Source organism: Kitasatospora sp. NPDC001132 (assembly GCF_053598415.1).
Genome location: NZ_JBSFKF010000008.1, coordinates 246,884 through 301,562, shown reverse-complemented (window position 1 = coordinate 301,562; position 54,679 = coordinate 246,884). Strand labels below are relative to the sequence as shown.

General features: G+C 74.9%; 31 protein-coding genes (1 of these 31 only partly in view). 23 read left to right on the top strand and 8 right to left on the bottom strand.

The window, feature by feature from the left end; translation table 11 throughout:
• The 19 genes from ACWDBE_RS14610 to ACWDBE_RS14520 form a co-directional block, all read left to right on the top strand.
• A partial coding sequence (locus ACWDBE_RS14610; RefSeq protein ID WP_449808157.1) for an SDR family NAD(P)-dependent oxidoreductase occupies positions 1–4,212 on the top strand: 4,212 nt, incomplete at its 5' end.
• Positions 4,213–4,285: 73 nt separating this feature from the next.
• Positions 4,286–13,927: an SDR family NAD(P)-dependent oxidoreductase gene (locus tag ACWDBE_RS14605; RefSeq protein ID WP_449808156.1), complete on the top strand. Its 9,642-nt coding sequence runs from the start codon at positions 4,286–4,288 to the stop codon at positions 13,925–13,927.
• Positions 13,927–25,245: an SDR family NAD(P)-dependent oxidoreductase gene (locus ACWDBE_RS14600; RefSeq protein ID WP_449808155.1), complete on the top strand. Its 11,319-nt coding sequence runs from the start codon at positions 13,927–13,929 to the stop codon at positions 25,243–25,245. Before ACWDBE_RS14605 ends, ACWDBE_RS14600 begins: the two co-directional genes overlap by 1 nt.
• Positions 25,242–25,697: a nuclear transport factor 2 family protein gene (locus ACWDBE_RS14595; RefSeq protein ID WP_392882948.1), complete on the top strand. Its 456-nt coding sequence runs from the start codon at positions 25,242–25,244 to the stop codon at positions 25,695–25,697. Before ACWDBE_RS14600 ends, ACWDBE_RS14595 begins: the two co-directional genes overlap by 4 nt.
• A 918-nt stretch (positions 25,698–26,615) precedes the next feature.
• The gene (locus tag ACWDBE_RS14590) at positions 26,616–27,971 is read left to right on the top strand and encodes a helix-turn-helix transcriptional regulator (RefSeq protein ID WP_449808154.1); all 1,356 of its coding nucleotides are present in this window, start codon (positions 26,616–26,618) and stop codon (positions 27,969–27,971) included.
• 343 nt (positions 27,972–28,314) lie between these two features.
• Positions 28,315–28,740, top strand: coding sequence for a MarR family winged helix-turn-helix transcriptional regulator (locus ACWDBE_RS14585; RefSeq protein WP_449790869.1), 426 nt, complete (start codon positions 28,315–28,317; stop codon positions 28,738–28,740).
• A 59-nt stretch (positions 28,741–28,799) separates the two neighbouring features.
• Positions 28,800–30,275: an FAD-dependent monooxygenase gene (locus ACWDBE_RS14580; protein WP_449790868.1), complete on the top strand. Its 1,476-nt coding sequence runs from the start codon at positions 28,800–28,802 to the stop codon at positions 30,273–30,275.
• Positions 30,276–30,283: 8 nt separating this feature from the next.
• Complete coding sequence (locus ACWDBE_RS14575; protein ID WP_449790867.1) at positions 30,284–30,607, top strand: TcmI family type II polyketide cyclase; 324 nt, start codon at positions 30,284–30,286, stop codon at positions 30,605–30,607.
• Positions 30,607–31,890 carry a beta-ketoacyl-[acyl-carrier-protein] synthase family protein gene (locus tag ACWDBE_RS14570; protein ID WP_392882936.1) on the top strand — a complete coding sequence of 428 codons (1,284 nt, stop codon included), beginning with the start codon at positions 30,607–30,609 and terminating at the stop codon, positions 31,888–31,890. Before ACWDBE_RS14575 ends, ACWDBE_RS14570 begins: the two co-directional genes overlap by 1 nt.
• The gene (locus ACWDBE_RS14565) at positions 31,887–33,107 is read left to right on the top strand and encodes a ketosynthase chain-length factor (RefSeq protein WP_449790865.1); all 1,221 of its coding nucleotides are present in this window, start codon (positions 31,887–31,889) and stop codon (positions 33,105–33,107) included. The genes ACWDBE_RS14570 and ACWDBE_RS14565 overlap by 4 nt, the downstream gene beginning before the upstream one ends.
• A 17-nt stretch (positions 33,108–33,124) precedes the next feature.
• Complete coding sequence (locus ACWDBE_RS14560) at positions 33,125–33,394, top strand: acyl carrier protein (RefSeq protein WP_392882932.1); 270 nt, start codon at positions 33,125–33,127, stop codon at positions 33,392–33,394.
• 13 nt (positions 33,395–33,407) lie between these two features.
• Positions 33,408–34,196: a 3-oxoacyl-ACP reductase FabG gene (gene fabG / locus ACWDBE_RS14555; RefSeq protein WP_449808153.1), complete on the top strand. Its 789-nt coding sequence runs from the start codon at positions 33,408–33,410 to the stop codon at positions 34,194–34,196.
• A 31-nt stretch (positions 34,197–34,227) separates the two neighbouring features.
• Entirely contained in the window at positions 34,228–35,166 is a 939-nt protein-coding gene (locus ACWDBE_RS14550) for an aromatase/cyclase (RefSeq protein WP_449808152.1), read from the top strand.
• Between the two features lie 3 nt (positions 35,167–35,169).
• Positions 35,170–37,176 carry an SDR family oxidoreductase gene (locus ACWDBE_RS14545; RefSeq protein WP_449808151.1) on the top strand — a complete coding sequence of 669 codons (2,007 nt, stop codon included), beginning with the start codon at positions 35,170–35,172 and terminating at the stop codon, positions 37,174–37,176.
• Positions 37,177–37,216: 40 nt separating this feature from the next.
• Positions 37,217–38,791 (top strand): acyl-CoA carboxylase subunit beta, encoded by a 1,575-nt coding sequence (locus tag ACWDBE_RS14540; protein ID WP_449790861.1) that lies wholly within the window; start codon positions 37,217–37,219, stop codon positions 38,789–38,791.
• Positions 38,788–39,012, top strand: coding sequence for an acyl-CoA carboxylase subunit epsilon (locus tag ACWDBE_RS14535; RefSeq protein WP_449808150.1), 225 nt, complete (start codon positions 38,788–38,790; stop codon positions 39,010–39,012). Before ACWDBE_RS14540 ends, ACWDBE_RS14535 begins: the two co-directional genes overlap by 4 nt.
• Before the next feature lie 33 nt (positions 39,013–39,045).
• Entirely contained in the window at positions 39,046–40,089 is a 1,044-nt protein-coding gene (locus tag ACWDBE_RS14530; protein ID WP_449808149.1) for an LLM class flavin-dependent oxidoreductase, read from the top strand.
• Positions 40,082–41,356: an MFS transporter gene (locus ACWDBE_RS14525; protein WP_449808148.1), complete on the top strand. Its 1,275-nt coding sequence runs from the start codon at positions 40,082–40,084 to the stop codon at positions 41,354–41,356. Before ACWDBE_RS14530 ends, ACWDBE_RS14525 begins: the two co-directional genes overlap by 8 nt.
• Positions 41,353–41,577 carry a ferredoxin gene (locus ACWDBE_RS14520; RefSeq protein WP_449790857.1) on the top strand — a complete coding sequence of 75 codons (225 nt, stop codon included), beginning with the start codon at positions 41,353–41,355 and terminating at the stop codon, positions 41,575–41,577. Before ACWDBE_RS14525 ends, ACWDBE_RS14520 begins: the two co-directional genes overlap by 4 nt.
• 109 nt (positions 41,578–41,686) lie before the next feature.
• Here the strand turns inward: ACWDBE_RS14520 and ACWDBE_RS14515 are convergent, their stop codons facing one another.
• From ACWDBE_RS14515 to ACWDBE_RS14485, 7 genes are all read right to left on the bottom strand, one after another.
• A complete protein-coding gene (locus ACWDBE_RS14515) occupies positions 41,687–42,883 on the bottom strand; it encodes a cytochrome P450 (protein WP_449790856.1) in 1,197 nt (398 codons plus the stop codon).
• Between the two features lie 70 nt (positions 42,884–42,953).
• Positions 42,954–43,793, bottom strand: a complete 840-nt coding sequence (locus tag ACWDBE_RS14510; RefSeq protein ID WP_449808147.1) for an SDR family NAD(P)-dependent oxidoreductase — start codon at positions 43,791–43,793, stop codon at positions 42,954–42,956.
• A gap of 146 nt (positions 43,794–43,939) precedes the next feature.
• Positions 43,940–44,518: a TetR/AcrR family transcriptional regulator gene (locus ACWDBE_RS14505; protein WP_449790854.1), complete on the bottom strand. Its 579-nt coding sequence runs from the start codon at positions 44,516–44,518 to the stop codon at positions 43,940–43,942.
• 140 nt (positions 44,519–44,658) lie between these two features.
• A complete protein-coding gene (locus ACWDBE_RS14500) occupies positions 44,659–45,402 on the bottom strand; it encodes a class I SAM-dependent methyltransferase (protein WP_449808146.1) in 744 nt (247 codons plus the stop codon).
• A gap of 80 nt (positions 45,403–45,482) precedes the next feature.
• Positions 45,483–46,997, bottom strand: coding sequence for an MFS transporter (locus tag ACWDBE_RS14495; RefSeq protein ID WP_449808145.1), 1,515 nt, complete (start codon positions 46,995–46,997; stop codon positions 45,483–45,485).
• 84 nt (positions 46,998–47,081) lie between these two features.
• The gene (locus ACWDBE_RS14490; RefSeq protein ID WP_449790851.1) at positions 47,082–47,528 is read right to left on the bottom strand and encodes an RrF2 family transcriptional regulator; all 447 of its coding nucleotides are present in this window, start codon (positions 47,526–47,528) and stop codon (positions 47,082–47,084) included.
• A gap of 97 nt (positions 47,529–47,625) precedes the next feature.
• A complete protein-coding gene (locus ACWDBE_RS14485; protein ID WP_449808144.1) occupies positions 47,626–48,132 on the bottom strand; it encodes a nuclear transport factor 2 family protein in 507 nt (168 codons plus the stop codon).
• A 187-nt stretch (positions 48,133–48,319) separates the two neighbouring features.
• On the opposite strand from ACWDBE_RS14485, the gene ACWDBE_RS14480 reads away from it, so the two are divergent.
• Positions 48,320–49,105 (top strand): SDR family oxidoreductase, encoded by a 786-nt coding sequence (locus ACWDBE_RS14480; protein WP_449790849.1) that lies wholly within the window; start codon positions 48,320–48,322, stop codon positions 49,103–49,105.
• Positions 49,106–49,196: 91 nt separating this feature from the next.
• Here ACWDBE_RS14480 and ACWDBE_RS14475 read toward each other — a convergent pair whose 3' ends face one another.
• Positions 49,197–49,985, bottom strand: a complete 789-nt coding sequence (locus ACWDBE_RS14475) for an SDR family oxidoreductase (RefSeq protein WP_449790848.1) — start codon at positions 49,983–49,985, stop codon at positions 49,197–49,199.
• Between the two features lie 623 nt (positions 49,986–50,608).
• Between ACWDBE_RS14475 and ACWDBE_RS14470 the strand changes: the two genes are divergently transcribed.
• The 3 genes from ACWDBE_RS14470 to ACWDBE_RS14460 form a co-directional block, all read left to right on the top strand.
• Complete coding sequence (locus tag ACWDBE_RS14470) at positions 50,609–51,841, top strand: helix-turn-helix transcriptional regulator (protein WP_449790847.1); 1,233 nt, start codon at positions 50,609–50,611, stop codon at positions 51,839–51,841.
• 310 nt (positions 51,842–52,151) lie between these two features.
• Entirely contained in the window at positions 52,152–53,747 is a 1,596-nt protein-coding gene (locus tag ACWDBE_RS14465; RefSeq protein ID WP_449808143.1) for an alpha/beta hydrolase, read from the top strand.
• A 318-nt stretch (positions 53,748–54,065) separates the two neighbouring features.
• Positions 54,066–54,679, top strand: partial view of a serine hydrolase domain-containing protein gene (locus ACWDBE_RS14460; protein WP_449808167.1) — the 5' portion only. It continues 490 nt past the right edge of the window; the window shows 614 of its 1,104 coding nt (coding positions 1–614); the start codon lies at positions 54,066–54,068; its stop codon lies off the right edge, out of view.

Sequence of the window (54,679 nt, the reverse complement as noted above, 5' to 3'; positions counted from 1 at the left end):
CTCACCGAGAACACCCCCTGGCCCGCCACCGGCCGCCCCCGCCGAGCCGGCGTCTCCTCCTTCGGCATCAGCGGCACCAACGCCCACGTCATCCTGGAACAGGCCCCGGTGGAGCGCGTGGCGGCCCGGGCCGCCACGCCGCCGCGCCGCACCGACGACTCGGCCGTCCCGTGGCTGCTGTCCGCCCGCAGCGCCGACGGGCTGCGCGCCCAGGCCGTCCGGCTGCGCGAACGCCTCGACGAACGCCCGGACCTGCGCCCGCTCGACCTCGGCTACTCGCTGGCCACCGGACGGACGGCCTTCGAGCACCGGGCCGCGCTGGTGTCCACGACCCGCGCGGACTTCCTGGAGCGGCTGGACGAGCTGATCGCCGACCCGGCGCCGCCCGGGCGGCGCACCGGCGGGCGGCTGGCCTTCCTGTTCGCCGGCCAGGGCAGCCAGCGGCTCGGCATGGGCCGCGGCCTCCACACGCGTCACCCGGTGTTCGCCGCGGCCTTCGACGAGGTCTGCGCCGAGCTGGACCGGCACCTGCCGCGCCCGCTGCGGGAGGTGCTCGACGCCGCACCGGACTCCGAGGCGGCCGGGCTGCTGGACCGCACCGAGTACACCCAACCCGCCCTGTTCGCGGTCGAGGTGGCGCTGTTCCGGCTGCTGGAGTCCTGGGGCGTACGGCCGGACGTGCTGGCCGGCCACTCCGTGGGGGAACTCGCCGCCGTGCACGTCGCCGGGGTTCTGGACCTGGCCGACGCGGCCGTGCTGGTGACCGCCCGGGCGCGGCTGATGCAGGCCCTTCCGCCGGGCGGGGCGATGGTGGCGGTGGCCGCCGCCGAGGCCGAGGTGTCGCCGCTGCTGACCGAGGGCGCGGCCCTCGCCGCCGTCAACGGGCCGTCCGCCGTGGTCCTCTCCGGCCGGACGGACGCGGTGCTGGCGATCGCCGAGCAGCTGGCCGGGCGCGGCCGGCGGACCACGAGGCTGCGGGTCAGCCATGCCTTCCACTCCCCCGCCATGGACCCGATGCTGGAGGAACTCCGCGCGGTCGCAGCCTCGCTGACGTACCATCAGTTTCGGATCCCGGTCGTCTCCACGGTGACCGGACGCCCGGCGACGGCGGAGGAGCTCGGCTCGCCGGACTACTGGGCGGAGCAGGTCCGCCGGCCCGTCCGGTTCCACGACGCGGTACGGCAGCTGGCCGAGGACGGCGTGACCACCCTGCTGGACGTCGGCCCGGACGGCTCGCTCGCCCCCCTCGCCGCCGGCGAGGAGGCCGGCCGGGCGGTCGCCGCACTGCGCCGCGACCGGCCCGAACCGGACGCGCTGGCTGACGCGTTGGGCCGGCTGCACGTGCGCGGCACGGCCGTCGACTGGGCGGCGTACTTCGCCGGCTCCGGCGCGCGGCGGGTCGACCTGCCGACCTACGCGTTCCAGCCGGAGCACTACTGGCTGCCCGCCTCGCCCGACCCGGACCCGGACGGCCCCGGCCCGGCGAGCGCCGGCCTCGACGCCTCCGGCCACCCGCTGCTCGGCGCGTTCGTCGAACTGCCCGACAGCGACGAGCTGGTGTGCACCGGACGGCTCTCGCTTGCCACCCACCCCTGGCTGGCCGACCACGCCGTGCGCGGCGAGGTCCTGCTGCCCGGCGCCGCCTTCGTGGAACTCGCGCTGGAGGCGGGCGCCCGCCTGGGCTGCGACCGACTGGCCGAACTCACCCTGCGCAGCCCGCTGGTGCTGCCCGAGCGGGAGCAGGACGGCGTCCGACTGCGCATCCGGGTCGCCGAGCCCACCGCCGACGGGCGCCGCCCGCTGTCGGTGTACGCCCGCCCCGACCGGGCCGCCCCGGGCGCGCTCTGGACGCTGCACGCCACCGGTGTCCTCGCCGAGGGGACACCCCCCGGAGCGGAGCTGGCCGAGTGGCCGCCGCCCGGCGCCGTCCCCGTCGAGGTCGACGGCCTGTACGAGCGGACGGCGGCCACCGGGGTGGGGTACGGCCCGGCCTTCCGGGGCCTGGGCGCGGCCTGGATCCACGACGGCCGGGTCCTCGCCGAGGTGGCGCTGCCCGAGCAGGCCGCCGCCGGGGCCGGCCGGTACGGGCTGCACCCCGCCCTGCTCGACGCCGCCCTGCACGCCGCCGTGCTGCTCGGTCCGGACGCGGACGCGGACGCGCCCGCCGCCGTACCGCGGCTGCCGTTCACCTGGTCCGACGTGGCGCTGCACGCCACCGGCGCGGACCGGCTGCGGGTGCGGATCACCGTCGACGGCGACACCCTGGCGCTCGACGTCGCGGACGCCACCGGGGCGCCCGTCGCGACCGTCGGCTCGCTGCTGCTGCGCCCCGCCGGCCCCGGCACCGCCGACCGCCCGCTGTACGAGCTGCGCTGGCGCCCCGCGCCCGCCGACCCGGCGCCCGCCGAGGAGAGCTGGGCCGCGATCGGCCCGGACGCCCCGGCCGGACCGCCCGGCACCAGGACCGTCCGGTACGCCGACGTCGACGCGCTGTTCGCCGCCGTCGAGCACGGCACCCCGGCGCCGGACGCGGTGTCCGTCCGGGCCGCCGCCGGTACCGGCGGCAGCGTTCCTGAGCGCACCCGGACGGCGGTCAACCACACCACCGCGCTGCTCCGCTGCTGGACGTCCGACCAGCGCCTGGACGCCACCCGGCTGGTCCTGGCGACCCGCGACGCGGTGGCCGCCACGCCCGAGGACCCGGTGGTCGATCCGGCCGCGGCCGCGGTGTGGGGCCTGGTGCGGTCCGTCCAGAGCGAGCACCCCGGCCGGGTCGTGCTGGTCGACACCCGCCTCGGCGCCGACGCGGCCCTGCCCGCGGCCGTCGGCTCCGGTGAGCCCCAGTTCGCCGTTCGGGCCGGCGCCGCCCTGGTGCCCCGGCTCACCGCGGCGCCCGGCCCGTCCGGCCCGCCCGCCGCGCCGGTGTTCGGGCCCGAGGGCACCGTGCTGGTCACCGGCGGCACCGGCGGCCTGGGCGCGCTGCTCGCCCGGCACCTGGTCACCGGGCACGGCGTCCGCTCCCTGCTGCTGGTCGGCCGACGCGGCCCGGACACGCCCGGCGCCGACCGGCTGGCCGCCGAACTCGGCGAACTGGGCGCCCGGGTGCGGATCGCCGCCTGCGACGTGTCCGACCGCACCGCCCTCGCGCGGCTCCTCGACACCCTGCCCGCCGACCGGCCGCTCGCCGCCGTGGTGCACTGCGCCGGGGCGCTCGACGACGGTGTGCTCGAGTCGCTCACGCCCGGAAGCCTCGACCGGGTGCTGCGCCCCAAGGCCGACGCGGCCTGGCACCTGCACGAACTGACCACGGAGCTGAAGCCCGCCGCGTTCGTGCTGTACTCCTCCGTCGCCGGCACGCTCGGCTCCGCCGGGCAGGGCAACTACGCGGCCGCCAACGCCTTCCTGGACGGCCTCGCCGCGCACCGCCGCGCCCTCGGACTGCCCGCCACCGCGCTCGGCTGGGGCTGGTGGGGCGGCGGGGCGGGCATGGCCGGCGCCTTCGACGAGGCCGACCGGGCCCGGCTGGCCCGGGCCGGCATCGCCGCCCTGGAACCGCCGGAGGCACTGGCCCTGTTCGACGCCGCACTCGGCCTGGAGGCGGCGGCGCTCGCCCCGGTCCGGCTCGACCCCGCCGTGCTGCGGGCCCGCGCCGACCAGGGCGTGCTCTCGCCGGTCCTGAAGGAACTGGCCACCGGCGGCGCCCGCCCGCTCCACCGCCGCGCCGCCGCCCGCCCGGCTCCCGCCCCCGCGTGGCGGAAGCGGCTGCGGGACACCGCGGCGGGGCAGCGCGAGCACCTGCTGGTCGACCTGGTGCGCCGCGAGGTGGCCAAGGTCCTCGGCCGGCCCTCGCACGCCGCCGTGGCGGCCCACGACCGGCTGCTCGACCTGGGCTTCGACTCCCTCACGGCGGTGGAACTGCGCAACCGGATCGGCGAGTCGTGCGGCCTCCAGCTGCCGACCACGCTGGTCTTCGACCATCCCACCCCCGCGCGCCTGGCCGCCCACCTGCTGGAGCGGCTCGACGACGGCCCGGCCGGGACCGCGGCCACCGCCGCCACGGGGCCCGCACCCGCCGCCCCACCCGCCGACCCGGCAGCCGAAGAGGCACCCGACCACCCGGCGGCCGGCCCCGCCCTCGCCGACCCCGCCCTCGCCGGTCTCGGCCGGGACGAACTGCTCGCCTTCATCGACGAGAACCTCAGAAGGCCCTGACCACCACCCACGACCACCTCCGGGCCGGCACGCCCGACCCGTTCCCCGCGACATGACGACGAGTGAGGTTCCGATGGCCGACGACGAGAAGGACGAGAAGCTCGTCGACTACCTCCGATGGATGGCCGGCGACCTGCAGCAGACCCGCCGGCGCCTGGACGAGATCGAGGAGGCGGCCCACGAGCCGATCGCCGTCGTGGCGATGAGCTGCAGACTGCCGGGCGGCGTCCACTCGCCCGAGGAGCTGTGGCGACTGGTGGCCGACGGCACCGAAGCCGTCTCCGGCTTCCCCACCGACCGGGGCTGGGACCTCGACGCGCTCTACCACCCGGATCCGGACCACGCCGGCACCTCCACCACCCGGCACGGCGGATTCGTCGACGGCTACGCCGACTTCGACCCCGCCTTCTTCGGGATCAGCCCGCGCGAGGCCCTGGCCATGGACCCCCAGCAGCGCCTGCTGCTGGAGGTCGCCTGGGAGGCCTTCGAGCGGGCCGGGCTGCCCGCCGAGCGGCTGAGCGGCAGCCGGACCGGCGTCTTCGCCGGGGTGATGTACAACGACTACGGCAGCCGCGTCCGCCGGCCGGACGAGGACACCGAGGGGTACCTCGGCACCGGCAGCGCGGGCAGCGTCGCCTCCGGCCGGGTCGCGTACACCTTCGGCTTGGAGGGCCCGGCCGTCACCGTCGACACCGCCTGCTCCTCCTCCCTGGTCGCCCTGCACCTGGCCACCCAGGCGCTGCGCCAGGGCGACTGCGACCTCGCCCTGGCCGGCGGGGTGTCGCTGATGGCGACGCCGGCCACCTTCGTCGGCTTCAGCCGCCAGCGCGGCCTGGCACCGGACGGCCGCTGCAAGGCCTTCGGCGCGGACGCGGACGGCACCGGCTGGTCGGAGGGCGCCGCGCTGCTGCTGCTCGAACGGCTGTCCGTCGCCCGTGCCAACGGCCACCCCGTGCTCGCCCTGGTCCGCGGCAGCGCCGTCAACCAGGACGGCGCCAGCGGCGCGCTGACCGCGCCCAACGGGCCCGCCCAGCAGCGCGTCATCCGCCAGGCGCTGGACAACGCCCGGCTGCTGCCCGCCCAGATCGACGCCGTCGAGGCGCACGGCACCGGCACCACCCTCGGCGACCCGATCGAGGCCCAAGCGCTGCAGGCGGTGTTCCGGGAGGGCCGGGCCGCCGACCGGCCGCTCTGGCTGGGCTCGCTCAAGTCCAACCTGGGCCACACCCAGGCCGCGGCGGGCGTCGCCGGGGTGATCAAGACGGTGATGGCGATGCGCCACGGCGTCCTGCCGCGCACCCTGCACGCCGACCGGCCGTCGCCGCACGTGGACTGGTCGGACGGCCCGCTCGAACTGCTCACCGAGGCCCGCCCCTGGCCCGACTCCGGTGAGCCGCGCCGGGCGGGCGTCTCCGCCTTCGGCATCAGCGGCACCAACGCGCACGTCCTGCTCGAACAGGCCCCGGACGCCCCCGCCGAGGAGGCCGCTCCCGAGCAGCGGCCCGTACCCGCCGCCGAACCCTCCGGCCTTCCGCCGCTGTGGCTGCTGTCCGCCCGCAGCGCCGAGGCCCTGCCCGCCCAGGCCGAGCGGCTGGCCGCCCACCTGCGCGCCGAACCGGAGCTGGACCCCGCCGGCGTCGGCTGGTCGCTGCTGCGCACCCGGACGGCCTTCCCCCACCGGGCCGCCGTGACCGGCCGGGACCGCGCCGAACTCCTCGCCGGACTGGACGCGTTGGCGACCGGCACGGCCCCGGGCACGACCACCGCCAGGGTCGCCCGGTCACTCGCCGGCTCCGGCCGGGCCGCCCTGGTCTTCCCCGGCGCCGGCAGCCAGTGGGCCGGCATGGCCGCCGAACTGCTCGACTCATCCCCCGCGTTCGCCCGCCGCCTGGCGGAGTGCGCCGAGGCGCTTCGCCCGCACGTGGACTGGTCGCTGACCGACGTCCTGCGCGGCGCACCGGGCGCGCCGCGGCCTGAGCGCACCGACGTCGCCCAACCCGCGCTCTGGGCGGTGACGGTGTCGCTGGCCGCGCTCTGGGAGTCCTGCGGCGTCGAGGTGTCCGGGGTGCTGGGCCACTCCCAGGGCGAGATCGCTGCCGCCGCCGTCAGCGGCGCGCTGTCGCTGCCGGACGCGGCCCGGGTGGTGGCGCTGCGCGCCCGGGCCCTGGTGTCGCTCGGCCGGCTCGACGGCGGGATGCTCGCGGTGTCCGCCACGCCCGCCCGGATCCGCGAGCAACTGGCCGAATGGCAGGGCGAGTTGACCGTCGCGGCGGTCAACGGCCCGCGCTCGGTGGTGGTCGCGGGCCCGAACCGGGCGGTGGAGGAGCTGCGGGCGCGCTGCGAGGCGGAGGGCGTCTGGGCCCGGCGGATCCCACTGGACTACGCCTCACACACCCCGCAGGTGGAGTCCGTCCGGGACGAACTGACCACCCTGCTCGGCACGGTGACGGCACATCAGCCGCGGCTTCCGATGTACTCGCCGGCCACCGGCGGGCTGCTCGAACCGGGCGCTCAGGACGCCGGGTTCTGGTACCGAAGCCTGCGGCAGCCGGTGGAGTTCGAGCGGGCCACCCGCGCCATGCTGGCGGACGGCTTCGACCTGTTCATCGAGTGCGGTCCGCACCCCGTGCTCACCCAGGCCCTTCAGGAGACCGTCGAGGAGGCCGGCACCGAGGCCGTCGTCGTCGGCTCGCTGCACCGCGGCCACGGGACCGAGGACCGGTTCGCCGACGCGGTCGCCGAGGCGGTGGCGGGCGGCGCCCGGCTGGACGCCGACCGCTACTTCGGCCCGGCCCGGCGCGTCGGCCTGCCCACCTACGCCTTCCGGCGCAGCCGCTACTGGCTGGCCGCCGACGAGCCCATCCCGGCCGACGGACCCACCCCGGCCGACGAGTCGTCCGGTACCCGGGCGCCCGGCGGGCCCGGGGCGGCCTGGCGGCTCGCCGTCACCGAGCCCGGCGACCTCGCCACCCTCGCCCCGGTGCCGTCCGCCGAGGCGGACCGCCCGCTCGGACCTGGCGAGGTCAGGGTCGCCGTCCGCGCCGTCGGCCTGCACTTCGGGGACGTCCTGGTCGGCCTCGGCCTGGCCCTGCACGGCGACACCGGCGGCGGGCTGGGGCTGGAGGCGGCGGGCGTGGTCCTGGAGGTCGGCGCCGAGGTCGGCGGGCTCGCCCCGGGCGACCGGGTGATGGGCCTGTTCCCGGACGGAGCGGCCGGCCCGGTCGCGGTCACCGACCACCGGCTGTCCTGCGCCCTCCCGGCCGGCTGGACCTTCGAGCAGGGCGCCGCCGCGCCGCTCGCCCACCTGACCGCGCACCACGCCCTGATCGGTCTCGCCGGGCTCCGGCCCGGCGAGACCGTCCTGGTGCACGCCGCGAGCGGCGGCGCCGGACTGGCCGCCGTCCACCTGGCCCGCCACCTGGGGGCGAACGTCCTCGCCACCGACCTTCCCGAGCACCGGGAGGCACTGTTGGCGCTGGGCCTGCCCCGGGAGCACCTCGCCTCCTCGGCCGATCCCGGCTTCGCGCCGGAGCTGCTCGCCGCCACCGGCGGACGCGGCACCGACGTCGTGCTGAACTGCCTCGCCGGGGAGTCCACCGACGCCTCGCTGCGGCTGCTGCCGCACGGCGGCCGCTTCGTGGAGACCGGACGCACCGACCGGCGCGACGCCGGGCGGGTCGCCGCCGACCACCCGGGCGTGCGGTACCTGGTCGCCGACCTCGCGGACGCCGGTCCGGACCGCCTGCGGGCCGTCCTCGGCGAGCTGGCCGCCCTGTTCGCGGACGGCACGCTGCCCCCGCCGGCCGTCCCCGACTGGGACGTCGAGCGGGCCGCCGAAGCGTTCGAGCACCTGGGCCGGGCGCGGCACGCGGGCCAGGCGGTGCTCACGCTGCGGTCCTCCTCGCGGCCCGACCGTCCCGTCCCCGCCCCGGCCCCCGGGACCGCGCTCGGGGCCCTGGAGCCCGCCGCCCGCCGGGAGTTCCTGCTCGACCTCGTCCGCACCGAGATCGCCGCCGTGCTCGGCCACGCCGACGCCCGGTCGATCGGCACCGACCAGCGCTTCCAGGAGCTCGGGCTCGACTCGCTCACCGCCGTCCAGCTGCGCAACCGGCTCGGCGCGGCGACCGGCCTGCGGCTCACCGCGACCCTGGTGTTCGACCACCCCACCCCCCGGGCCGTCGTCGACCACGTCCTCGCGCTCACCGGCGCACGGGACGACGAGGACGCCGACACCCCGCCGAGGCCCGCCGACGACCCCGCCGAACCGCTCGCGATCGTCGCGATGGCCTGCCGCTTCCCCGGCGATGTCCGCTCCCCGGAACAGCTCTGGGAGGTCCTGGACACCGGCGCGGACGTCATCGGCGACTTCCCCACCGACCGCGGCTGGGACTTCGCCGGCCTCTACCACCCCGACCCCGACCGGCCCGGCACCACCTACGCCCGCCAGGGCGGCTTCATCGACACCGTCGCCGACTTCGACGCGGCCTTCTTCGGGATCTCCCCGCGCGAGGCCCTCGCCATGGACCCGCAGCAGCGCCTGCTGCTGGAGACCTCCTGGGAGGCGTTCGAACGCGGCGGCATCGACCCGGTGGCGACGGCCGCCGAAGGGCCGGTCGGCGTCTTCGTCGGCACCAACGGCCAGGACTACCCCCGGGTGCTGGCCACCGGCAAGGACGACCTGGAGGGGTACATCGGGACGGGCAACACCGCCAGCGTGCTGTCCGGCCGGCTGGCGTACGCCTTCGGGTTCGGCGGACCGGCGGTCACCGTCGACACCGCCTGCTCCTCCTCCCTGGTGGCACTGCACTGGGCCGGCCAGGCCCTGCGGCGCGGCGACTGCGACCTGGCGCTGGTGGGCGGCGTCACCCTGATGACCAGTCCGCTGCTGTTCACCGAGTTCAACCGGCAGCGGGTGCTCTCCCCGAGCGGCCGCTGCCGCTCCTTCTCCGCCGACGCGGACGGCACCAGCTGGAGCGAGGGCGTGGCCGTCCTGGTGGTGGAGCGGCTGTCCGACGCCCGGCGCAAGGGCCACCGGGTGCTCGCGGTGGTGCGCGGCTCCGCCATCAACTCCGACGGCGCCAGCAACGGCCTGACCGCGCCCAACGGCCCGGCCCAGGAGCGGGTGATCCGCCGTGCCCTCGCCGACGCCGGGCTGACCCCCGACGACGTGGACGCGGTGGAGGCGCACGGCACCGGCACCAAGCTCGGCGACCCGATCGAGGCCCAGGCGCTGCTCGCCACCTACGGCGCGCGGCGGGCCGCCGACCGGCCGCTGCTGCTGGGCTCGCTGAAGTCCAACCTCGGCCACACCCAGGCCGCTTCGGGCCTCGCGGGCATCATCAAGCTGGTCGAGGCGCTGCGCCACGAGCGGCTGCCGAAGACCCTGCACCTGACCGAGCCGACCCCGCACGTCGACTGGTCGAGCGGGGCGGTGCGGCTGCTCGACGAGGCCCGGGCGTGGCCGCGCACCGGCCGCCCCCGGCGCGGCGGGGTGTCGTCCTTCGGGATCAGCGGCACCAACGCGCACGTCGTCATCGAGGAGCCGCCGGCCGTCGAGCCGCAGACCCCGCCCGCCGCCCCGGACGACCGGGTGGTGCCCTGGACGCTGTCCGCCCGGAGCCCCGAGGCGCTGCGCGGCCAGGCGCTGCGGCTGGCCGAGCACCTGGCGGCCCGCCCGGACGCCCGCCCGCTGGACGTGGCCTGGTCGCTCGCCACCACCCGCGCCGCCCTGCGGCACCGCGCCGTCGTCCTGGCCGAGGACGGTCCGCGGGCGCTGGCCGCGCTCACCGCGCTGCACGAGGGCCGGGACGCCGCCGGGGTGGTGCTCGGGCAGGCCGGGGAGGGGCGCCGGACGGCGTTCCTGTTCTCCGGGCAGGGCAGCCAGGCCGCCGGCATGGGGCGCGAACTGCACCGCGGGTACCCGGTCTTCGCCGACGCCTTCGACGCCGCGTGCGCCGCCCTCGAACCGCACCTGGAGGCCCGGGCCGAGCGCCCGCTGCGCGAGCTCGTCCTGGCCGAGCCGGGGAACGCGCGGGCCGAGGAGCTGATCGACCGGACGGAGTACGCCCAGCCCGCGCTGTTCGCCTTCGAGGTGGCGCTGTTCCGGCTGCTGGAGTCCTGGGGCGTCGTCCCGGACCTGCTGGCCGGGCACTCGGTCGGGGAGCTCGCGGCCGCGCACGTGGCGGGCGTCCTCTCGCTCGCCGACGCGGCCGAACTGGTCGCCGCGCGGGGCCGGTTGATGCAGGCGCTGCCGGACGGCGGCGCGATGGCCGCGGTCGAGGCGGCGCCGGCCGAGCTCGCCGACCTGCTCGCCGGCCGGGCGGGCGTGGTCGCGGTCGCGGCGGTCAACGGCCCCCGGGCGAGCGTCCTGTCCGGCGAGCGCACGGCGGTCGCCGAGGTGGTCGACGAGCTGCGCGGACGCGGGCGCCGGGTGTCCTGGCTGCGGGTCAGCCACGCCTTCCACTCCCCGCTGATGGACCCGATGCTCGCCGAGTTCGAGCGGGTCGCGCGGAAGCTGACGTACCACGCCCCGCGCGTCGCGCTGGTCTCCGCCCTCACCGGGCGGCCGGTGACCGCCGACGAACCGGCCGCCGCCGAGCACTGGGTCCGCCACGTGCGGGACGCGGTGCTCTTCCACGACGCCGTGCGCGGCCTGGCCGGGGCGGGCGCCGAACTGTTCGTCGAGGTGGGGCCGCAGGGCGCGCTCAGCTCGATGGCCGCCGACAGCCTGACCGGGCAGGGCGTCGTCGTCGCGGCGCAGCGCCGCAACCGGCCGCCGGAGGCCGCGCTGCTGCTCGCCGCCGCCGAACTGCACGTCCAGGGCGTCCCGGTGGACTGGCGGGCGGTGTTCGCCGGGCGCGGGGCGCGCGCGGTGGAGCTGCCCACCTACGCCTTCCAGCGCAGCCGCTACTGGCCGCAGCGCGGCTTCACCTCCCGGCGCGGTCCGGGCGGCGGCGGGCACCCGGTGCTCGACGCCCTGGTGCCGCTGGGCGACAGCGACCGCCTGGTGGGCACCGGCCGACTCTCCCCCGAGACCGCGCCCTGGCTCGCCGAGCACCGGCTGTTCGACGCCATCGTCGTGCCCGGCACCCTGTACGTCGAGCTGGCCGCGCAGGCCGCCGAGGCCGCGGGCCGCACCCGGGTACGGGAGCTGACCCTGCACGCGCCGCTCGTCCTCGGGCCGGAGGAGGAGGCCGAACTCCAGCTGCTGGTCGAGGAGTCCGACCCCTCCGACAGCGCCGGAAGCCGCGCCCTGCGGCTCTACGCACGCCCGCGGGACACCACCGGCGCGGCGCCGTGGACCCTGCACGCGAGTGGCGTCCTGGCCGACGACGAGCCGGCCCCGGCGGGCCACGACCTGCGCGCCTGGCCGCCCGCCGGAGCCGAGCCCGTCCCCGTGGACGGCCTCTACGAGGCCTTCGCCGCCCAGGGGGTGGCGTACGGCCCGCTGTTCCGGGGCGTGCGCGCCGCCTGGCGCGACGGCGACACCCTGTTCGCCGAGGCGGCGCTGCCGGACGGCGCCGACCCGCAGTCCTTCGCCCTGCACCCCGCGCTGTGGGACGCCGCCCAGCACCCGGCCGCGATGGACGGCCTGGGCTCCGCCTCGGGGGCGGCGGTGCCGTTCTCCTGGTCGGGCGTGCGGGTGCACTCCACGGGCTCCAGCCGGCTGCGGGTGCGGATCGCGCCGGCCGGTCCTGGGGCCGTCACCATGGCGATCGCCGACGACCGGGGCGAGCCGGTGGTGGACGTCGAACGGCTGGCCGCCCGGCGGGCGGACGCGCGGGACCTCGACGCCCGGCAGGCCGAGGCGGCGGGGGCGCTGTACCGGATCGACTGGGTGCCGGGCGCTTCCGTCGCGGCGGAGCCGGCCGCGCTCCGCTGGCTCGGCGACGGCCCCGCGCCGGCGCCGCTCGCCGCGCTCCCCGCCGGCGGGGACGCCGAGGTCGCCCTCGTCCCGGTCACGGTCGACGCGGCCGCCGGCCCGGCCGCCACGCTGGCGGCGGTGGAGCGGGCGCTCGCCGTGGTCCGCTCCTGGCTGGCCGACGGCGGTTCCGCCCGGGGCCGGCTGGCCCTGCTCACCCGCAACGCCGCCGACTGCGCCCCGGCCGGGGCGCCGGCCGCACCGCCGCGGCCCGTCGATCCGGCGCAGTCCGCCGTCTGGGGTCTGGCCCGCGCCGCCCAGGCGGAGTACCCGGGCCGGATCGTGCTGGCGGACCTCGACGACGAGGACGCCTCCTGGCACGCCCTGCCCGCCGCCCTTGCCGGCGGCGAGCCCCAACTGGCCCTGCGGGACGGCGCCTTGCTGCTCCCCCGGCTCGCCAGGACGGACGCCCGCAGCGAGCCCGCCGGGCTGGATCCGCAGGGCACCGTTCTGATCACCGGCGGCACCGGCTCGCTCGGCGCCCTGCTCGCCCGCCACCTGGTCACCACCCACGGCGTCCGCCACCTCCTGCTCACCAGCCGCAGCGGCCCCACCGCCCCCGGCGCCGAACAACTCGCCGACGACCTGCGCGCCACCGGCGCCCACGTCACCATCACCGCCTGCGACACCGCCGACCGCGAAACCCTCACCACCCTCCTCCACACCATCCCCACCGACCACCCCCTCACCGCCGTCATCCACGCCGCCGGCGTCCTCGACGACGCCACCCTCACCACCCTCACCCCCGAACACCTCCACCGCACCCTCCGCCCCAAGGCCGACGGCGCCTGGCACCTCCACGAACTCACCCGGCACCACGACCTCACCGCCTTCGTCCTGTTCTCCTCCGCGTCGGGGGTCCTCGGCTCCGCCGGCCAGGGCGCCTACGCCGCCGCCAACGGCTTCCTGGACGGCCTCGCCCAGCACCGGGCCGCCGCCGGGCTGCCCGCCGTGTCCCTCGCCTGGGGCCTGTGGGACCAGACCGACGACGGCATGGCGGGCGGCCTGACCGAGGCCGAACGCGGCCGCATCGTCCGCTCCGGGTTCGGGGCGATCGCCTCCGCCACCGGCCTGGCGCTGTTCGACGCCGCCCTCGGCCGGCCCGAACCCCTGCTCGTCCCGGCCCGGTTCGACCTGCCGCTGCTCCAGACCCGCGGCGGTGACCCGGCCTTCCCGCCGGTCCTGCGCGGCCTGGTGCGCCCCGCCCGCGCCCGTACCGCCCCCTCCGGCGCCCCCGCCCGGCAGGACGCCGCCTCGCTCGCCGAGCGACTGCTCCCGCTGGACGACGCCGAGCGCGAGAGCCTGCTGCTCGACCTCGTGCTCACCCAGACCGCGACGGTGCTCGGCCACAGCTCGCCCCGCGCCGTCGCCCCGGACCGGCCGTTCACCGAATCCGGGCTGGACTCGCTCGCCGCCGTGGAGATCCGCGGCCGGCTCGACGCCGCCACCGGCGTGCGCCTGCCCGCCACCGCGGTCTTCGACCACCCGACGCCCGCCGGGCTCGCCGCGCACCTCAGGGACGTCCTCGTCCCCGCCGCACCGAGCCCCGCCGACGCCGCCCTCGCGGACCTCGACCGGCTGCGCGAGTCCGTCCCGGACCTCGCCGGGGACCCGGAGAACGCCGAGCAGGTCCGGCTGCGGCTCAAGGCCCTGCTCACCGCCCTGGAGCAGGCCACCGCCGACCGGGCCACCACCGGACCCGGCGGGGACCCGGACGGCGACGGGGACGACCTCGACGCCGCCGGCATCGACGAACTGCTCGCCATCATCGACGACGAACTGGGGGACGCCTGATGACGGGCACCGACGAGAAGGTCCTGGACTCGCTCAAGCGGCTCACCGCCGAGCTGCGGCAGACCCGCAGGCGGCTGCGCGAGAACGAGGAGGCGGCCCACGAGCCGATCGCGATCGTCGGCATGGCCTGCCGCTACCCGGGCGGCGTCCGCACGCCCGAGGAGCTCTGGCAGCTCGTCGCCGGGGGCCGGGACGCCGTCTCCGCCTTCCCGACCGACCGCGACTGGGACCTCGACGCCCTGCGCGGACCGGACGACGCGGCCGGCACCAGCACCGCGCACGCGGGCGGATTCCTCTATGACGTCGCCGACTTCGACCCCGCCCCGTTCGGCATCAGCCCGCGCGAGGCGACCGCGATGGACCCGCAGCAGCGGCTGCTGCTGGAGACCTCCTGGGAGGCCTTCGAGCACGCGGGCATCGACCCGGCCACCCTGCGCGGCAGCCGCACCGGCGTCTACGCCGGGATCATGTACCACGACTACGCGGCCCGGCTCCGCGAGCTGCCCGAGGACGTCATGGGCTACCTCGGCACCGGCACCTCGGGCAGCATCGCCTCCGGCCGGATCGCGTACACCTTCGGCCTGGAGGGCCCGGCCGTCACCATCGACACCGCCTGCTCCTCCTCCCTGGTCGCCCTCCACCTGGCCGCCCAGGCCCTGCGCGGCGGCGAGTGCACGCTCGCGCTGGCCGGCGGCGCCACCGTGATGGCCTCGCCCCTGCCGTTCGTCGACTTCAGCCGCCAGGAGGGCCTGTCCTCGGACGGCCGCTGCAAGTCCTTCGCCGCCGCGGCCGACGGCACCGGCTGGGCCGAGGGCGTCGGCATGCTCCTGCTGGAGAAGCTGTCGGACGCCCGCCGCAACGGGCACCCCGTGCTCGCCGTGGTGCGCGGCACCGCCGTCAACCAGGACGGCGCCAGCAACGGCCTCACCGCCCCCAACGGCCCGTCCCAGCAGCGCGTGATCCGCCAGGCGCTCGCCGACGCCGGCCTCGCCCCCTCCGACGTCGACGCGGTCGAGGCGCACGGCACCGGCACCCGGCTCGGCGACCCGATCGAGGCTCAGGCCCTGCTCGCCGTCTACGGCCAGGGCCGCCCCGCTGACCGCCCGCTGCGGCTCGGCTCGCTCAAGTCCAACCTCGGCCACACCCAGGCCGCGGCCGGCGTCGGCGGGATCATGAAGATGGTCCTCGCCCTGCACCACGGCGAACTCCCCCGCACCCTGCACGTCGACGAACCCACCCCGCACGTCGACTGGTCCGCGGGCGCCGTGGAACTGCTCACCGAGCCGCAGCCGTGGCCCCGCCGGGAGACCCCGCGCCGCGCCGGGGTCTCCTCCTTCGGGTTCAGCGGCACCAACGCGCACGCCGTCATCGAGGAACCGCCCGCGCCCGCAGCCGACCTCCCCGCGGACGGTCGCCCCGCCCCCGACGGCACCGCCGCCGGGGCGAGCGCCGCGCCCGCCGCGCTGTGGACGCTGAGCGCCGCCACCGAACCCGCGCTGCGCGCCCAGGCCGGCCGACTCGCCGCCCACCTGCGCCGCGGTCCCGCGCCGGACCCGGCCGACGTCGGCCACGCCCTGCTCACCACCCGCACCGCGCTGGAGCACCGCGCCGTCCTGGTCGGCCGCGATCGGGAATCCCTGCTGCCCGAGCTGGACGCCTTCGCCGCCGGGCGTCCCACCGCCGGTGTGCTGCACGAACGCGCCGGCACCGGCGGCCTGGCCGTCATGTTCACCGGCGGTGGGAGCCAACGCCCCGGCATGGGGCGGGAGTTGTACGCCGCTTTCCCGGCCTTCGCGGACGCCTTCGACGCCGTCTGCGCCGAGCTGGACCGGCACCTGCCGTCCCCCCTGCGCCCCGCCGTCTTCGGCTCTTCGACCGGCGGCTCTTCGACCGGCGGCACCCCGCCGCTCACCGGCCAGGCGTACGCCCAACCCGCGCTGTTCGCCGTCGAGGTGGCGCTGTTCCGGCTGTTCGCCTCCTGGGGCGTACGACCCGACAACGTCCTCGGCCACTCGGGCGGCGAACTCGCGGCCGCCCACGTCGCGGGCGTCCTCGACCTGCCGGACGCGGCCGCCCTGGTCGCCGCCCGCGGCCGGCTCACCCAGGCGCTGGCCCCGGGCGGGGCGATGGTCGCGGTCGCCGCCGCCGAGGCGGAGGTCCGCCCGCTGCTGACCGCCGGCGCCGAGATCGCCGCGATCAACAGCCCGGACGCGGTGGTCCTCTCCGGCGACGAACAGCCCGTCCTGGCGCTCGCCGCGCACTTCGCCGCCCTCGGCCGCAAGACCCGCCGACTGAACGTCAGTTACGCCTCCCACTCGGCCCGGGTGGACCCGATGCTGGCCGAGTTCCGGCAGATCGCCGCAGGCCTGGAGCTGCGGCCGCCCCGGATCGGCTTCGTCTCCACCGTCACGGGCGAACCCGCCGGGGACGAACTGCGGACCGCCGAGTACTGGGTGCGCAACGCGCGCCAGGCCGTCCGGTTCGCCGACGCCGTCCGGCACCTGGAGGCCCAGGGCACCCGTACCTTCCTGGAACTCGGCCCGGAGGCCGCCCTCACGCCCATGGCCGAGGCCTGCTTCACCGAGGCCGGCTCCGCCGCCGTCGCCGCCCAGCGCGCGGACCGCGACCAGGCCGCCGAGGCCGCCACCGCCCTCGGCCGCCTGCACGCGCGCGGCACCGCCATCGACCGGGCGGCCTACCACGGGAGCAGCGGCGGCCGCCGGGTCGAGCTGCCGACCTACGCCTTCCAGCGGCAGCGGCACTGGCTGGAGGCCCCGGCCGGGAGCCGGCTCGACGTCACCCCGGCCGGGCTCGGCTTCCCCGACCACCCGCTGCTCGGCGCCAGCATCGTCGTCGCCGACTCCGAGGAGTTCCTGTTCACCGGACGGCTGGACCTGCGGGCCCAGCCGTGGCTGGCCGACCACCGCGTCGGTGATGCCGTGCTGCTGCCCGGCACCGCCTTCGTCGAACTCGCCCTGCGGGCCGGCGAACAGGCGGACTGCGACCACCTCGACGAACTCACCCTCACCGCACCGCTGGTCGTCCCGGCGCGGGGCGCGGTGACCCTGCAGATCCGCCTCGGCGCGCCCGACGGCGCCGGCCACCGCGCGGTCGAGGTGTACGCCCGCGAGGAGGACGCCCCGCCCGGGCGGCCCTGGACCAGGCACGCCTCCGGGTCGCTGTCGGCCGGTTCCCCGTCCACCCGGCCCCCGCTCACCGCCTGGCCCCCGGCCGGCGCCGAAGCCCTCGACCCGGACGGGCTGTACGAGCGCCTCGCCGCCGAGGGCCTGCACTACGGACCGGCCTTCCAGGGGCTGCGGTCCGCCTGGCGGGGCGAGGGGGAGCTGTTCGCCGAGGTCGCCCTGGACCCCGAACAGGACGGCGCGGCCGGCGCGTTCGGGCTGCACCCCGCCCTCCTGGACGCCGCGCTGCACGCCCTGGGCCTCGGCGCGCTCCCCGGCGCCCCCGAGAGCGCGAGCCTGCCCTTCGACTGGCACGGCGTCGCCCTGCACGGCGTCGGCGCCACCGCCCTGCGGGTCCGGCTCGCCCCCGCCGGGCCGGGTGCGGTCGCCCTGGAGGCCACCGACACCTCCGGCCGCCCCGTCCTCACCGTGGAATCGCTGCTGCTGCGGCCCGCCGGCCGGCTCGCCACCACCGGCAGCACCGCCCGCGAGCCGCTGCTCCACCTGATCTGGACCGATCCGCGGGCACCGCACGCCCTCGCGGCGCCGGGCCGCACCGGACTGCTCACCGACGCCCTCGGCTCCGCCGCGCCGCCGCCCGACACCCTGGTGCTCCCGCTCCTCGACGCCCCGACCGCGCCGCGCCCCGACCGCGCGGCCGCCGAGTCCACCGCGCGGACCCTCGGCCTCGTCCAGGCCTGGCTCGCCGACGACCGGTTCGCCGACACCCGCCTCGCCGTCGTCACCAGCGGCGCCGTGGCCGTCGGTCCCGACGAGGACGTCCGCGACCTGCCGCGCGCCGCCGACCGGGGCCTGCTGCGCTCCGCCCAGTCGGAGCACCCGGGCCGGATCGTCCTCGTGGACACCGACGCACCGGACGACTGGCCCGCGGAGCTCCCCCGGGCGCTCGGTCCGGAGGAGCCGAGCGTCGCCCTGCGCCGGGGCCGCCTGCTGATCCCCCGGCTGGTCCCCGCCCCCGCCGCCGACCGACCCGCCACCGGGCTGGATCCGCAGGGCACCGTCCTGATCACCGGCGGCACCGGTTCACTCGGCGCCCTGCTCGCCCGCCACCTGGTCACCACCCACGGCGTCCGCCACCTCCTGCTCACCAGCCGCAGCGGCCCCACCGCCCCCGGCGCCGAACAACTCGCCGACGACCTGCGCGCCACCGGCGCCCACGTCACCATCACCGCCTGCGACACCGCCGACCCCGAAACCCTCACCACCCTCCTCGCCACCATCCCCACCGACCACCCCCTGACCGCCGTCATCCACGCCGCCGGCGTCCTCGACGACGCCACCCTCACCACCCTCACCCCCGAACACCTCCACCACACCCTCCGCCCCAAGGCCGACGGCGCCTGGCACCTCCACGACCTCACCCGGCACCACGACCTCACCGCCTTCGTCCTGTTCTCCTCCGCCGCCGGCCTCCTCGGCGCCCCCGGACAGGCCAACTACGCCGCCGCCAACGGCTTCCTGGACGCCCTCGCCCAGCACCGGGCCGCCACCGGGCTGCCCGCCCTGTCCCTCGCCTGGGGCCTGTGGGAGGGCGACTCCGGCATGGCCACGGGCGTCGACGACGCCTCCCGGCGCCGGCTCGCCGCCCTCGGCATGCGGCCCATCCCCACCGCCGAGGGCCTGGCCCTGTTCGACGCCGCCCTCGCCGGCACCGAGCCGCTGGCCGCACCGCTCCACCTGGACCCGCAAGGCCTCGACGCCGACACGGCGCCCGCCCTGCTGCGCGCCCTGGCCCGGCCCCGGCGCCGGCGCCGGGCGGCCGCCGCGGCGCGCCCCGTCCGCACCGGCCTCGCCCAGCGGCTCGCCGCCCTGCCCGCGGCCGAGCGGCTGCGCGAACTGACCGAGCTGGTCCGCGCCGAGACCGCCGCCGTCCTCGGCTACCGGAACCCGCAGGACGTCCCCGGCGACCGCGCGTTCTCCGAGCTCGGCTTCGACTCGCTCGCCGCCGTCGACCTGCGCAACCGCCTGGGCGCCGCCACCGACCTCCGGCTGCCGGCCACCACCGTGTTCGACCACCCCACCCCCGGCGCCCTCGCCGTACGGCTGCGGGACCTGCTCCTCGGCGCCGCCGACCGGGCCGCCCCCGAGCCCGCCGCGAACGCCGCCCGGCACGACGACGAGCCGATCGCGATCGTCGGCATGGCCTGCCGCTACCCCGGCGGGGTGGCCTCCCCCGAGGAGCTGTGGGAACTCGTCCTGGCCGGCCGGGACGCCACCGGTGACATGCCCCGCGACCGCGGCTGGGACATCGACGGGCTCTACCACCCCGAGCCCGGCCGCCGCGGCTCCTTCTACACCCGCCGCGGCGGCTTCCTGGCCGACGCCGCCGGGTTCGACGCCGGGTTCTTCGGCATCAGCCCGCGCGAGGCCCTCGCCATGGACCCGCAGCAGCGGCTGCTGCTGGAGGTCTCCTGGGAGGTGTTCGAGCGCGCCGGCCTGGACCCGCTGGCGATGCGCGGCAGCGACACCGGGGTCTTCACCGGCGTGATGTACCACGACTACGGCTCCTGGGCGCGGCGCACCCCCGAGGACGTCGAGGGCTACCTCGGCGCCGGGACGGCCGGCAGCGTCGCCTCCGGCCGGGTCGCCTACACGCTGGGCCTCGAAGGACCCGCGGTGACCGTGGACACCGCCTGCTCCTCCTCCCTGGTCGCCCTGCACCTGGCCGCCCAGGCGCTGCGGGCCGGCGAGTGCTCGCTCGCGCTGGCCGGCGGCGCCACCGTGATGGCGACTCCCGGCCCGTTCGTCGAGTTCAGCCGCCAGCGCGGGCTCGCCCCGGACGGGCGGTGCAAGTCCTTCGCCGCCGGCGCCGACGGCACCGGCTGGGCCGAGGGCGTCGCCGTGCTGCTGGTCGAGCGGCTCACCGACGCCCGCCGCAACGGCCACCCCGTGCTCGCCGTGGTGCGCGGCACCGCCGTCAACCAGGACGGCGCCAGCAACGGCCTCACCGCCCCCAGCGGCCCCGCCCAGCAGCGGGTGATCCGCCGGGCCCTCGCCGTGGCCGGGCTGACGGCGGGCCAGGTCGACGCGGTCGAGGCGCACGGCACCGGCACCGTCCTGGGCGACCCGATCGAGGCCCAGGCGCTGCTCGACACCTACGGCCGCGAGCACACCGAGGAGCGGCCGCTGTGGCTCGGCTCGCTCAAGTCCAACCTCGGCCACACCCAGGCCGCGGCCGGGGTCGGCGGCGTGATCAAGATGGTCCAGGCGATGCGGCACGGCGTCCTGCCCCGCACCCTGCACGTCGACGAACCCACCCCGCACGTCGACTGGTCCGCCGGCGGGATGCGGCTGCTGACCGAGCCGACCGCCTGGCCCGCCACCGGAGAGCCCCGCCGGGCCGGGGTCTCCTCCTTCGGCATCAGCGGCACCAACGCCCACGCCGTGCTGGAGCAGGCCCCGGACGACGCCCCGGACGCCGCCCGGAACGCCGCCCCGGACGCCGCGCCGGCCGTCACCCCCGTGTCCGCGCCGTGGCTGCTGTCCGGCCGCACCCCGCAGGCCCTGCGCGGCCAGGCCGGGCGCCTGCTGGAGCACCTCCGTACGCACCCCGACATCCCCGACGCCGACCTCGCCCTCAGCCTGGCCACCACCCGGGCCGCCCTGCCGCACCGCGCGGCCGTCCTCGGCGCCGACCGGGACACCCGCCTGGCGGCCCTGGCGCGGCTCGCCGACGACGGCGCCGCGCCCGGCACCCCGACCGGGCGCGCCGACGGCGGCCGGGTGGCCTTCCTGTTCAGCGGCCAGGGCAGCCAGCGCCCCGCCATGGGCCGTGAACTCGCCGCCGCCGACGCCGAGTTCGCCGGCATCCTGGACGAGGTCTGCGCGGTCTTCGGCCCGCTGCTCGACCGGCCGCTGCGCGAGGTCCTCGCCGCCGAGCCCGGCAGTGCGGCCGCCGACCTCCTGGACCGGACGCAGTACACCCAGCCCGCCCTGTTCGCCGTCCAGGTGGCCCTGCTGCGCCGCCTCGCCGCCTGGGGCGTACGGCCGGACGTGCTGGCCGGCCACTCCGTCGGCGAACTCGCGGCCGCCCACGCGGCGGGCGTCCTCGACCTGCCCGACGCTGCCGCCCTGGTCGCCGCCCGCGGCCGGCTGATGCAGGCACTGCCGGACGGCGGGGCCATGGCCGCGGTCGACGCCCCGGAGGAGGAGGTCCTGCCGCTGCTCACCGACCGGATCGCCCTCGCCGCCGTCAACGGCCCGTCCTCGGTGGTGCTGTCCGGCGACGCCGACGCCTTGGAGGAACTGCTCGCCCGGCTGGCCGCCGCCGGCCGCCGCACCCGGCGGCTGCGGGTGAGCCACGCGTTCCACTCCCCGCGGATGGACGGCATGCTCGACGAGTTCCGGCGGGTCGCCGAGGGCCTCACCTTCCGGGAGCCCGCGCTGCCCGTCGTCTCCACCGTGACCGGCCGGAGCGCCACCGCCGCCGAGCTGTGCTCGCCCGAGTACTGGGTGCGCCAACTCCGGCAGCCGGTCCGGTTCCGGGACGCCGTCCACCGTCTGGAGACCGACGGTGTGACCACCTTCGTCGAGCTCGGCCCCGGCGCCACGCTCACCGCCCTGGTCCGGGACTGCCTGACCGACCGGGAGCGCGCCTCCGTCCCGCTGCTGCGCCCCGGCACGCCGGAGCCGCGGGCGCTCACCACGGCCGTCGCCGAACTGCACGTGCGGGGCGTCGCCGTCGACTGGGCGGCCGTCCACGCCGGTTCGGGCGCCCGCCCGGTGCCGCTGCCGACGTACGCCTTCCAGCGCCTCCGGTACTGGCTGCCGGCCGGCCCGGCGCAGGGCGACGACCGGCACCACCCGCTGCTCTCCGCCGCCATCGCCGCACCCGGCCTCGACGGCACGGTGTTCACCGGCACGCTGGACGCCCACGACCTGCCGTGGCTGGCCGAGCACCGGATCGGCGGCACGGCGGTCCTGCCCGGCGCCGCCTTCGTCGAGCTGGCCCTGCACGCGGGCGGCGAACTCGGCTGCCCCGCCGTCGAGGAGCTGGTGGTCCAGGCGCCGCTTCCGGTGCCGGACCGCGCCGCGGTGCCGCTGCGGCTGTCCGTCCGACCGCCGGACGAGACCGGCCGACGCGCCTTCGGCCTCTTCGCCCGCACCGCCGACGACGCCGACAACGCCGGCGACGGGGCCGCCGAGGACCGGTGGACCCGGCACGCCACCGGCACCCTGGCCCCCGCCGGCCCGCCGGCCCCGGCCGACCGGGACGCGCCCTGGCCGCCCGCCGGGGCGGAGCCCGTCGACCCCGCCGACCTCGCCGACCTGTACCGGCGCCCCGCCGAGGCCGGCCTGTCGTACGGTCCGAGCTTCCAGGGCCTGCGCACCGCCTGGCGCCGCGGCGAGGAGCTCTACGCCGAGGTCGCGCTGCCCGACGACGGCTCCGGCCCGTACGCCCTCCACCCGGCCCTGCACGACGCGGCCCTGCACGCCCTCGGCCTGCCCCGGGACGGCGCGGCCGCACCGGCCGTCCTGCCCTTCTCCTGGCGCGGCGTCCGGCTGCACCGCACCGGCGCACGGGCGCTGCGGGTCCGGCTGACCCCGGACGGCGACACGGTGGCCGTGGAACTGAGCGACCCGACCGGCGCCCCGGTCGCCTCGGTCGAGGCCCTGACCCTCCGTCCGGTCTCCGTCCCCCGCGCCGTCCCCGACAGCGCCCTGCGGCGCCTCGTCTGGGAGCCGCTCACCGCCGTCCCCGGCGCCCCGGCGCCGGACACCTGGACGGTCCTCGGCTCGGGCGCCACCCCGCCCGGGGCCTACCGGCGCGCCCACGCCCTGGACTCCGTGCCCGACGACGCCGAGGGCGTCGTGCTGGTCCCGTTCCTCGACGCGCACCGGCCTGACGACCCGGCCCCGGTCTCCCGGGCGCTGGACCTGGTCCGGGCCTGGCTGTCCGGCTCCCGGTGGAAGAACTCCCGGCTGGTCGTGCTCACCCGACGCGCCGTCGCCGCCTCACCCGCCGAGGACGTCCCCGACCTCGCCCACGCCCCGCTCTGGGGACTGCTGCGCTCGGCCGCCTCCGAACACCCGGGCCGCTTCGCCCTGGTGGACGTGGACGGCACCGAGGCGTCCTGGCAGGCGCTGCCGACGGCCGTCGCGGCCGAGGCCGCCCAGGTGGCGATCCGGGACGGCGCACCACGCGCCCCCCGGCTCACGCCCCTCGACCCGCCCGCCGCCGTCGACGGTCCCGCCGACACCGGCACCCCGGGGTTCGCCCCCGACGGCACCGTGCTGATCACCGGCGCGGCCGGCGCCCTCGGCGGACTGGTCGCCCGGCACCTGGCCTCCGCCCACGGCGTACGGCACCTGCTGCTCCTCGGCCGCCGCGCGGACGACGCCCGGCTGACCGCCCTCACCGCGGAGCTGGAGCGGACCGGCGCCACCGTCACCGCCACCGGCTGCGACGCCGGCGACCGCGCCGACCTGGCGCGCGCACTCGCCACCGTCCCGGCCGGGCACCCGCTCACCGCGGTCGTCCACTGCGCGGGCGTCCTGGACGACGGCGTGGTCGCCTCCCTCACCCCGGACCGGCTCGTCCGCACCCTGCACGCCAAGGCCCGATCGGCCTGGCACCTGCACGACCTGACGCTGCGCGACGACCTCGCCGCCTTCGTCCTGTTCTCCTCCGCCGCCGGCGTGCTCGGCGCCCCCGGACAGGCCAACTACGCCGCCGCCAACACCTTCCTGGACGCCCTCGCCCACCACCGGCGCCACCTCGGGCTGCCCGCCCACTCCCTCGCCTGGGGCCCCTGGGACCAGGACGGCGGCGGCATGGCGGGCGCCGGGGAGTTGGAGCGCCTCAGCCGGGGCGGCGTCGAGGCCTTCACCCCCGCGCAGGGCCTCGCCCTGTTCGACACCGCCCTCACCGGCGCGAGCGCGGACCCGCTCCTCGTCCCGCTGCGCACCGACCCCGCGCACCGCCGCCCCGACACCGGCCCCGGACGCCCGCGGCAGCCCCGCGGCGTCCCGGCCCCGGCGACGGCGGCGGACCTGCCGGCCGTGGTGCGCACCGAGGTCGCGGCCGTCCTGGGCTTCCCGTCCCCCGAGGTCGTCGACGAGCACAGCACGCTGCCCGAACTCGGCCTCGACTCGCTCACCGCCGTCGAACTGCGCAACCGCCTCGACGCGGCCACCGGGCTGCGCCTGGCCGCCACCGTGGCCTTCGACCATCCCACCCTCCCGGCCCTGGTCGAGCACCTGCGCAGCCGACTGGCCACCCGTACCGCCGCCGCCCCCGCCGACGCCCCCGCCCCGGCTGCCACCGACGCCACCGACGCGACCGCCGCCCTCGCGGCCCTCTTCCACCAGGCCCGCGGCGCCGGCCACACCCTGGAGGGGATCGGCCTCCTGCGCACGGCCTCCCGCTTCCTGCCCGCCTTCCGCACCCCCGCCGAGTTGCCCGCCCCGCCCCGGCCCGTCCGGCTGGCGGCCGGCCCGGCCGAGCCCGTGCTGGTCTGCCTGCCCGCCGTCGTCGCCCACTCGGGGCCGCACCAGTTCGCCCGGTTCGCCGGGGCCCTGCGCGGCCTGCGCGAGGTGGTGGCGCTGCCGCAGCCCGGATTCCTGCCCGGCGAACCGCTGCCGGCGGACCTCGACGCGGTCGTCGCCGCCCAGGCCGAGGCCGTCCTGCGGTACGCCGACGGCGCCCCGGTCGCGCTGCTCGGCTACTCCTCCGGCGGCTGGGTCGCCCACGCGGTGGCGGCCCGGCTCGAAGCGTCCGGCCATGGGCCGCGGGCCCTCGTCCTGCTCGACACCTATCTGCAGGGCGACACCGACGACGCCCTCGCGACCGCCTTCACCGACGGCCTGTTCGCCCGCCGCGGGGAGGCCGACGCGACCGCCGACCCGCACTCCCTCACCGCCATGGGCGCCTACTTCCGGGTGTTCGAGAACTGGATCCCCGGCGACGTCGCCGCCCCCGCCCTCTTCCTGCGCGCCACCGACGCCCTGCCCGGCACCACGCCCCCGGCGACGTCCTGGGCCGGCGCCGCCACCGTGCGGGAGACCCCCGGCGACCACTTCTCGCTCCTCGAGGAGCAGGCCGCCCCCACCGCCCGTGCCGTACACAGCTGGCTCACCCGCCCGCTGACCGACGAACAGGAGCCGACCCCATGACCGACGTGACCCCCGAGCTGGTCGAGAAGGCCTACCTCGCGCTGATCTCCTGCGACCGCGCCGAGGCCGCCCAGTACTGGTCGGAGGACGTCCGCTTCTCCGTCCCCGGCCGCCACCTCCAGGCCGGCTGGCACGTCGGCCTGGACGCCCTCCTCTCCTTCCGCCGCGCCCTCACCGCGGCCGCCGGCGGCAACTTCGAGGTGGAGCTGGTCACTTCGATGATCAGCGGCAACGAGAACATGGACGTCGTCCAGGTCCACGCCGTCCGCCCCGGGGCCCCGGAGGGCAGCACCTCGCCCTACGACGTCCTCGACGCCCGCGGCGTCCAGGTCTTCCGCTGGGAGGACGGCCTGATCGTCGAGGGCCACGCCGGCTTCTTCGGCGACGGCGCCACCAACTACGACCAGTGGTGGTCCCCCCTCGACGGCACCGGCGAGCGCCGGTACGTCTGACCCGCCCTTCCGGCGTCCCACCGGCGACGGGCCCGGCCGCGACTCCCCCACGAGTGCGACCGGGCCCCGGCCGGCCATCGGGCCCGGGCGCGACTCCCCCCACGGAGCAGCGGCCGGGCCCTCGTTCCGCTCAACCAGCGACACGCAGCGTACATGCCATCTCTACCCAACGCTACATCGCCGACGGCCTTCCTCCCGGGCCGACGGTCCTCGCGGCCGATCGGCGAAGCCTTGGCGCCCACCCGGGCGGCGCCGACAGCCGAGCCCCGTCCCAAGGAATGAGATGGGCGGAGTTTCGTCCCCGCGGCGCCGAATTCTTCACCGAAGCACCACGACGGCCCCATGAACGGTGACTCGGCGTGCACGGCCCCCGAGGGAACGACGCCGCATCCGCGAATGCCGAACCCCCGGGATCTCCCGAACGGGCACCGCCGCCACCGCCACCGTCCGCGTTTCGCACCGTTATCCGCGACTCAAGCCCCCGGCACTCACGGTGAGGCAAATGGAGTCGCTTCTTCCCGTTTCTCGGCGGAACGCCACACATTTCCGCCGGTGGCGCCTGTCGGCACACCGGTCGACGGATTGTGGCAACGGTCACGTTTCGTCATCTCGCCCGCGTCAGGAAGCCGTAAGGAGCGCGCTGGACAACGCGCCCGAGCTCACCCGGAAATCACCAGGTCAGCACGCCGGGACAGCGCAGCGGACGTCGCCCCGGCATTCGGCCGGCACCAACCGGTCGACCCGTTATGGAGCGGCCGAGATCGTTGATGCGTGTGCAATGGACGCCCTGTAGCGTGGCCCCGAATGAGGCGTCCACGAAGCGGAATACAGCCGGGGACAGCCCGCACCCGCACCCGCACCCGCGCCGCCCGGCGGCAGATCGATGCCGGCGACCGGATGAACAGCAAGGGGGAAAAGATGATCGATCACGACCTCAGGAACATGCCCCGGCCGAGACACCTCGCCGCGGCTCGGGCGGCCACCGCGACCGGGACGAGGGCCGGGGTCCTGCGGGAAGGCCGCGATGTCTACGTACCGGGACGCTTCGACTCCGTCGAGAACGAACACATATCACCTCCCGAGCCGGGCCTCTCCTTACGCACCGTCGAACTGGCCAACCTGGGGATCAGGCGCGCCCTCGTCCACCAGCAGGTCGAGGCGGCCCTCGCGGCGGAGGAGGACCGCGGCGACCCGTACGGCATGTGGCGGGCGATCATGACGCTCCTCCACACCGGCGACATCGTCACCGCGCACGCCGAGTGCCGCCGACTGGCCGACGACGCCCGCTGGTCCGGCTCACCGCGGCACCAGGAGGTACTGACACTGCTGCGCGCGCGGATCAGCCTGCTCGAGGGGCACGGTGTCGAGGCGTCCGGCCTGCTCACCGCGCAGCTGACCCGCGGGCTCTCGCCGCACCTCGGCGGGCTCGCCGTCGCCTGGCTCATCGAGGCGCACGTCCTGTCCGGCGAACTGGGGCACGCGCACCAGGTGCTGCGGGCGCACGGCCTGGCCGGACCGCTCGACACCAGCCGCCCGGACCTCGTCCACACCCTGGCCGCGCGCGGCGCGCTGCAGCAGGCGGCCGGCCAGTTCCAGCACAGCCTGAAGGACTTCATGGCGTGCGGACGGCTGCTCGCCGAGCACCAGGTCGCCAACCCCGCCGTCATTCCCTGGCGTTCACGGGCCTCGTCGGCCGCGCTCGCGACCCAGCAGGGCGACCTCGCGCTCGCGCTGGCCGAGGAGGAGCTGGCCGCGGCCCGCACCTGGGGCTCGCCCCGCTGTATCGGCCTGGCACTGCACGCCGTCGCCGTCGCCCGTCGGGACGACACCTCGGTGGCGCTCCTGGAAGAGGCCGTGGTGCTGCTCCATCTCGCTTACGCCTGGGGCGAGTTGATCCAGGTCCTGGACGACCTCGGGACCCTGCAGATCGACCGCGAGAACCAGTCCGCGGGCCGCCGCCACCTGGAGGCCGCCCTCATGGTGGCCCGGGAGAGCGGCAACCGGCGCCGGCAACACAGCCTGCGGTCCGCCCTGGAACGCCTGGACGCCCCCAGCCTCACCAGCCAGGAGCTGCACATCGGCCAGCTGGCGAGCGCCGGTTACAGCAACCGGCAGATCGCCGAGACCCTCTTCCTGGCGATCCGCACCGTCGAGTTCCACCTGTCGAGCGTCTACCGCAAACTCGCCATCTCCGGCCGGAGCGAGCTGCACTCCGCACTCCACACCCAGCGGCTCTCCTCATTCCGGGCCGACCACTTCTCCTCCGCCGTGTAACCCTTACGTTCACGCGCCGCTCACCCGTGGTCCGGGTGGGCGGCGCTTCGCATTTCCCGGCTCTTCACGCCGACCACGGTTCGCTTCGCGGAACCCGACGCCGCGCCCGCCGACCCGTGTGGACACACCCACCGACGCGCCGGAAGAGCCGCATCTCAGGGGTTCCTACAAAGGGCCCTACGGGCGACCCGCAAGGGACCCTGCGGGTCGCCCGTAGGCTTGCCCGTGGAGCCTTGTAGCGCGGCAGCCGATCATGCGAATGTCGAGTGGTCGGACATTCAACCCGCGAGTTGGAACAGGCGGGTCGAGAATCCCTCCCCGCCGCCGAGGAAGTAGGCGCTTCATGCTTCAGCAGAACACCACCAAGCGCATCGGATACTGGCTTCTGCATTTGCACCGGCTCTTCGACGAGGCCACCGCGAAGGCCCTCGCCGGAGAGAATCTGAACCGGCGACAGTGGCAGGTCCTGCACGCCATCAGTATCGGCGTGCGGACCGTCGCGGACATCGACGCGGCATTCTCCCCGTTCCTGGCCGTGGACCGGTCCGACTCCTACCGGTCGGTGGTCGACGGATTCGTGGACCGCGGCTGGGTGCTCCGCCAGGGCGACACGGTGACGCTCACCGAATCCGGCGTCGCGGCGCACCAGCGGGCCGAGGTCCTGGTGAACGACCACGCGGCCCGCTCGCTCAACGGAATCTCCGAAGCCGAATTCCTCGCCGCCAACGACGTACTGGCTCGCATAGCGGCCAACATCGAGAACAAGTAGGGATTTTCCGACACCCACACCCCCCCGGGATCGGCTCCCCGGACGCTCTGGAGATTCACATGGACGCTTCAGTCATTGTCGTCGGCGCCGGGCCGGCCGGGCTCATGCTGGCCGGAGAACTGCGTCTGGCGGGCGTCGACACGATCGTGCTCGACCGACTGCCGGAACGGACCGGCGAGTCGCGCGGGATCGGCTTCACCATCCGCACGATGGAGGTGTTCGACCAGCGCGGCCTGCTGCCCCGGTTCGGCGGGATCCAGACGAGCGAGGAGGGGCACTTCGGCGGCCTCCCGCTCGACCTGGCGGCCCTGAACGCCGCCCACGCGTCGGCGCGCACCGTCCCCCAGTCCGCCACCGAGGCCGTACTGGAGTCCTGGGCACGGGAGTTGGGCGCCGACATCCGGCGCGGCACGGAGGTCACCGGCCTCGCCGAGGACGGCGAGGGCGTGACCGTGATGCTCCGGGACTCGGCCCGGGCGCTGCGGGCCCGCTACGTGGTGGGCTGCGACGGCGGTCGCAGCACCGTCCGCAAGCTCGCCGGATTCGACTTCCCCGGCACGCCCGCGACCACCGAACTGTTCCTCGCCGACCTCAAGGGCGTGGACCTGGAGCCCCGGATGACCGGGCAGCCCACCGACGGCGGCCTGGTGATGGTGGCCAAACTGCCCGGCGGCATCCACCGGATCATCGTCGGAGAGCGCGGCACCCCTCCGCAACGCCGTTCGGGGCCGCCGGAGTTCGGCGAGGTCGCCGACGTGTGGAAGCGGCTCACGGGCATCGAGCTCACCGGTGCCGAGCCGGTCTGGGTGAGCTCGTTCAGCGACGCCGCCCGGCAGGCCACCGAGTACCGGCGCGGCCGGGTGCTGCTCGCCGGGGACGCCGCGCACGTCCACCTCCCCGCGGGCGGCCAGGGCATGAACACCTCCGTCCAGGACTCGGTCAACCTGGGCTGGAAACTCGCCGCGGTGGTGCGGGGCACGGCGCACGAGGCGCTGCTCGACAGCTACCACGAGGAGCGGCACGAGGTCGGCCGCCGGCTGCTGGCCAACACCCGGGCGCAGAGCCTGCTGATCCTCGGCGGCGAGGAGGTCTCCCCCGTACGGGAGATGCTCGGCGAACTCCTCGTCCACCCCGAGGTGGTCCGCCATCTCGCGGCGCGGGTCAGCGGCCTCGACATCCGCTACGACGTCGGCAGCGGGCCCAGTCCGCTGCTCGGTGCGCGTCTGCCGCACCTCGACCTGACCCGGGAGCAGGGGCGCACCACGAGCACCGCGCTCCTGCGCACCGGGCGCGGCCTGCTGCTCGACCTCGACGACAACGCGACGCTGCGCGGGCGGGCCGACGCCTGGCGGGACCGGATCGACATCGTGACGGCGACCCCCGTCGGCGTCCCCGACGGCAGCGACCTGAAGGGCACTTCGGCGGTGCTCGTGCGCCCGGACGGACACGTCGCCTGGGCCGCTCCCGGCAGCCACCACGACCTACCGATGGCCCTGGACCGCTGGTTCGGGCCCGCTCGACAAGCAAGGGAGTAGGGAAAACCATGCACAGCACTCTGATCGTGGCCAGGATGGCCCCCTCCTCGGCCCAGGACGTCGCCCAGCTCTTCGGCGCCTTCGACCGCACCGACATGCCCGGCCGGATGGGCACCCGCCGCCGTCAGCTCTTCTCCTACCGGGGCCTGTACTTCCACCTCCAGGACTTCGACGACGACAACGGCGCGAGCCGCATCGAGGAGGCCAAGACCGATCCGCTGTTCACCACGATCAGCGAGGACCTCAAGCCGTACATCGAGGCGTACGACCCGGCGACCTGGCGTTCCCCCGCGGACGCCATGGCCCGCCGCTTCTACGAATGGAGCGCGTGATGGGCGACGCCCACGGCCGGCGGGTCGTGATCACCGGTGTCGGGGTGACCGCGCCGGGCGGTCAGGGCACCAAGGGCTTCTGGAAGCTGCTCACCGACGGCCGCACGGCGACGCGCCGCATCTCGTTCTTCGACCCGTCACCGTTCCGCTCGCAGGTGGCCGCCGAGGTCGACTTCGACGCTGAGCTGTCCGGACTCACCCCCCAGGAGATCCGGCGCATGGACCGGGCCGCACAGTTCGCGGTGGTCACGGCGCGCGAGGCGGTCGCCGACAGCGGCCTGGAGTTCGAGACGCTCGCCCCGCACCGCACCGGAGTGACGATCGGCAGCGCGGTCGGCGCCACGATGGGCCTCGACCAGGAGTACCGGACCGTCAGCGACGGCGGCCGCCTCGAACTGGTCGACCAGGCCTACGCCGTACCGCACCTCTACAACTACATGGTGCCCAGTTCCTTCGCGACGGAGGTCGCCTGGGCGGTGGGCGCCGAGGGCCCGAGCACGGTCGTCTCCACCGGCTGCACCTCCGGTCTCGACGCGGTGGGATACGCCGCCGACGTCATCCGGGAGGGCTCCGCGGACGTGATGATCGCGGGCGCCGCCGACGCGCCCATCTCGCCCATCACGGTGGCCTGCTTCGACGCGATCAAGGCGACCACGCCGCGCAACGACGATCCGCGGCACGCCTCGCGCCCCTTCGACAACAGCCGCAACGGCTTCGTCCTGGGCGAGGGCTCGGCGGTCTTCGTCCTGGAGGAGCTGGAGAGCGCCCGCAGGCGCGGCGCGCGGATCTACGCCGAGGTCGCCGGCTTCGCGACCCGGTCGAACGCCTTCCACATGACGGGGCTGCGGCCCGACGGCAAGGAGATGGCCGAGGCGATCCGGGTCGCCCTCGACGAGGCGAGGCTCGCCCCGCAGGACATCGACTACATCAACGCGCACGGCTCCGGCACCAAGCAGAACGACCGGCACGAGACGGCCGCGTTCAAGCGCAGCCTCGGCGACCACGCCTACCGCACGCCGGTCAGCTCCATCAAGTCGATGGTGGGGCACTCGCTCGGCGCGATCGGCTCGATCGAGGTGGCCGCCTCGGTCCTCGCCATGGCCCACGACGTGGTGCCCCCGACCGCGAACCTCCACAACCCGGACCCGGAGTGCGACTTGGACTACGTACCGCTGACGGCCCGGGAGTGGAAGACCGACGCGGTGCTCTCCGTGGGCAGTGGGTTCGGCGGCTTCCAGAGCGCGATCGTGCTCGCCGCCCCCGACCGGGCGGGCGCCCGATGAGCTCGCGCACGGTGGTCACGGGACTCGGCGTCGTCGCGCCCACCGGCCTCGGGCTGGCGGACTACTGGGCGGCGACGCTCGCCGGACGGGGCGCGATCGGCCGGGTCACCCGGTTCGACCCGACCCCGTACGACTCCCGGCTCGCGGGCGAGATCCACGGCTTCGACGCCAAGGAGCACCTTCCCGGCAGGCTGCTCCCGCAGACGGACCGGATGACCCGCCTCGCCCTGGTCGGCGCCGACTGGGCGTTCGCCGACGCGGGCGTCGTCCCGTCCGAACTGCCCGACTACGACGTCGGCGTCATCACGGCGAGCCACTCCGGCGGCTTCGAGTTCGGGCAGAACGAGCTGCGCGCGCTGTGGAGCAAGGGCGGCCAGTACGTCAGCGCCTACCAGTCGTTCGCCTGGTTCTACGCGGTCAACAGCGGCCAGATCTCCATCCGCGGCGGACTGCGCGGCCCGAGCAGCGTGGTGGTCAGCGACCAGGCCGGCGGCCTCGACGCGGTGGCGCAGGCCCGCCGGCAGATCCGCAAGGGCACCCGCATGGTGATCTCCGGGGCGGTCGACGCCTCCATCTGCCCGTGGGGCTGGGTGGCCCAGCTGACCAGCGGGCGCCTGACCACCAGCGACGACCCGGAGCGCGCCTACCTGCCCTTCGACGACCGGGCCTCGGGCCACGTGCCGGGCGAGGGCGGCGCCCTGCTCGTCCTGGAGAACGCCGAGCACGCCCTGGAACGCGGCGCCCCGCAGGTGTACGGGGAGATCGCCGGGCACGCCTCCACGGTCGACCCGCGGCCCGGCAGCGACCGCGCGCCGACCCTGCAGCGCGCCATGGAACTGGCCCTGGCCGACGCCGGCCTGGCGCCGGACGACATCGACGTGGTGTTCGCCGACGCGGCGGCCGTGCCCGACCTGGACCGGGCCGAGGCGGAGGCGATCACCAAGGTGTTCGGGGTGCGCGCCGTGCCGGTGACCGCGCCGAAGACGATGACGGGCCGCCTGTACTCGGGCGCGGCACCGCTGGACCTGGCGGCCGCGTTCCTGTCGATGCGCGACGGCGTGATCCCGCCGACCACCGGCTCCACCCTGTCCCCGGACTACGACATCGACCTGGTCACCGGCGCCCCTCGCCCCCACGCGGTGCGCGCCGCCCTCGTACTCGCCCGCGGCCAGGGCGGATTCAACTCCGCGATGGTCGTCCGGGCCGCCCACCACTGACGGAAGGAAGGAACCCCGTGTCCACCACCGACTTCACCCTCACCGAGCTCAAGCGGATCCTCCTGGAGGCCGCCGGCGCCGACGCGGAGGCCGACCTGGACGGGGACATCCTCGACACCGAGTTCGCCGACCTCGGCTACGAGTCGCTCGCCCTCCTGGAGACCGCCGGGCGCATCGAGCGCGAGTACGGGATCAGCCTCGACGAGGACGCCTTCGGCGAGGCCCGCACCCCGCGCGCCCTGATCGACCTCGTCACCGCCCACCTGCCCGCCGCCCACGCCGCCTGACCGGGAGCCGAACATGACCGACACCACCACACCCAGGGTCGCCCTGGTCACCGGCGCGACCAGCGGGATCGGCCTGGCCTCGGCCCGGCTGCTCGCCGAGCAGGGGCACCGGGTGTTCCTGTGCGCCCGCGACGAGCAGGCCGTCGCCGAGACCGTCAAGACCCTGCAGGACGAGGGCCTCGACGTGGACGGCACCACCGGCGACGTGCGCTCCAAGGAGCAGGTGGCCGACGTGGTGCGGGCCGCGGTCGCCCGCTTCGGGCCGATCGACGTCCTGGTGAACAACGCGGGCCGCTCGGGCGGCGGGGTGACCGCCGACCTGGCCGACGAGCTGTGGGAGGACGTCATCGCGACCAACCTCACCAGCGTGTTCCTGGTGACCCGCGAGGTCCTCAACGCGGGCGGGATGCGCGCCAAGTCGCGCGGCCGCATCATCAACATCGCCTCCACCGCCGGCAAGCAGGGCGTGGTGCTCGGCGCCCCCTACTCGGCGTCCAAGCACGGCGTGGTCGGCTTCACCAAGGCCCTCGGCAACGAGCTCGCGCCGACCGGCGTCACGGTGAACGCGGTGTGCCCCGGCTACGTGGAGACCCCCATGGCGCAGCGGGTCCGCCAGGGCTACGCGGACGCGTACGGCACCACCGAGGACGCGATCCTGGAGAAGTTCCAGTCGAAGATCCCGCTCGGCCGGTACTCGACGCCCGAGGAGGTCGCGGGCCTGGTCGGCTACCTCGCCTCCGACCTGGCGGGTTCCATCACCGCCCAGGCGCTGAACGTGTGCGGCGGCCTCGGCAACTTCTGATCCCGCCCGACCCGACTGAGGAGCACCCATCATGACGACCCGTGAGGTCGAGCACGAGATCACCGTCGCGGCGACGGCGAAGGAGGTCTACCGGCTGCTCGCCGAGGTGGAGAACTGGCCGCGCCTGTTCCCGCCGAACGTGTACGTCGAGACCCTGGAGCGGGAGGGCGACCGGGAGCGGATCCGGATCTGGGCCACCGCCAACGGCGAGGCCAAGAACTGGACCTCGCGCCGCGACCTCGACCCGGAGGGGCTGCGCATCACCTTCCGGCAGGAGGTGTCGTCCCCGCCGATCGCCGAGATGAGCGGCACCTGGATCATCGAGCCGCTGGGCCCGGAGGAGACCCGGCTGCGGCTGCTGCACTCCTACCGGGCCGTCGACGACGACCCCGGGTCGCTCGCCTGGATCGACGAGGCGGTCGACAGCAACAGCCGCGCCGAGCTGCCCTCGCTCAAGGCCGGGCTCGAAGAGGCCGCGCGGACCGCGGAGTTGACGCTGTCGTTCACGGACTCGGTGCGGGTCGAGGGGTCCGCGAAGGACCTGTACGACTTCGTCAACGAGGCCGACCGGTGGGTCGAGCGCCTGCCGCACGTCGGTACCGTCAAGCTCACCGAGGACACCCCCGGCCTGCAGGTCCTGCGGATGGACACCGTCGCCAGGGACGGCTCCACCCACACCACCGAATCGGTGCGGGTGTGCTTCCCGCACCGGCGGATCGCGTACAAGCAGACCACGCTGCCCGCGCTCATGACGCTGCACACCGGGACCTGGCAGTTCGAGGAGGGCGAGGACGGGGTCGTCACGGCCTCCTCGCAGCACACCGTCGTCATCAACGCGGAGAACATCGCCGGGATCCTGGGCCCGGACGCGGACGTCGAGCGGGCCAGGACGTTCCTGCGCGACGCCCTCGGCACCAACAGCCGGGCCACCCTGGAGCACGCCAAGCGGTACGCGGAAGCGCGGCGCTGACCCATGCCGTCCACCTCGACTCCCCCGACGGACACCGACGTGGTGATCGTCGGCGCGGGGCCCGTCGGGCTGCTGCTCGCCGGGGACCTGCGCGCGCGCGGCGTGCGCACCACCGTCCTGGAACGGCTCGGCGCGCCGATGACCGAGTCCCGGGCGTCCACGCTGCACGCCCGCACCATGACGCTGTTCGAGGAGCGCGGCATCCTCGATCGGCTCGGTGAGCTGCCGGACGGCGGCCCCGGCCACTTCGGGGGCATGCGGCTCGACCTGACCGCCGCCGACCCCGGCCACCGGTACGCCGGCCAGTGGAAGTGCCCGCAGACCCGCATCGAGTCGGTCCTCCGGGAGCGGGCCGTGGAGCTCGGGGCGCGGCTGCGGCGCGGGCTGCGCGTGGTGTCCCTGACCGACCGGGACGGGCACGTCCTGGTCGAGGCCGTCGGGGAGGACGGTGAACGCGTCCGCGTCACCGCCGCGTTCGTGGTGGGGTGCGACGGAGGCGACAGCACCGTACGGCGGCTCGCCGGCTTCGAGTTCGCGGGCCACGCCGCGACCCGCGAGATGCTGCGGGCCGACGTGGCGGGCATCGACGTGCCGGCCCGACGCTTCGAGCGGCACCCCAACGGCCTCGCCGTGGCGCACCGCTGGCCGGACGGCAGCACCCGCGTGATGGTCCACGTCTTCGGCACGGACCCGAAGGAGCGCACCGGGCCGCCCACGTTCGACGAGGTCGTCACCGCGTGGGCGGAGGTCACCGGTGAGGACATCGGCCACGGCACGCCCCGGTGGCTGAACGCCTTCGACAACACGAGCCGGCAGGCGACCCGGTACCGCAGGGGCCGGGTCCTGCTCGCGGGCGACGCCGCCCACGTGCAGATGCCGGTCGGCGGGCAGGCGCTCAACCTGGGCCTGCAGGACGCCGCCGAACTCGGCGGGCGCCTCGCGGAGCGGGTCGGGTCCGAGGACCGCGACGACCTGCTCGACGGCTACGACCTCGTGCGCAGGCCCATCGGCGCGCACACCCTCGACAACATCCGGGCGCAGTCGCTGCTGCTCCTCGGCGGGCCCGAAGTGGAGCACCTGCGGGACGTGTTCGGCGAACTCCTCGGCCTGGCCCGGGTCCGCCGCCACCTGGCCCGCATGATCAGCGGCCTCGGCCGCCCCCAAGCCCCCACGGCACCGCACACCCCTCCCCTCGCGGGCGCCCCACCCGCCCCGACCGCATCGACCGACAGGAGTTCCACGATGGGCAGGCTCACCGACAAGACGGCGCTGGTCACCGGTTCCAGCCGGGGCATCGGCCGCGCCACCGCACAGCGCCTCGCCCGGGAGGGCGCCCTCGTCATCGTGCACTACGCCTCCGACCGGGCCTCCGCCGACGAGACCGTGGAGCTGATCGAGCGGGACGGCGGCCGCGCCTTCCCGGTCCGCGCGCCGCTCGGCGTCCCCGGCGACGTGCACGAGCTGTTCCTCGGCGTGGAGCGGGGCCTGAAGGAGCGGACCGGGGAGACCAGGCTCGACATCCTGGTCAACAACGCGGGCGCCACCACTCCGGCCGGGCTCGCCCCCGAGGACGTCACCGCCGAGGAGTTCGACCGGCTCTTCGCCGTGAACGCGAAGGCCCCGTTCTTCATCGTGCAGCGGGCGCTCCCGCTGCTCGCCGACGGCGGCCGCATCATCAACATCTCGTCGGGGCTCACCCGTTTCGCCAGTCCCGACCAGGTGGCGTACGCCATGACGAAGGGCGCCATCGAGCAGCTCTCGCTGCACTTCGCCCGGCACCTCGCCCCGCGCGGCATCACCGTGAACAGCGTGGCGCCCGGCATCACCGACAACGGCAGCGCGGTCTTCGACATCCCCGAGGCCGTGGAGCAGATGGCCCAGCTGTCCGCGTTCAAGCGGGTCGGCCAGGCGGGAGACGTCGCGGACGTCGTGACCTTCCTGGCCACCGACGAGGCCCGCTGGATCACCGGGTCCTTCGTCGACGCCAGCGGCGGCACCCTGCTCGGCTGACCCGAGCGGAGTCGACCCGACCGGACCACCAGGAGCGACGATGACCACCGCGCAGGCACCCGTGACCACCGCCGGCGACCGGCTCGGCGAACTCAGGGAACTCAAGGAACTGGCGCGGCTCGGAGCCGACCCGAAGGCCACCGAGCGCCAACACGCCAAGGGCAAGCTCACCGCGTACGAACGCATCGACCTGCTGCTCGACCCGGGCTCCTTCACCGAGGTGGAGCAGCTGCGGCGGCACCGGGCGACCGGCTTCGGCCTGGAGGCGAAGCGCCCCCACACCGACGGCGTGGTCACGGGCTGGGGCACCGTCGGGGGCCGGACGGTCTTCGTGTACGCGCACGACTTCCGCATCTTCGGCGGCGCGCTCGGCGAGGCGCACGCCCAGAAGATCCAGAAGATCATGGACATGGCCATCGCGGCCGGCGCCCCGCTGGTCTCGCTGAACGACGGAGCGGGCGCCCGCATCCAGGAGGGCGTCTCGGCGCTCGCCGGGTACGGCGGCATCTTCCAGCGCAACACCCGCGCCTCCGGGGTCATCCCGCAGATCAGCGTGATGCTCGGGCCCTGCGCCGGCGGCGCGGCCTACTCGCCCGCGCTCACCGACTTCGTGTTCGCGGTCCGCGGCATCTCGCAGATGTTCATCACGGGCCCGGACGTGGTGCGTTCGGTGACGGGTGAGCAGGTCACCCAGGACGGACTCGGCGGCGCCGACGTGCACGGCGGCGTGTCGGGCGTCGCGCACTTCGTGCACGACGACGAGGAGAGCTGCCTCGCGGACGTGCGCCTGCTGCTGTCGATGCTGCCGTCCAACAACCGGGAGCTGCCGCCCGCGGCCCCGAACGGCGACCCGGCCGACCGGCGCGTGGACCGCCTGCTCGACCTGGTGCCCGCCGACGGCAACCGGTCGTACGACATCCGCGACGTGATCACCGAGATCGTCGACGACGACGAGGTGCTGGAGGTGCACGCCCAGTGGGGCGCCAACCTCGTGTGCGCCCTGGCCCGGCTCGACGGCCAGGTGACCGGCGTCGTCGCGAGCCAGCCGTCCTCACTGGCCGGCGTCCTGGACATCAAGGCCAGCGAGAAGGGCGCGCGGTTCGTGCAGTTCTGCGACGCCTTCAACATCCCGCTGCTCACCCTCGTCGACGTGCCGGGCTTCCTGCCCGGTGTCGACCAGGAGCACGAGGGCATCATCCGGCGCGGCGCGAAGCTCCTCTACGCCTACTGCAACGCGACCGTGCCCCGGGTCTCGGTGATCCTGCGCAAGGCCTACGGCGGCGCCTACATCGTGATGGACTCCCGCTCCATCGGCGCCGACCTGTCCTACGCCTGGCCCACCAACGAGATCGCGGTGATGGGCGCGGAGGCCGCGGCCGACGTCGTCTTCCGCCGTGAGATCGCCGCGGCCCAGGACCCGGCCGCCACCCGCGAGCAGAAGATCAAGGAGTACCGGCGGGAGCTCGTCCATCCCTACTACGCGGCCGAACGCGGCCTGGTCGACGACGTCATCCACCCCGGCGACACCCGCTCCGTCCTGATCCGCGCGTTCGCGATGCTGCGCCGCAAGGACGTCGACCTGCCGCAGCGCAAGCACGGCAACCCCCCGCAGTGAGCGGCCGGCCGGCCGGCTCCGACGGGTCCTCGTTCCTGCGCGTGGAGCGGGGCAGCCCGGACCCGACCGAGCTGGGCGCCCTCATCACCGTCCTGTACGCCCGGGTGGCCGCCGCCCGGCAGGAGCCGCAGGAGTCCGGGCACCCGTCGGCGCGCTGGCGCCGCCTCGAGCGCGCGCCCCGCTTCCGGGGCCCGAGGACCTGGCGGCACGGCCCCAGTTGAGCACCGCACCCCCCAAGACACGGAGACCAGAGCATGGATGTCGGACTTCTCTTCGACCTGCGCAACCCCGACCAGTGGCACCGGCCCTGGGCCGACCACTACGCCCGCTCCCTCGAGTTCTGCGAGGAGGCCGACCGGCGCGGCGCGAACGGCCTCTGGTTCACCGAGCACCACCTCTTCGAGGACGGCTACCTGCCCTCGCCCCTGACGTTCGCCGCGGCCGCCGCCGCCCGCACCCGCAACGCCCGCATCGGCACCGCGGTCGTGCTCCCCAACCTCCACAAGCCCGCCCAGCTCGCCGAGGACGCCGCGGTCGTCGACCTGATCAGCGGCGGCCGGCTGGAGATCGGCTTCGGCGCCGGCTACCGGGTGCCCGAGTACGACCTGTTCGACGCCGACTTCAAGAGCCGCTTCACCCAGGTCGAACGCAACATCAGCGAGGTCAGGCGGCTCTGGGAGGAGGGCGGCATCACCCCGGGACCGCTCCAGTCGCCGGTCCCGCTGTGGGGCGGCTTCTACGGTCCGCGCGGCGCCCGCATCGCGGGCCGGCTCGGCATCGGCCTCCTGCACATCTCGCACGCGTCGTACGGGCACTACCGCGAGGGCCTGATCGAGGGCGGCCACGACCCCGAGCTCGCCCGGGTCTCCGACCTGCTCCCCGTGATGCTCGCCGACGACCCCGAAGCGGCCTGGCCCCGCGTCGCACCGCACCTCGCCCACCAGATGAACACCTACCGGCAGGGCTCGGTGGAGGGCACGGACCACCCCAGGCCGCCGCTGCTCGGCGCCGACGACTACCCGGAGGCCCCGAAGGCCGACGGCTCCTGGTCGACCCTGGAGATCCTCACGCCCGAGGACGCCGCGGCCCGCATCCACGAGCGGACCAAGGGCCTCCCGGTGAAGCACCTGATCTTCTGGGCGAGCATCGCCGGGATGCCGGACGACCTCGTCGTGCGCAACATCGAGTTGGTCAGCGAGCGCCTGCCCGCGCTGCTCGCCGAGGCCGCCGGGTCCGACGCCGCCGGATCCGGGGCCGGCGCCGGATCCCGCCCGGGCGAGGTGCCCGCAGGTGACTGAGGCGCCCGCCGCGCAGCCCCTCTCCCCGCCGGCCCGACAGGGCACCTGGCGGCTCCTGTTCATCCTGTCGGGCAACATGGTCCTCGACGCCATCGAGGTCTCGGTGGTCCTCGTCGCCCTGCCCTGGATCGGCGCCGACCGCGGCCTTTCCGTGTGGACGGTGCAGTGGCTGATGGGCGGCTTCGCCGCCGGATTCGCCGCGATGCTGCTCCTCGGCCCCCGTGCCACCGCCCGTTGGGGCCTGCGCCGCTGCTACCTGGTGGCGATGCTGGTGTTCGCCGCGGCCTCGGTGGCGGGCGGCCTGGCCGACTCGACCGCCCTCCTGATCGCCTCGCGCGTCCTCAAGGGCGGCTGCGCCGCGCTCACCGCGCCCGCCGGGCTGGCCCTGATCACCACCACGGTCCCCGACGGCCCGCCGCAGCGGCGGGCCGTGTCGGTGTACTCCCTGTTCGGCGCGGCCGGGTTCACCCTCGGCCTGCTGCTCTCCGGGGTGCTCACCGCGGCGAGCTGGCGCTGGACGTTCCTGTTCCCCGCGCCGCTCGCCCTCGTGCTCCTGGTGTGGGGCCTGCGGGTGATCCCGGACACCGGACGCCGGACGCCGCCGCGCCTGACGGCGGAACTCGCCCGCAACGGCTCGCTGATCCGCGCGACGCTCGGCGCGGCCACCCTCAACGGCACCTACGCGGCACTGCTCCTCCTGGTCACCTTCCAGGCGCACGACCGCTTCGGGTGGCGGCCCTGGCAGGTGGCGCTGGCGCTGCTCCCCGCGTGCGTGCCGCTCGCGGTGTCCGTGCCGTTCGCCGGCCGCCTGGTCGCCCGCTTCGGTACCCGGCGGCAGATCGCCGCCGGGGCGGCGGCCGCGTTCGCGGGCCAGCTGCTCCTGCTGCTGCGCCCCGAACCCGCCTCGTACGCCGGTGGTCTGCTGCCGACGCTCCTCCTCGTCGGCGCCGCCATGGCCCTGTCCTTCGCCGCCCTGAACATGCAGGCCACCCAGGACGTCGAACCGGGCCTGCGCGCGGCGGCGGTGCCGCTGTTCCAGACGGGCGTGCAGCTCGGCGGTGTCCTGATGCTGCCGCTGACCGCCGCTCTGCTCACCCACTCCGGCGGCCGGCGACCGGCGCTCCTGGCCATCGCGCTCGCCGGGGCGACCGGGATCGGCGTCGCGGTCACCGGGACGCGCTCCGGCCGGCCGGGCGTCGCCCGCGTGGGCCCCGGGCCGCGCACAGAGCCGCGCACAGAGCCGCGCACAGAGAGGAACTCCCCATGACCGCTTCCCTGGAGATCACCGTCGAGGAGGACAGCTGCGTGGCCTCGGGGCAGTGCGTGATGACCGCGCCGGAGGTCTTCGACCAGCGTGACGAGGACGGTGTCGTCATCCTGCTCGACGCCCGACCGCCCGCCGCGGCCCACGACGGGGTGCGCGCGGCGGCGGCCCTCTGCCCGGCCGCCGCCATCCGCGTGGCGCACGGGCGGCGGCCGCGCGGCTGACCCCCGGCCGCGCCGCCGCGAGCAGCCCGGAGCCGCCCTCCGACCAGGAGGGCGGCTCACTCGTGCGTGGCCTTCCGCCCGGGGCGTCCCCGGGCGGAAGACCACCCGGTCACCACTCGACGGGAAGGCTCTTGACCCCGTACACCAGCGACTCCGTGCGGTACTCGATCTCCTCGAACGGGACGGCGAGCCGCAGGCCGGGGAAGCGGCGGAACAGCGCGGGCAGCGCGATGCCGAGTTCGAGGCGGGCGAGTTGCTGACCGACGCACTGGTGCCTGCCGTAGCCGAAGGCCAGGTGCGGCACCGGCTTGCGGCGCAGGTCGAGCACGTCCGCGGGCGAGGGCAGGTCGGCGCCGTGGTTGGCCATCACCGTCGAGACGACGACGTACTCGCCGGCGCGTACCTCCTGGCCGTTGACCGACAGGTCGGTACTCGCCCTCCTGACCAGCGGGGGCGCCACCGCGAGGAACCGCAGCAGTTCCTCGACGGCGCCACCGGACAGCTCGTCCTCGTCGCGCAGGACCGCCAGCTGCTCCGGGTGCGACAACAGGGCGAGGACGCTGAGCCCGATCATGCCGGAGAGGGTCCCGTGTCCGGCCACGAGGACGTCCAGGCCCATGCCGACGAGTTCGTCGTTGCCGAGCTCCGCACCGTGCTTGCGCACCAGGTCCCCGAGGATGTTGTCGCCCGGATCCCACCGGTGCGCGGCGACCAGTTGGGCCATGTAGTCGGTCATGGCCGCGAAGTTCTCCTGCTGGACCTCCAGCGTGGTGTCGACGCTGCTCGCGATCGAACTGCGCTCCAGGATGCCCGCCCGGTCCTCGAGCGGTGCCCCCAGCAACTCGCAGATCACCATCAGGGGCAGCGGTTCGGCGAAGGTCCTGATCAGGTCGGCGCCCGGACCGGCCGCCTCCACCGCGTCGAGGTGCTTCTCGACGATCTGCTCGATCACGCCGCTGAGCGCCCGGATCCGCTTCATCGTGAAGGCACCGGCCTGCATCCGGCGGTACCGGGTGTGCTCGTCCCCGTCGTAGTTGAGCAGGACGCCCGGCTGGTTCATCACCGAGCGCGGGCCGGTCCAGTGCGGATCGAAGGCGAACCCGACCTCGTGGCGGGCGTCGGACAGCACCGTACGGGCGTCGTCCTCCCGGGTGATGAGGACGGCCTCGACCTCGCCGAGCTGGGAGTTCGGCACCGGGACCCGGTGCAGCGACGGGTCCTGGTGCAGTTCCACCAGAGCGGGCCCGGGCCGGAACGGACACTCGGCCTGACGGTGGTTGTGCGGCATCGACACCGGTTCGGTCATGGCGTTCATTTCCTTCCTGACGGCACGAGGGCGATTCAGCGCGGAGCGGCCACCGGTCGCGGGCGGTTCGTCATGAGGCGCTCGCCTTCTCGCGCAGGAGTTCCCGGGTGATGCCGTCGAGCCGCGCCGCGGCGCCCTTGTCGAACGCCGGGCGCAGGAGGCTGAGGGGCGTGCCCTCCACGAAGGCGCTCAGCGGCTCCCGCGGCGGGGCGTCGATGATCTCGAGGATCGGCGGGACGGTGAACTCGACCGGCTGCGCGGCCCGCTTCATCTGGTCGATGTGCGCCGCGGTGGCGGCGTCGAACTCGCCCGCGAAGCCGGTGCGCGTCCCACCGGGGAACAGCAGCACGTACCGGGCGCGACGCGCGCTCCCGCCCTCGGCGAACGAGACGCCGAGGAGGTCGTTGAGCCGGCCGCCCTGGAACATCGCCGACCAGCCGTCGTAGCCCCGTTCGAAGCCGAGGTCGTTCCAGTTGACGCCCGGCGCCCCCACACCGGGACCGGCGATGTTCATCACGACCGGCGTCTCGGCCTTGTTCATCAGGTCCGCCAGGCCGTACCCGAGCAGGTACCGGCTGAGGTAGTACAGCGCGAAGTTGTGCTCGATCCCCTCCGAGGTCACCATCCGGTGGCTGCGGAAGTAGCGCGCGCACAGCACGAGGACGTCCACCGCCTCGAACCGGTCCTCGATCTCCGCGATGACGCGCCGGTTCTCGCTGACGAGGCTGAGGTCGGCCTCGATGAAGAAGGCGCGGTCGACCGCGCCCAACTTCTGCGCCGTGTCGAGGTACTTCTTCCCCTTCACCGGGTCCGGAGCGATGACGACCACCTGGTCGCCCCGGCCGAGATAGGTGTTCGCGAGCGCCTGCCCGATACCGGAAGTGCCCCCCGTGACAACAATGGTCTTCACCGTGATCCTCCTCGGAACACTGGGTCGTGAGATTCTGCGCAGCAGAAGAGCTCCCGCCCGCGGGCAGACTTCACCCCGGGACGGATGGCGAAAAAGAGAGAAATCGGGAAAGAGAGAAATCGGGAAAAGGGGTCAGCGTCAGGAGATCAGCCGACCGCGGCGGCGATCTCCGCCCGGACCACGTCGCCGGCGAACTCGACGGCCGCTTCCGCGGCGCCGGTGGACCCCAGGGTCGACCCGTTCACGTAGACACCGTCGATGATCAGCATGATCCGGTCGCCGAGCCGCTCCGGGTTCGCGGCCGCGGTTCCGCGTGCGAGGTCCCGCAGTTGCTCGCGCACGCGCCGGAAGTGCTTCACGGAGACCTGGTGCGCCGGGTGGTCCGGGTCGGGGAACTCCGCCTGGGTGTTGCGCAGCGGGCAGCCCCTGGCGTTCGGCGCCATGGCCCGGACCGCCCGGACCAACTCGACGAGCCGCTCCTCCGGCGACTCCACCGCGGCGCACACACCGGTCACGAGCCGGTCCCAGTCCTCGGCGGACCGCTCGAGGTAGGCCACCACCAGCTGGTCCTTGCCGGAGAACTCCCGGTAGAGCAACTGCTTTCCGCAGCCGGCCTCGTCGATGATCTGCTGCATGCCGACCGCGTGCACGCCCCGCTGGTCGAAGAGGTGGGCAGCGGCGTCCAGGATGCGCTCGCGGGTACCGGCAGCAGGTTTCCGGGCCATGGGCCGAGGCTAGCAGACCATTCGGTCCCGTCCCGGCCGAACACCGGTCGTCACGACCGCGCTCGCGGCGCACCGCGGCCGCCGTGCGCGGGCCCTGGGCCCTGGGCCGCGCCACCCGCGCGGCCCAGGACGACGGAGCCTCACCTGCGCCGCGCACGCACATGGGACATCGGTGTCAGCACCCGCCCGCGCTCGTCCACCCGGATCGCGTCCGGGCCCGGCCTGGCCCCGGTGTCCGGGGCGTCCGCCGTGCCCAGCCTGGCCAGGATCTCGCGGGTGAAGGTCGTGGCGAAGACGGCTTCGGCGATGTCCTCGATCTCCCAGTGCGGGCCGAGGTTCGCGTGCAGGTTGGCCTCGCTGACCAGGGCCTCCGCCACGATCGGCGTCCCCGACGGCATGGACTCCGCGAAGCAGAACAGGTGCAGCGTGGCACCCGGCCGGCACACCCGGTGGAGCGCGGCGGCGTACGCCGAGCGCTGCTCGTCGTTCAGGCAGTGGTAGAGGCCGCTGTCGAGCGCGGTGTCGAAGTCGCTTCCGACACCGTCCAGTTCGGTGGCGTCCGAGGTCAGGAACCGCACCCGCGCGCCCTGGGCCGCGGCCCGCCGCACCGCCTCCTCGATCGCGCTGGGCGAACCGTCCACGCCGGTCACCTCGTACCCCTGGCCCGCCAGCAGGATGGCGTTCTCGCCCAGTCCGCAGCCCACGTCGAGCACCTTGCCGCTGAAGCCGCCCGAGCGCGCCAGGTCCACCACGGCCCGCTGGGGCTCGCCGATGTCCCAGGGGATCAGCACCTCACCGGGGGCGACGCCGTCGAAGGACGCGCGCCCCGCGTACAACGCCTCGTATTCCTTGTCCTCTTGAGAGAAAGTCCGCTGCGTGGTCATGCCGGTCCCCTTGTCGCTCGCAAGCTCGTCAACCAACACTCGGTGGATCTGACGCGCCCCGGACGGGGCGGGTCGCGTCCCTACTGGACGTTGTTCACTTCCTGCGCCGACGCGGCCACCGGGGCCGTCTCGGCCTTCGCCGCGGCCTCGCCCTTCGTTCCGGCCTCGTCGTTCGCTCCGGCCGCGGCCGCCGCCGTGGGACGCATCCGGGACGCGACGACGAGCGTGAGGACGACGACCACGGCCATGGCCAGGAAGACGTCGGAGTAGGCCGAGCCGTGGTGGCCGGAGAAGAGGGGGTTGATGGCGTCGCTGCCGCTCTGCTGCCTCGCGGACACCAGCACACCGAACACGGCCGGGCCGGTACCGGCCCCGAGGAACTGGGCGCCCTGGAGGATCCCGAGGCCGACACCGACCTGCTCGGGCGGAAGTTCGCTCGCCGCGGCGCCGATGATGGTGGTCATCACGAACATGAAGCCGATGCTCAGCCCGAGGATCCCGATGCCGGCGAAGACCACCGAGGAGCCGCCGGTGAAGGACGAGAGGAACAGCGAGAACAGCCCGATGAGGCCGAGCCCGAAGAGCACCAGGACCCGCGCGTTGACGCGGCCGGCGAGGCGGCCGATCCACGGCGAGAGGAGCGCGGTCACGACGCCGGCCGGGATCATGACCAACGCGCCCTTGCCCGGGGTGAGTTCGTTGACCTCCACGAGCAGCAGCGGGACGAACACCAGACCGCCGAGGTTGACGACCATCGCCAGGAACGCGACGAGGATGCCGGTCCGGTAGACGCGGTTGGTGAACAGCGACGGCGGGACGAACGGCTGGTCGACCCGGACGGTGCGCAGCCCGAAGACCACGAGCGCCACGACGGCGACCAACAGGCTGCCCCAGGCCAGCGGGTCGGTGAAGCCGGAGACCTGCGCCCGGGTCATGCCGAACAGGACGAGGCCGGCTCCGAGGCCGAGCAGGAGGCCGCCGGGGAGGTCGAGCCGGCCCGAGCCCTGCGGAGTCTCGTCCGGCAGTACGCGCAGGGCCGGGACGAGCAGCAGCAGCGAGACCACGAGCATGATCCAGAACAGCGCGGGCCAGCCGAGCGCCTGCCCGATGCCGCCGCCCAGCGCCGGGCCGGCGGCGGTGCCGACGCCCGCACCGGCGGAGACGACGCCGATCCCGACACCGCGCCGCTCCGGCGGCAGCAGCGTCGTGACGGCGATGATCGAGAGCACGGGGATCGCGGCCGCGCCGATGCCCGTCACGATCCGCCCGGCCACGAGCACGGCCAGGTTCGGGGAGAGCGCGCAGATCAGGCTTCCGAGGGCGTAGGTGAGCAGCGCGAACGCGAAGAGCCGGCGCAGGCTCACCCGGTCCGAGATGCGGCCGTACAGGGGGATCCCGACGGAGAACATCAGCAGGAACCCGGTGACGACCCAGGCGAGTTCCGCCTCGGAGGCGCCGAACTCGGACCCGATCGTCGGGAGCATCAGGTTGACCATGTCGCTGGCCGTGACCGTGGCGAGGATCGCCGGCATCAGGACGGCGAGTAAGCCCATCCCCGAGCCGGTCCGCTCGGTCGTTGTCGACGTGGAAGTCATTCCAGGCCCTTCGGGTGACTTTCCGCCACCATGATAGTTACAGTTAGGGCAAAAGGGCGGCGGAGGCACTGCCTCCGCCATCGGTCAGCTGGTGACGCGTTGTGCGAGCTCCCGCTCACTGGCCAGCACTTGCCGGACGAGGTGGGCGATCGTCGTCCGCCCGAGCCGTTCCTTCATGGCCCGCTCCGCGTCCTGGAACTCCGCCTCGAGCAGCTTCTGCATATTCCGCCCCACCTCGCACTCCGCGCTCGGCGGATGCGGGTGCCGCGAAAGGATCGGCCCCGCCTCCACCGCGGTGTACGCGTCGTAGAGCGTGATCTCGCGGGCGGGCCTGGCGAGCGACCAGCCGCCGTTGCGCCCCTCGGTGGACAGGACCAGGTCGGCGTCCCGCAGGCTGCCGAGGATCCGCCGCACCAGAACCGGATTGCTGGCCAGGCTCTCCGCGATCTCCACGGAGGTCAGCGAGTGGTCCCAGCGCCCCAGCATGGTGAGTGCGTGGATCGCGACCGCGCTCCTGCTGCTGATGCTCACCGTGATGACCCCTTCGCGACGGTCGCCTCGCCGATCCAACTGCAACTACGCTAGTAGCGGTTTTATCCGGGTGTCAATCCGCCGCACGCGTGCGACCTCACCAGGGCCAGCGCCACTCCTTGTTCTGCGGAACCACCCAGTAGTGCTCCAGTTCGACACGCTCGAACAGCCACCGGCCGTCCTCGAACAGATAGGTGTCGGAGAACCGGCCGACGCTCTGGTGCACCAGGTCCGCCCGGTCGAACCGGACGTGCTCCACGAAGAAGCAGGCGCCGGACGCACGGTCGTCGCCCTCGACCTCCACCTGGTGGACCTGGTTGAAGTTCCTCAGGGCCACCTCGGAGGCCCCCTGGAGCTCGACCATCTTCGGCAGCAGCGCGCTGTAGTACTCCTGGATCGCCGCGCGCCCACGGGCGTCGCCGAAGCTTCCGTAGTCCAGATGCGCGTCCTTCGCGAACAGGGCGCCGAGGCCCTGCCAGTCCCGCGAGTTGAGGCAGTGGTGGAAGGCGTTGCGCAGCTTCGTGAGCTCACGGATCGCCTCCAGCTCCCGCACCCTGGCCGACAGTTCGTCGATCCGTGCCACCAGGTCAACCTCGTCCGCCATCGTGCATCCTCCCGAGCGCCTCGGATCCCGTTCCGCCTCTTGCCGGAACCGGACCGAGAGTCGCAGCCGCGGAACACGCGTCACAAGGCCCGCACGCCTTTCCTGTGGTCGGCCCGCAATCCTCCGACTCCCCCGCGCGACTAGGGTCGAGCCGCAGGAACGCCGGCGACACCCGACGGGAGACACCGTGAAGCAGTCGAAGCGCATAGCCCTGATCAGTGGTGCGGGCCGCAACATCGGCGCCGCGACGGCCAAGGAGCTGGCCGGCCGCGGCTACCACGTGATCGTGAACTACCGGAGCGACGCCGAGGCGGCGGCGGACGTGGTCACGGAGATCGAGTCGCGCGGCGGCACGGCCGAGGCGGCGCAGGCCGACGTCTGCGACGCCGACCAGGTCGGCGCCCTCGTCGAGCGGGTGCGGGCCGACCACGGGCGCATCGACCTGCTGATCTGCAACGCCAACACCGTGACACCGCCCTTCGCCTCCTTCGCCGAGCTGAGCTGGGACGCCTTCGCCGCGAAGGTCAACGGGGAGCTCGCCGGCTCCTTCTTCCTCACCCAGCACACGCTCGCCGTCATGCGCGAACAGCGGTCTGGCCGGATCATCTACATCTCCAGCACGGCCTCGGACACCATCGGCATGGCCCTGCCCCACTCCGTCGCCAAGGCGGCGCTGAACACCTTCAGCCGCCACATCGCCGGCATCGCCGCCGAGCACGGGGTGACCGTGAACACCGTCGCGCTCGGCGCCGTGCACACCGACGCCACGGCGGAGTTCAGCGAGGAGTTCTGGAAGTACACGACCGACCGCTCGGTGGCGGCACGCCGGGTGGAGCCGGCGGACGCCGCGCGCGCCGTGGCCCTCGTCGCCGACGACGGCTTCGCCTTCACCTCCGGCCAGGTGATCCGGGTCGACGGCGGCTTCGAGGTCCTCGACCAGCAGCTGCACCCCCTGGCGCACAGCTTCCGCTGACGGCGCTCCCGTGGGGCCGGACGCCGGCGGCCGACCCCACGGGACGCCCGGTGCACGGCGGGCACCCGGCGCGACGCGAGCGCCCACGGGTCTACTCGAAGTGCCGCACCATCGGGTTGAGTTGCCGGTCCAGGACCTCGAAGCCGCCGTCCACCCGCAGCACCTGGCCCACCGACCCGCTGAAGTCCTCGTCGGCGAGCATCGCGATGCTGCGGGCCGCCTCGTCGGCCTCCAGCAGCCGGCCGGACGCCGACCGGCTCTCCATGAACGTGCGGAGCTCGTCCGTCATGACACCCGCGGTGGCATCGGTCCGCACCGCGCCGAAGGCGACGGTGTTGACGACGACCCCGTACTGGGCGGCGACGCCCGCGACGTGCCGGCTGAAGGTGTTGAGCGCGGCCTTGGCCGTGGAGTGGGCCGCGACGGTGCCGATCGTGTCCGCCGCGGTGCTCGAGACGTAGACGATCCGGCCCCTGCGCTCCTTAACCATGGCGCCCAGCACGGCCTGGGTGAGGAAGTACGCTCCCGCCAACTCCCCGGTCACCTTCCCGATGAAGTGGTCCCAGGAGAGCGTGAGCAGGGGCTCGAACGGCGGGTTCACCGTGTTGGCGTTGCAGACCAGGGCGTCGAGGCGACCCCGGTCGGCGCGGATGCGGTCGAGCATCCCCGACACCTGCCCGGGGTCGCAGACATCGGCCCGCAGCGCCTGGGCCGATCCGCCCGCGGCCTCGATCGAACGCACCACCTCCGCTGCCGCGTCGGCGTTCTGACGGTAGTTCACGACCACGTGGTAGCCGCGCCTTCCCATCTGCCGCGCGGTAGCCGCTCCGATCCCGCGGCTCGCACCGCTGATCAGCACCACCCGCTGTGACTGCTCCACGTTTCCTCCCTGGTCCTGGGCGTCCGGGGTCTGCCCGTCAGGCGACCTTGGACCCGGACCGGCCGCGTTGTCTCTACGGGTCTCCACCAGATTCCCCGCCCCTCCCGCGGGGCTCCCCCATGACCCCGCGGGGCTCGACGCCTTACCGCTTGTTTGCCTTTTGACAGAAGCTTCGTATCGTGACATGATTCCCACACCGGGACGTGGACCGATCGGTCCAGCATCAATAGAGATTCACCGCGCGGAGCTTCTCAGAGCCAGGGGCCGCTCCCGGCAAGAGGGTTCACCCAAGGGCGGGGCGACGGCCTCGCGAAACTTTCCGACCGACATCACCGTCAAATCCCCTGCCGGCACCGGGGGCACGGCCCAGGTCGTGGCCTCCCCGTTTCGCCGAGCAGTTCCCAGCCCGACCTCCGCCGACGGCCATCAATGGCGATGCCGCAGATCCCGAGGTCAGCCGCGGGCGACCGGCCCGACGCGCCCCAGTCCGCGTCGTGTTGTGAAGTGGCACCATTCGTCAGCTATGGGGGTGGCAGAAAATGGCCGGAGACGATAGGAATTGCCAAACCACAAAGGCCGGTATCAGAACCGATGAGGCCCCCGCGTTCCCGACGGCCAGGAACGTGGCGAATACCTACGTACCGGGAATCCCCCTCACCGAGAACCGCGCACTCCTGCCACCCGACGAGTTGAGTCTCGCCCTGAGCACCATCGAGTTCGCGAATCGCGGAGTCGACCGCGTGATGGTCAACGAGCAGGCCAAATGGCTGCTCGACACGGCGGAACCGCACCGGAACCCGCACCGCACCTGGCTCGCGATCCTGGCCCTGCTCTACGCCGGAGACCTCGAATCCGCCGACGCGCAGTGCAGGAGGCTCCGGGACGACCCCGCGTGGACGGGCTCGGCCCCGCGCCGGGAGCTGCTCACCCTGCTGCGGGCACGGAGCAGCCTGCTCGCGGGGAGGGCCTGCCAGGCCGCGGACATGCTCCAGACCATGCTCGATCGCGGCACGTCCACGCAGTCGGCCTGCCTCGCGATCGCCTGGCTGATCGAGGCGCTGGTCCACCTCGGCGAACTCGACCGGGCGCACCAGGTGCTGCTCGACAGCAAGCTGGCCGGGCCGCTCGACCCCGACCTGCCGGACCGTGCCCACGTCCTGGCCGCCCGCGGGGCCCTCCACCTGGCCGGCGGGCAGTTCCGACACGCCATCGACGACTACATGGCGTGCGGCTGGGTCCTCGACAGCTGCTTCGTCGTCAACCCCGCGGTGATCCCTTGGCGTTCGAGGGCCGTGTTCGGGGCGCTGGGCATCCGCCGGTACGACCTGGCACTCGCCCTCGCCGAGGAGGAGCTCATCGCGGCGAGCAAGTGGGGATCTCCGCGCGGCATCGGCATCGCCCTGCACGCCGTGGGCGTGGCACGCCGGGACGGCACCTCCGTCGCCGCACTCGAGGAGGCCGTGGCACTGCTGGCCCAGGGCCACGCGCGCACCGAGTTCATGCAGGCCCTCTACGACCTCGGCATGATGCAGATCCGGCGCCAGGACGTGTCAGCGGGCCGCAGGCGGCTCGTCGAGGCGGCCATGGTCGCGTACGAGTGTCGCAACGCCTTCTGGCAGAAGCGCATCCGCTTCGCCCTGGAACGCCTCCAGGCCCCCGCCAACACCTCGAAGCTCACCCGCCAGGAGGAGAAGATCGCCTACCTGGCCCGTGCCGGACACAGCAACCGGCACATCGCCCAGATGACCTGCCTGACCGTCCGGACCGTCGAGTTCCACCTCTCCAGCGTGTACCGCAAGCTCTCCATCTCCGGCCGCCGGGAACTCGTCACCGCGCTGATCTCCGTCCCGTCCTGACACCCCACTCCACCGGGCGCCGCCCCCAAGACGGGCGAGCGGCGTGAAAGGAGAGCGCGAGGTCGACCACGGGGACGGAACTACGACGCAATACGAACTCCGCACCATCCAGGGCCGGTTCGGCGTCTAGGCTGAACTACTTGTACCGCAGGGCCGTCTCGATGACGGCCCCGGGGTCCAGGTGCTTCGCTTCGTCCCGGGTGCTCCACCACGACGAATCCGGCCCGGGGACGGAGAAGGAAAGGCTGATCACAGGGGCTCTCCTCCGCTGGTTCCGCGGGGAAGAGGCCCACGTCGCCGAGGAGGCCTCATGCCCGCCCCCCAGCGCAGCCGCTCCGCTCCCGCCGCCCGACGGCGCCGGATCCTCCGGCGCACCGTCGCGGCCGGCCTCGCCCTCACGGCCTGCCTGAGCGCGCCCGCCGCCGCGACGCCGCCCGCGCAAGCCACGGAAGGCCTCGCCCGGGGGCTCGACCGCTACTACGGGCAGCACCTCGACTGGCACGGCTGCGTCCTGGGCCCGGACGACCAGGACGGTGCCGCACTCGAACGGGCCGGCGCCCGCTGCACGGACGTCACCGTGCCGCTCGACTACGCGGACCCCGGCGGACGCACTGTCACGCTGGCGCTCTCCCGGATCAAGGCCACCGACACCCGCCACCGGATCGGCGCACTGCTGCTCAACGACGGCGGCCCCGGCAGCCCGACGCTCGGCGCACCACCCCGGGTGCACGCCGCCCTCAAGGAGACCGCCGACCGCTTCGACATCGTCGGGCTGGACCCGCGCTTCGCCGGCCGCAGCGCGCAGATCGACTGCGGCTGGCCCGTCGGCTTCAGCATCCAGTCCTCCGGGACCGGCCGGGCGGGCTTCGAGCGGCAGGTCACTCTCCAGCGGGACCTCGCGGCCAAGTGCCGCTCGGCGGCCGGCGATGTGCTGCCGTACGCGAGCACCCGCGACACGGCCCGGGACCTGGACGTGGTCCGGGGCGCGCTCGGCGAGCGGAGGATCTCCTACCTCGGTCTGTCCTACGGCACGTACCTCGGCACGGTGTACACCCAGATGTTCCCGGGCCGCGTCGACCGGATGGTCCTGGACAGCGCGCTGGACCCGGGCCGCGTCGGCCCCGCGCTGGTCCCGAGCCAGCTGCCCGGGCTCGAGCACGCGTTCGCCGACTGGGCGGACTGGGCGGCGGCCCGCCACGACACGTACGGGCTCGGCCGCACCCGCGAGGAGGTGACCGCCGGGATCCTGCGCACCGTGGAGACGGCCGCGAACCGCCCGCTCGTCGTCGGCACCGGCGCCGACGCCTTCGAACTCGACGACTCCCGGGTGCCGTTGCTGCTCTTCGCGGGGCTCCAGGGCGACTCCGCCCCGGAACGGGCCTCCCTCGCCGAGCAGGTGGCGATGCTCGCCGAGGCTGCGGCGGGCCGGCCGGTCACCCCGACCGCGGACACCACCGCCCTGCTGCGATTCCTGTTCAGCCCGCAGGGGTCGCCGGCCGGCAGTGCCATGCAGGCCATCGCGTGCGCGGACGGAACCGCGTCCCGCGACCCCGAACACTACTGGCGCGAGATCGAGCGCAGTCGCGCCGAGAGCCCGCTGTTCGGCCCGCTGCTCGACAACATCACCCCCTGCGCCTTCTGGGACCGCCCGCGCGAGGCGCCCACCCAGGTGCTCCGCGACGCCCGGGCGCTGATCCTCTCCGCCACCGGCGACCCCCGCGCCCCCTACCGCGGCGGCGTCGCCCTGCACGACATGCTGCCCGGCTCGCGCCTGCTGACCCTCCAGGGCGCCAACCAGCACGGGCTGTACGGGATCTACGGCAACGCCTGCGTGGACGACACGGTCAACGCCTACCTGGCCGGCGGACGCCTGCCGGACACCGACCCGACCTGCACCCGCCAGTAGCCGGCCGCCGTCGGCGCGGGCCCGCGGACACTTCACGGGCCCGCAACGGCCGCCCGCAGCGGGTGCTCGCCCGTCCACCAGGTGCCGGGGCCGATCGGCACCGCCGGCCAGGAGTACGGTCCTGGCCGGGGCGGCTCCCGGAGTCTGCTCCCGGGCGCGGTTTCGTCCTGGGTGCGGACGAACTCCCCTCCCCCCGAGTGGTCCTCTTGATGAAGGCCGGGAATCACCGGCGCCATTCATCGGAGGGGTCCTTTCGTGTACGAGCACGCACCGCACAGCCGTTTCCCACTCTCCCGCCGGGGCGGCCGACACCGGGCGGTGGCGGTCGTGACCGCCGTGGCCGCCGGGGTCGTGGCGGCCTCGGCACTGGCACCGACCGCGGCGTTCGCGGGCGGCAGGCCGGACAGCGTCCAGTCGAGCCTGAACGCGCTGGTGAAGGACGACGGCATGCCCGCCGCGCTGGCCTCCGTCAAGGGCCGCGACGGCCGCACCCGCAACTACACCGCCGGCGTCGGCGACCTCGCCACCGGGGCCAAGGTCCCCGTGGACGGGCAGGTACGGATCGGCAGCAACACCAAGGCCTTCACCGCCGTCGTGGTGCTGCAGCTCGTTGCCGAAGGAAAGCTGGGCCTGGACTCCCCCGTCGAGACCTACCTGCCGGGTCTGCTGCGCGGCGACGGCATCGACGGGCGCGACATCACCGTCCGTCAGCTGCTCCAGCACACCAGCGGCCTGCCCGAGTACGTGGACAAGGGCTCGATCCTCGCCGGTCCGAAGCGGTACTACGAACCGCGTGAACTGCTCGACTCGGCCCTCGCCCAGAAGGCTCACTTCGCCCCGGGCACGCGCTGGGAGTACAGCAACACCAACTACCTGATGGCGGGCCTGATCATCCAGAAGGTCACCGGGCGGCCACTGGGTGAGGAGATCAG

What these genes read in the sequence shown, in the direction of transcription:
- ACWDBE_RS14605 (WP_449808156.1), top strand. Translation starts at nt 4,286, where the DNA reads ATGGCCGACGACGAGAAGGACGAGAAGCTCGTCGACTACCTCCGATGG.
- ACWDBE_RS14600 (WP_449808155.1), top strand. Translation starts at nt 13,927, where the DNA reads ATGACGGGCACCGACGAGAAGGTCCTGGACTCGCTCAAGCGGCTCACC.
- ACWDBE_RS14595 (WP_392882948.1), top strand. Translation starts at nt 25,242, where the DNA reads ATGACCGACGTGACCCCCGAGCTGGTCGAGAAGGCCTACCTCGCGCTG.
- ACWDBE_RS14590 (WP_449808154.1), top strand. Translation starts at nt 26,616, where the DNA reads ATGATCGATCACGACCTCAGGAACATGCCCCGGCCGAGACACCTCGCC.
- ACWDBE_RS14585 (WP_449790869.1), top strand. Translation starts at nt 28,315, where the DNA reads ATGCTTCAGCAGAACACCACCAAGCGCATCGGATACTGGCTTCTGCAT.
- ACWDBE_RS14580 (WP_449790868.1), top strand. Translation starts at nt 28,800, where the DNA reads ATGGACGCTTCAGTCATTGTCGTCGGCGCCGGGCCGGCCGGGCTCATG.
- ACWDBE_RS14575 (WP_449790867.1), top strand. Translation starts at nt 30,284, where the DNA reads ATGCACAGCACTCTGATCGTGGCCAGGATGGCCCCCTCCTCGGCCCAG.
- ACWDBE_RS14570 (WP_392882936.1), top strand. Translation starts at nt 30,607, where the DNA reads ATGGGCGACGCCCACGGCCGGCGGGTCGTGATCACCGGTGTCGGGGTG.
- ACWDBE_RS14565 (WP_449790865.1), top strand. Translation starts at nt 31,887, where the DNA reads ATGAGCTCGCGCACGGTGGTCACGGGACTCGGCGTCGTCGCGCCCACC.
- fabG (WP_449808153.1), top strand. Translation starts at nt 33,408, where the DNA reads ATGACCGACACCACCACACCCAGGGTCGCCCTGGTCACCGGCGCGACC.
- ACWDBE_RS14550 (WP_449808152.1), top strand. Translation starts at nt 34,228, where the DNA reads ATGACGACCCGTGAGGTCGAGCACGAGATCACCGTCGCGGCGACGGCG.
- ACWDBE_RS14545 (WP_449808151.1), top strand. Translation starts at nt 35,170, where the DNA reads ATGCCGTCCACCTCGACTCCCCCGACGGACACCGACGTGGTGATCGTC.
- ACWDBE_RS14540 (WP_449790861.1), top strand. Translation starts at nt 37,217, where the DNA reads ATGACCACCGCGCAGGCACCCGTGACCACCGCCGGCGACCGGCTCGGC.
- ACWDBE_RS14530 (WP_449808149.1), top strand. Translation starts at nt 39,046, where the DNA reads ATGGATGTCGGACTTCTCTTCGACCTGCGCAACCCCGACCAGTGGCAC.
- ACWDBE_RS14520 (WP_449790857.1), top strand. Translation starts at nt 41,353, where the DNA reads ATGACCGCTTCCCTGGAGATCACCGTCGAGGAGGACAGCTGCGTGGCC.
- ACWDBE_RS14515 (WP_449790856.1), bottom strand. Translation starts at nt 42,883, where the DNA reads ATGACCGAACCGGTGTCGATGCCGCACAACCACCGTCAGGCCGAGTGT.
- ACWDBE_RS14505 (WP_449790854.1), bottom strand. Translation starts at nt 44,518, where the DNA reads ATGGCCCGGAAACCTGCTGCCGGTACCCGCGAGCGCATCCTGGACGCC.
- ACWDBE_RS14500 (WP_449808146.1), bottom strand. Translation starts at nt 45,402, where the DNA reads ATGACCACGCAGCGGACTTTCTCTCAAGAGGACAAGGAATACGAGGCG.
- ACWDBE_RS14495 (WP_449808145.1), bottom strand. Translation starts at nt 46,997, where the DNA reads ATGACTTCCACGTCGACAACGACCGAGCGGACCGGCTCGGGGATGGGC.
- ACWDBE_RS14485 (WP_449808144.1), bottom strand. Translation starts at nt 48,132, where the DNA reads ATGGCGGACGAGGTTGACCTGGTGGCACGGATCGACGAACTGTCGGCC.
- ACWDBE_RS14465 (WP_449808143.1), top strand. Translation starts at nt 52,152, where the DNA reads ATGCCCGCCCCCCAGCGCAGCCGCTCCGCTCCCGCCGCCCGACGGCGC.